General features: G+C 61.0%; 48 protein-coding genes (2 of these 48 running past the window's edge). 25 read left to right on the forward strand and 23 right to left on the reverse strand.

Features of this window, described 5'->3' with window-relative positions:
• Positions 1–446, reverse strand: the beginning of a protein-coding gene (locus CAL20_RS22080) for a LysR family transcriptional regulator (protein ID WP_094823250.1). Its footprint begins 451 nt before the window's first position; the window shows 446 of its 897 coding nt (coding positions 1–446); the start codon lies at positions 444–446; the stop codon falls past the left edge of the window.
• 96 nt (positions 447–542) lie between these two features.
• On the opposite strand from CAL20_RS22080, the gene CAL20_RS22085 reads away from it, so the two are divergent.
• From CAL20_RS22085 to CAL20_RS22100, 4 genes are all read left to right on the forward strand, one after another.
• Positions 543–1220, forward strand: a complete 678-nt coding sequence (locus tag CAL20_RS22085) for an HAD-IA family hydrolase (protein ID WP_094839022.1) — start codon at positions 543–545, stop codon at positions 1218–1220.
• On the forward strand, positions 1217–2209 hold the full coding sequence (locus CAL20_RS22090; RefSeq protein ID WP_094823252.1) for a tripartite tricarboxylate transporter substrate-binding protein: 993 nt from the start codon (positions 1217–1219) through the stop codon (positions 2207–2209). The genes CAL20_RS22085 and CAL20_RS22090 overlap by 4 nt, the downstream gene beginning before the upstream one ends.
• 29 nt (positions 2210–2238) lie before the next feature.
• Positions 2239–3384, forward strand: a complete 1146-nt coding sequence (locus CAL20_RS22095) for a DSD1 family PLP-dependent enzyme (protein WP_094839023.1) — start codon at positions 2239–2241, stop codon at positions 3382–3384.
• A gap of 71 nt (positions 3385–3455) precedes the next feature.
• Positions 3456–3851 (forward strand): RidA family protein, encoded by a 396-nt coding sequence (locus CAL20_RS22100; RefSeq protein ID WP_094839278.1) that lies wholly within the window; start codon positions 3456–3458, stop codon positions 3849–3851.
• A gap of 14 nt (positions 3852–3865) precedes the next feature.
• On the opposite strand, the gene CAL20_RS22105 is transcribed toward CAL20_RS22100, so the two are convergent.
• Entirely contained in the window at positions 3866–4774 is a 909-nt protein-coding gene (locus tag CAL20_RS22105) for a LysR family transcriptional regulator (protein ID WP_094839024.1), read from the reverse strand.
• A gap of 190 nt (positions 4775–4964) precedes the next feature.
• On the opposite strand from CAL20_RS22105, the gene hmgA reads away from it, so the two are divergent.
• Together hmgA and fahA are read left to right on the forward strand one after the other, a co-directional pair.
• Positions 4965–6266, forward strand: coding sequence for a homogentisate 1,2-dioxygenase (gene hmgA, locus CAL20_RS22110; RefSeq protein WP_094839279.1), 1302 nt, complete (start codon positions 4965–4967; stop codon positions 6264–6266).
• Between the two features lie 14 nt (positions 6267–6280).
• Positions 6281–7594: a fumarylacetoacetase gene (fahA, locus tag CAL20_RS22115; RefSeq protein WP_094839025.1), complete on the forward strand. Its 1314-nt coding sequence runs from the start codon at positions 6281–6283 to the stop codon at positions 7592–7594.
• Positions 7595–7898: 304 nt separating this feature from the next.
• Here fahA and CAL20_RS22120 read toward each other — a convergent pair whose 3' ends face one another.
• On the reverse strand, positions 7899–8633 hold the full coding sequence (locus CAL20_RS22120; protein WP_094823256.1) for a FadR/GntR family transcriptional regulator: 735 nt from the start codon (positions 8631–8633) through the stop codon (positions 7899–7901).
• Positions 8634–8881: 248 nt separating this feature from the next.
• On the opposite strand from CAL20_RS22120, the gene CAL20_RS22125 reads away from it, so the two are divergent.
• From CAL20_RS22125 to CAL20_RS22140, 4 genes are all read left to right on the forward strand, one after another.
• Entirely contained in the window at positions 8882–9799 is a 918-nt protein-coding gene (locus CAL20_RS22125; RefSeq protein WP_256981702.1) for an SMP-30/gluconolactonase/LRE family protein, read from the forward strand.
• 122 nt (positions 9800–9921) lie between these two features.
• Positions 9922–10905 carry a TRAP transporter substrate-binding protein gene (locus CAL20_RS22130; RefSeq protein WP_094839026.1) on the forward strand — a complete coding sequence of 328 codons (984 nt, stop codon included), beginning with the start codon at positions 9922–9924 and terminating at the stop codon, positions 10903–10905.
• 112 nt (positions 10906–11017) lie between these two features.
• The gene (locus CAL20_RS22135) at positions 11018–11467 is read left to right on the forward strand and encodes a TRAP transporter small permease (protein WP_094823258.1); all 450 of its coding nucleotides are present in this window, start codon (positions 11018–11020) and stop codon (positions 11465–11467) included.
• A complete protein-coding gene (locus CAL20_RS22140; protein WP_094823259.1) occupies positions 11458–12741 on the forward strand; it encodes a TRAP transporter large permease in 1284 nt (427 codons plus the stop codon). The genes CAL20_RS22135 and CAL20_RS22140 overlap by 10 nt, the downstream gene beginning before the upstream one ends.
• Before the next feature lie 47 nt (positions 12742–12788).
• Here the strand turns inward: CAL20_RS22140 and CAL20_RS22145 are convergent, their stop codons facing one another.
• The gene (locus CAL20_RS22145) at positions 12789–14204 is read right to left on the reverse strand and encodes an FAD-binding oxidoreductase (protein WP_094839027.1); all 1416 of its coding nucleotides are present in this window, start codon (positions 14202–14204) and stop codon (positions 12789–12791) included.
• 237 nt (positions 14205–14441) lie between these two features.
• Here CAL20_RS22145 and CAL20_RS22150 point away from each other — a divergent pair, with 237 nt between their 5' ends.
• Positions 14442–15845, forward strand: coding sequence for a phosphomannomutase/phosphoglucomutase (locus tag CAL20_RS22150; RefSeq protein ID WP_094839028.1), 1404 nt, complete (start codon positions 14442–14444; stop codon positions 15843–15845).
• An 88-nt stretch (positions 15846–15933) separates the two neighbouring features.
• On the opposite strand, the gene CAL20_RS22155 is transcribed toward CAL20_RS22150, so the two are convergent.
• The 10 genes from CAL20_RS22155 to coq7 form a co-directional block, all read right to left on the reverse strand.
• A complete protein-coding gene (locus CAL20_RS22155) occupies positions 15934–17073 on the reverse strand; it encodes a glycosyltransferase family 4 protein (protein WP_094839029.1) in 1140 nt (379 codons plus the stop codon).
• The gene (locus CAL20_RS22160; protein ID WP_179266734.1) at positions 17070–18311 is read right to left on the reverse strand and encodes a glycosyltransferase family 4 protein; all 1242 of its coding nucleotides are present in this window, start codon (positions 18309–18311) and stop codon (positions 17070–17072) included. Before CAL20_RS22160 ends, CAL20_RS22155 begins: the two co-directional genes overlap by 4 nt.
• 2 nt (positions 18312–18313) lie before the next feature.
• Positions 18314–19438, reverse strand: a complete 1125-nt coding sequence (locus tag CAL20_RS22165; protein WP_094839030.1) for a glycosyltransferase family 4 protein — start codon at positions 19436–19438, stop codon at positions 18314–18316.
• Positions 19435–21363 (reverse strand): asparagine synthase (glutamine-hydrolyzing), encoded by a 1929-nt coding sequence (gene asnB / locus CAL20_RS22170; protein WP_094823264.1) that lies wholly within the window; start codon positions 21361–21363, stop codon positions 19435–19437. The genes CAL20_RS22165 and asnB overlap by 4 nt, the downstream gene beginning before the upstream one ends.
• 45 nt (positions 21364–21408) lie before the next feature.
• The gene (locus CAL20_RS22175) at positions 21409–22545 is read right to left on the reverse strand and encodes a glycosyltransferase family 4 protein (RefSeq protein WP_094823265.1); all 1137 of its coding nucleotides are present in this window, start codon (positions 22543–22545) and stop codon (positions 21409–21411) included.
• Positions 22545–23906 (reverse strand): murein biosynthesis integral membrane protein MurJ, encoded by a 1362-nt coding sequence (gene murJ, locus CAL20_RS22180; protein WP_094823717.1) that lies wholly within the window; start codon positions 23904–23906, stop codon positions 22545–22547. Before murJ ends, CAL20_RS22175 begins: the two co-directional genes overlap by 1 nt.
• 93 nt (positions 23907–23999) lie before the next feature.
• Positions 24000–25025, reverse strand: coding sequence for an SDR family oxidoreductase (locus tag CAL20_RS22185; protein WP_094823266.1), 1026 nt, complete (start codon positions 25023–25025; stop codon positions 24000–24002).
• Positions 25026–25035: 10 nt separating this feature from the next.
• The gene (gene tviB, locus CAL20_RS22190; protein WP_094823267.1) at positions 25036–26310 is read right to left on the reverse strand and encodes a Vi polysaccharide biosynthesis UDP-N-acetylglucosamine C-6 dehydrogenase TviB; all 1275 of its coding nucleotides are present in this window, start codon (positions 26308–26310) and stop codon (positions 25036–25038) included.
• Between the two features lie 107 nt (positions 26311–26417).
• Positions 26418–27512 (reverse strand): MraY family glycosyltransferase, encoded by a 1095-nt coding sequence (locus tag CAL20_RS22195; protein WP_094823268.1) that lies wholly within the window; start codon positions 27510–27512, stop codon positions 26418–26420.
• Between the two features lie 839 nt (positions 27513–28351).
• Positions 28352–29029, reverse strand: a complete 678-nt coding sequence (gene coq7, locus CAL20_RS22200; protein WP_094823269.1) for a 2-polyprenyl-3-methyl-6-methoxy-1,4-benzoquinone monooxygenase — start codon at positions 29027–29029, stop codon at positions 28352–28354.
• 254 nt (positions 29030–29283) lie between these two features.
• On the opposite strand from coq7, the gene CAL20_RS22205 reads away from it, so the two are divergent.
• Positions 29284–29724 (forward strand): OsmC family protein, encoded by a 441-nt coding sequence (locus tag CAL20_RS22205; protein WP_094823718.1) that lies wholly within the window; start codon positions 29284–29286, stop codon positions 29722–29724.
• 121 nt (positions 29725–29845) lie between these two features.
• Positions 29846–30817, forward strand: a complete 972-nt coding sequence (locus CAL20_RS22210; RefSeq protein WP_094839282.1) for a thymidylate synthase — start codon at positions 29846–29848, stop codon at positions 30815–30817.
• Here the strand turns inward: CAL20_RS22210 and CAL20_RS22215 are convergent.
• From CAL20_RS22215 to CAL20_RS22235, 5 genes are read right to left on the reverse strand one after another with little or no spacing between them, the layout of a single operon-like run.
• Entirely contained in the window at positions 30753–31979 is a 1227-nt protein-coding gene (locus tag CAL20_RS22215) for a CaiB/BaiF CoA transferase family protein (protein ID WP_094839031.1), read from the reverse strand. The genes CAL20_RS22210 and CAL20_RS22215 overlap by 65 nt on opposite strands.
• On the reverse strand, positions 31976–33115 hold the full coding sequence (locus CAL20_RS22220) for an extracellular solute-binding protein (protein ID WP_094823271.1): 1140 nt from the start codon (positions 33113–33115) through the stop codon (positions 31976–31978). The genes CAL20_RS22215 and CAL20_RS22220 overlap by 4 nt, the downstream gene beginning before the upstream one ends.
• A gap of 16 nt (positions 33116–33131) precedes the next feature.
• Positions 33132–34445: a TRAP transporter large permease gene (locus CAL20_RS22225; protein ID WP_094839032.1), complete on the reverse strand. Its 1314-nt coding sequence runs from the start codon at positions 34443–34445 to the stop codon at positions 33132–33134.
• Positions 34442–34960, reverse strand: coding sequence for a TRAP transporter small permease (locus tag CAL20_RS22230; protein WP_094823273.1), 519 nt, complete (start codon positions 34958–34960; stop codon positions 34442–34444). Before CAL20_RS22230 ends, CAL20_RS22225 begins: the two co-directional genes overlap by 4 nt.
• Positions 34961–34971: 11 nt before the next feature.
• Entirely contained in the window at positions 34972–35946 is a 975-nt protein-coding gene (locus CAL20_RS22235; RefSeq protein ID WP_094839033.1) for a C4-dicarboxylate TRAP transporter substrate-binding protein, read from the reverse strand.
• A gap of 188 nt (positions 35947–36134) precedes the next feature.
• On the opposite strand from CAL20_RS22235, the gene CAL20_RS22240 reads away from it, so the two are divergent.
• From CAL20_RS22240 to CAL20_RS22255, 4 genes are read left to right on the forward strand one after another with little or no spacing between them, the layout of a single operon-like run.
• Positions 36135–37310, forward strand: a complete 1176-nt coding sequence (locus tag CAL20_RS22240; RefSeq protein WP_094823275.1) for a CaiB/BaiF CoA transferase family protein — start codon at positions 36135–36137, stop codon at positions 37308–37310.
• Positions 37311–37326: 16 nt separating this feature from the next.
• Positions 37327–37773, forward strand: a complete 447-nt coding sequence (locus CAL20_RS22245) for a MaoC family dehydratase (RefSeq protein WP_094823276.1) — start codon at positions 37327–37329, stop codon at positions 37771–37773.
• Positions 37774–37806: 33 nt separating this feature from the next.
• Positions 37807–38628, forward strand: a complete 822-nt coding sequence (locus tag CAL20_RS22250; RefSeq protein ID WP_094823277.1) for an IclR family transcriptional regulator — start codon at positions 37807–37809, stop codon at positions 38626–38628.
• A 15-nt stretch (positions 38629–38643) separates the two neighbouring features.
• Positions 38644–39138 (forward strand): dihydrofolate reductase, encoded by a 495-nt coding sequence (locus tag CAL20_RS22255; RefSeq protein WP_094823278.1) that lies wholly within the window; start codon positions 38644–38646, stop codon positions 39136–39138.
• Positions 39139–39261: 123 nt separating this feature from the next.
• Here CAL20_RS22255 and CAL20_RS22260 read toward each other — a convergent pair whose 3' ends face one another.
• Positions 39262–40686, reverse strand: coding sequence for an aminotransferase-like domain-containing protein (locus tag CAL20_RS22260; RefSeq protein ID WP_094823279.1), 1425 nt, complete (start codon positions 40684–40686; stop codon positions 39262–39264).
• Between the two features lie 147 nt (positions 40687–40833).
• Between CAL20_RS22260 and CAL20_RS22265 the strand changes: the two genes are divergently transcribed.
• The 8 genes from CAL20_RS22265 (at position 40834) to CAL20_RS22300 (ending at position 53445) form a co-directional block, all read left to right on the forward strand.
• Positions 40834–42159 carry an aspartate aminotransferase family protein gene (locus CAL20_RS22265; protein ID WP_176456591.1) on the forward strand — a complete coding sequence of 442 codons (1326 nt, stop codon included), beginning with the start codon at positions 40834–40836 and terminating at the stop codon, positions 42157–42159.
• A gap of 553 nt (positions 42160–42712) precedes the next feature.
• The gene (locus CAL20_RS22270; RefSeq protein WP_094839034.1) at positions 42713–44224 is read left to right on the forward strand and encodes a M81 family metallopeptidase; all 1512 of its coding nucleotides are present in this window, start codon (positions 42713–42715) and stop codon (positions 44222–44224) included.
• Between the two features lie 79 nt (positions 44225–44303).
• The gene (locus CAL20_RS22275) at positions 44304–45869 is read left to right on the forward strand and encodes an ABC transporter substrate-binding protein (RefSeq protein WP_094839035.1); all 1566 of its coding nucleotides are present in this window, start codon (positions 44304–44306) and stop codon (positions 45867–45869) included.
• Between the two features lie 15 nt (positions 45870–45884).
• Positions 45885–46826, forward strand: a complete 942-nt coding sequence (locus CAL20_RS22280; RefSeq protein ID WP_094823282.1) for an ABC transporter permease — start codon at positions 45885–45887, stop codon at positions 46824–46826.
• A gap of 2 nt (positions 46827–46828) precedes the next feature.
• On the forward strand, positions 46829–47728 hold the full coding sequence (locus CAL20_RS22285) for an ABC transporter permease (RefSeq protein WP_094839036.1): 900 nt from the start codon (positions 46829–46831) through the stop codon (positions 47726–47728).
• 4 nt (positions 47729–47732) lie between these two features.
• Positions 47733–49394 carry an ABC transporter ATP-binding protein gene (locus CAL20_RS22290; protein ID WP_094839037.1) on the forward strand — a complete coding sequence of 554 codons (1662 nt, stop codon included), beginning with the start codon at positions 47733–47735 and terminating at the stop codon, positions 49392–49394.
• Positions 49395–49490: 96 nt separating this feature from the next.
• Positions 49491–50969: a M81 family metallopeptidase gene (locus CAL20_RS22295; protein ID WP_094839038.1), complete on the forward strand. Its 1479-nt coding sequence runs from the start codon at positions 49491–49493 to the stop codon at positions 50967–50969.
• A gap of 352 nt (positions 50970–51321) precedes the next feature.
• Positions 51322–53445, forward strand: coding sequence for a DUF945 family protein (locus CAL20_RS22300; protein WP_179266722.1), 2124 nt, complete (start codon positions 51322–51324; stop codon positions 53443–53445).
• 122 nt (positions 53446–53567) lie between these two features.
• Here the strand turns inward: CAL20_RS22300 and gcvP are convergent, their stop codons facing one another.
• From gcvP to gcvT, 3 genes are all read right to left on the reverse strand, one after another.
• Complete coding sequence (gcvP, locus tag CAL20_RS22305; RefSeq protein WP_094839040.1) at positions 53568–56441, reverse strand: aminomethyl-transferring glycine dehydrogenase; 2874 nt, start codon at positions 56439–56441, stop codon at positions 53568–53570.
• 61 nt (positions 56442–56502) lie between these two features.
• On the reverse strand, positions 56503–56880 hold the full coding sequence (gene gcvH / locus CAL20_RS22310) for a glycine cleavage system protein GcvH (protein WP_094839041.1): 378 nt from the start codon (positions 56878–56880) through the stop codon (positions 56503–56505).
• A gap of 61 nt (positions 56881–56941) precedes the next feature.
• Positions 56942–57671: the 3' portion of a glycine cleavage system aminomethyltransferase GcvT gene (gene gcvT, locus CAL20_RS22315; RefSeq protein WP_094823289.1), read on the reverse strand. The gene runs 371 nt beyond the window's last position; the window shows 730 of its 1101 coding nt (coding positions 372–1101); its start codon lies beyond the right edge, outside the window; its stop codon occupies positions 56942–56944.

A 57671-nucleotide genomic window follows, 5' to 3' on the forward strand; every position in this document is an offset into this window, starting at 1 on the left:
TCTCGCACCGCGCCGATATGCACGACGGCGTCGGCGTCGTGATGGTCCGGCCAAGGAGTCTCGCGCAGATCCAGTTGCACCCGCAAGCCCGGATAGCGCTGTGCCAGGCGCGCCAGCACCGGCGCAATGTGGCGCCGTCCATAACCGAATGGCGCGGCAATCCGCAGTGTGCCGGTCAGGCTGTTGTCGTCGCGCTGTAGCGACTCTGGCAACGCCTGCAATTGAGCCAGCAGGACTGAGGCTTCCGCAGCAAAGCGCTCGCCAGCGGGCGTCAGGCTCAGACGGCGCGCGGTGCGCACTGCCAGCGCCAGGCCCAGCGTAGTCTCCAGTTTGCGCAGCCGCATCGACAGTGCGGGTGGCGTCACGTTCAACGCGCGAGCCGCCCCGCTCAGCGACGGCGCCTGGGCCAACGCTGCGATGAGCTCTAAATCCTCGACCCTGACCATTCAGCTCAGCTTAACGATTGATGAAGAATCATTAAATCACAACAGGGTCTGTCTCGCCTATAGTCCTCGCATTGCTCATCGACCTCGGAGTTTTTCATGTCTGCTGCACCTGTTTCGTATCCACGTGCCGTGCTGTTCGACCTGCTCACGGCGCTGCTCGATTCCTGGACCGTCTGGAATGCCGCTGCGGGCTCTGAGTCAGTCGGGCGAGCCTGGCGCGCCGAGTACCTGCGCCTGACCTATGGCTGCGGGCGCTACGTGCCATACGAGCAATTGGTGCGCGATGCCGCGCGCGCTGTGGGTTTGGCTGAGGCCGCGCCCGCCGCGCTGGAGGCGGGTTGGGACAACCTGCCCCCATGGGACGGTGCGCGTACGCTGCTGCAGGCATTGCGTCCGCACTGCCGCCTGGCCGTCGTGACGAATTGCTCGCAGCGGCTCGGTGAGCGCGCCGCTGCGCTGTTGGGCATCGAATGGGATGCGGTCGTGACTTCCGAGCAAGCCGGCTACTACAAGCCAGACCCCCGGCCCTATCAGATGGCGCTGGACATCCTGAACGTGAAGCCCGCCGACGCAGCATTCGTGGCGGGCTCCGGATACGACCTGTTCGGCACCTCGCGGGTAGGTTTGCGTACTTATTGGCACAACCGCGTCGGTCTGGCCTTGCCTGATGGGGCGCCGCAACCCGACATGCAGTCGCCCACGCTGCAAACCGCCTTGCCGTGGCTGCAGACTTTCCAGGCCACCGCGACAGAACACGCCGGAGATCGCTCATGAACCGGCTCCAACGCCTGGTGCTGCGACTGACTGCACTGTCTGGTTTGGCCTTGCTCGCGCTGCCCGCAAGCGCGCAGCAAGCCGATTATCCGCAGCGTCCCATCACACTGGTGGTGCCGTTCCCGGCGGGCGGCCCCAGCGATGCGCTAGCGCGCGGCTTTGCCCAACAGATGGGTGCACGATTGGGGCAATCTGTCGTGGTGGAAAATGTCGGCGGCGCGGGCGGTACCATCGGTCTGCAGCGCGTAGCCCGCTCCGCCGCCGATGGCTATACGCTCGCCTTCGGCACGCTGGGCACTCACGTGGCCAATGCAGCCGTCTATCCCAAACTACCCTACGACCCGGTGGCCGACTTTCAGCCAATAGGGTTGGCTGGGTCGGCGCCCATGCTGCTGTTGGCTCGCGCCGATTTCCCCGCCAACGACTTGAAGCAGTTTGCTGCCTGGCTGACCGCCCGGGGCAGGCAAGCCACCTATGGCAGCGCCGGCATAGGATCGATTTCGCACTACGGCTGCGTGTTGCTGCTGGCCGCGCTCAAGCAGTCGGCCACACATGTCCCATACCGCGGCGTGGCGCCAGCCATTAGCGATCTGATGGGTGGGCAGACTGACTTCATGTGCGACCAGACCACCACATCGCTGCCGCAAATCGCAGGCGGCAAGCTCAAAGCCATTGCGGTACTCTCGAACGCGCGGCTGGCACAGTTGCCCGGCGTCGGCACTGCAGCCGAAGCCGGCTACGCGCTGGACGTACGCTCATGGAATGCGATCTTCGCGCCGCGCGGCACGCCCGAGTCCGCCATGGCGCCACTGCGCCAAGCTTTGCAGGCAGCCGCAGCCGATGCGAAATTCGGCAGCCAGATGCACGCGGTAGGCGTGGACCTGCCGCAAAATGACGCGGCTCAGCCACAAGCGGTGACGACACTGATCGAGCACGGCCTGCGCGAAGATGTACCCGCTTTGCAAGCCAAGCAAGAATTTCTAGACTGAAGCGCTCCGCGCCACGATACGTATAACTTATGCCCCATTCCGTTCATCCCCTCTCCTCCCTGGACACGCCTGCCGCCATCGTCGACGTAGCGCGCATGCAGGCCAACATCAGCCGTATGCAGCAACGCATGGACACGCTGGGCGTAGCCCTGCGACCGCACGTCAAGACCAGCAAATGCATACCGGTCGCTCAGGCACAACTGGCTGCTGGTGCGCGCGGCGTGACCGTGTCCACGCTGAAAGAAGCCGAGCAGTTTTTCGAGGCCGGCGTCACCGACATTCTGTACGCCGTGGGCATGGCCGAACACCGCCTGCCGGCTGCGCTGGCGCTGCGTCAGCGCGGCTGCGATCTGAAGATCATCACCGACAATGCCTTGTCCGCACGGGCTATCGCGGCCTTCGGGCGCACGCACGGTGAACATTTCGAAGTCTGGATCGAAATCGACACGGATGGCCATCGCTCCGGCATCAAGCCGGAAGACGCCGCGCTGCTGGAGGTGGGCACGGCGTTGCACGAAGGCGGCATGCAGTTGGGCGGGGTCTTGACCCACGCAGGTTCCAGCTATGAGCTGGACACGCCATCCGCACTGGAGGCCATGGCCGAGCAGGAGCGCGCGGGCTGCGTGCGCGCCGCCGAACGCCTGCGCGCCGCCGGTCTGCCCTGCCCCGTGGTCAGCGTGGGCTCGACACCGACCGCACTGTCGGCCACGCAGCTGCAAGGCGTGACTGAAGTGCGCGCCGGTGTCTATGTCTTTTTCGACCTGGTGATGCACAACATCGGCGTATGCCGCACCGACGAACTGGCGCTCAGCGTGTTGACCACAGTGATCGGCCATCAGACTGAAAAAGGCTGGGTCATCGTCGATGCCGGCTGGATGGCGATGAGCCGCGACCAAGGCACGCGCAAGCAGAAGCACGATTTCGGCTACGGCCAGGTATGCACGCTCGATGGCGAACCGCTGCCCGGCTATACGGTCATCGGCGCCAATCAAGAGCACGGCATTGTGGCAGCCGCTACATCGGCAGGCACGGACGTCGCGGCGCAGTTCCCGATCGGCACGCGCCTGCGCATCCTGCCCAACCACGCCTGCGCTACCGGCGCGCAATTCCCGCAATACCATGCCTTGTCGCCTGACGGCGGTCTGCAGGCCTGGGATCGCGCACACGGTTGGTGAACGCCATGTCCGCGACCATCGATGCGGCCGGCGGGCTGCCGCGCATTATCCCTCTACCCGACACCTCTACCATGCCGCTACCCGACACCGCTATTCAGTATGTCTCGCCCTCCACGCTGGCCACACCCGGTGGCCACTACAGCCATGCCTGCGTCGCTAACGGCATGGTCTATGTGTCGGGCCAATTGCCGATCCGGCACGATGGCGTGAAACTGACTGAGTCCTCGTTCGAGGACCAGGCACGCCAGGTCCTGGCCAATGTCGCTGCCGCATTGGAGGCGGCCGGCAGCGGCATCGACCGCCTGGTACAGGTACGGGTATATATCGACAGTGTCGAGCACTGGCCGGCCTTCAATGCGGTGTATGCCGAGTGGGCAGGAACGGCGCGGCCAGCGCGCGCCATCGTGCCCACCGGTCCGCTGCATCATGGCTTCAAAGTCGAAGTGGAAGCTGTCGCCAAAGCCTGAATGCGCCCGCAGACTCAGGACGCATCGGCGAAAGTATTGATCGTCATCGCGCGCAGCCATTGGTTGCCGCCATCACGATGAAAGCGCCGATGCCAATAGAGATTGGTCTGCAATGCCGGTACACGCAGTGGTGGCTTCAGGAGCCCGAGTTGAAAATGTGTGGCCACCGTGTCGGCCAGCTTTTTAGGCACTGTTGCGAGCAAGTCGGTCGTGCTCACGATATAGGGCACGGCCGAAAAATGCGGCACGCTGAAATGGGCATCCAGCGCCACCCCAGCCTTTTCCAACGACTGATTCACCTGACCATACGGCGCCGCATGCGACACGACCAGATGCCGCTCGGCGCGAAACGCCTTCAGACCCATCCCCTCGTGCGCGGTGGGATGGCCACGCCGAAAGAGCGTCGCGTAACCCTGGCGAAACAACATGCGCTGCATAAACCCGCTGCCCAGGTCTTCGAATGCGCCTATCGCCAGATCCACGCGGCCCGCGTCCATTTCTCTACGCAAATCCGCGCCCGACAGCCGCAGCGAATCAATACGCACACCCGGCGCGTGATGCGCACATTGCTCCATCAGCCTGGGCATGAAGTGAATCTCGCCCACGTCTGACATGGCAATACGAAAACGCCGCTGACTGTCGGCCGCGCGGAAATCGTGTGTCGCATCCAGCGTGTGCGACAACAGCGCCAGCGCCTCGCCCACAGGCCCGCCCAATCGTTCTGCCTGAGGGGTGGGCTGCATGCCGTGCGCAGTGCGCACGAACAACTCATCGCCCAGCACCGTACGCAAACGTCGCAATGCATTGCTGACCGCGGGCTGAGACAGATCGAGCCGTCGGGCGACAGCCGAAATATTGCGTTCCTCCAGCAGATGCTGAAACACTACCAGCAGGTTCAGATCGATATTGCGCAATTCCGCCATGGTTTTCCTTGAGGAGGCCTTCACCGCGCCGTCATTCGACGATAGTACCAATATTCACAAAATTTATAGTCGATATTTTTCTATTCCCGTAGCCACGCCCCAACTTTTTGCCGACAATGAGATCTGCATCACGGCGCCACCCGGCCACTCACAGACGGCCAACCCATACGTGCGCCAGGAGACTCACATCATGTCCTTGCAATACCAATCAGGCTTTGGCAACGACTGGGCCACGGAAGCCTTGCCCGGCGCATTGCCGGTCGGCCGCAACTCCCCGCAGCGTTGCCCTTATGGCCTCTATGCCGAGCAATTGTCAGGCACGGCCTTTACCGCCCCGCGCGCCGAAAACCGCCGTTCATGGCTGTATCGCATCCGTCCCGGGGCACAGCACCTGCCATTTGAGCCGTTCGGCTCAGCCTCACGCTGGCTCAGCGACTTTGGCACAGGTCCAGTCACGCCCAATCAGTTGCGCTGGAGCCCTCTGGCCATTCCTGACAGCCCTACCGACTTTATCGAAGGCGTACAAACCTGGGGCGGCAACGGATCTCCGGGCGAGCAAAGCGGTGTCGGTATTCATCTGTATACGGCCAACCGCTCCATGCAAGGGCGTTTTTTCTATAACGCCGACGGCGAGCTCCTGATCGTGCCGCAACAAGGGCGGCTGCGGCTGGTCACAGAACTGGGCATCATCGAACTCGAACCCCAGGAGATCGCCGTCATCCCGCGAGGCGTGCGCCTGCGTGTGGAGCTGCCCGATGGCCAGGCTCGCGGCTATATGCTGGAGAACTTTGGCGCGGCGCTGCGCCTGCCGGAACTCGGACCGCTGGGATCGAATTGCCTTGCCAACGCTCGTGATTTCCAGACGCCTGTGGCCTGGTACGAGGATGTGGAGGGCGACTTCGAACTGATCGCCAAATTCACCGGCGGATTCTGGCGCGCCAAGATCGACCATTCCCCGCTGGACGTCGTCGCCTGGCATGGCACCCATGCCCCGTATAAATACGATCTGCGTCGCTTCAACACCGTGGGCTCGATCAGTTTCGATCATCCGGACCCTTCGATTTTTACCGTCCTGACCGCACCGTCCGATACCCCGGGCACTGCCAACATGGACTTTGCCATTTTTCCGCCGCGCGTGCTGGCCATGGAAGACACGTTCCGTCCACCCTGGTTTCACCGCAACGTCGCCAGCGAATTCATGGGATTGATCCACGGCGTCTACGACGCCAAGGCCGAAGGCTTCGCGCCCGGCGGCGCGAGCCTGCACAACTGCATGAGCGGTCACGGTCCGGATGCGGAAACCTTTGAAAAAGCCAGCGTCGCCGACACCAAACAAGCGCATTACATCCGCGATACGATGGCCTTCATGTTCGAAACACGCCGCGTCATCCGGCCTACCGGCCAAGCGCTGGCCTGCGCCGAGCTGCAAAGCGACTACTACCAATGCTGGCAAGGCCTGAAAAAACACTTCACGCCTTCCACCCCTAACTGATTGATACGACGCCCATGACCACTCTGAACGAAACCCACGACGCCGCCCTCACCAGTTGGGTCGCCAGCGCGAACGACGACACGAACGGCTTTCCGGTACAAAACCTGCCCTTTGCGGTATTCCGCAAACGCGGTTCCTCCGAAGCCTTCCGCCCCGGCGTCGCTATTGGCGACCAAATCGTCGACCTGGCAGCGTTGGCCAAACTAAATCCATTCGACGGCCAGGCCGCCGCAGCACTGAACGCCTGCACCGCAGACAGCCTGAACGCCCTGATGGCGCTGGGCAGTGCCCATTGGAGCGCGTTGCGCCTCGCGCTATCGCGTGCGCTACGCACCGGATCGACCTTGCAGTCGCAGATCGAGCCCTTGCTGTTCGCGCAAAGAGATGCCGAATACACCACACCCGCGCGCATCGGCGACTACACCGACTTTTATATCTCGGTGCATCACGCCACCAACATCGGCAAACAATTCCGCCCTGACAATCCCCTGCTGCCCAACTACAAATGGGTGCCCATCGGCTATCACGGCCGCGCCTCGAGCCTGGGCGTCAACCAACAGTTCCCGCGCCCGGTCGGCCAAACCCGTCCTGCTGCCGAAGGCGAACTGCCTCAATTCGGTCCCTGCCAACGTTTGGACTACGAACTGGAACTCGGCGTATTCGTAGGCACAGGCAACGAACAAGGCCACCGCATCCCGCTGGATCAGGCAGACGAACACATCTTCGGCCTCTGCATCCTGAACGACTGGTCCGCACGCGACATCCAGGCCTGGGAATACCAACCGCTGGGCCCCTTCCTGTCCAAAAACTTCGCCTCCACGATCTCGCCGTGGATCGTCACCCTCGAGGCCTTGGAGCCCTTCCGCACCGCCTTCACCCGTGCGGCCGGCGAACCGCAACCCCTGCCGTATCTGGCCTCGGACACAAACCGAGCCCAAGGCGCCTACGACGTGCAAATGGAAGTGCTCATGACCACACAGGCCTCGCGCGCTGCCCAGCACGCGCCTGCACACCTATCAGCCAGCAATTTCCGCGACGCCTACTGGAACATCGCTCAGTTGATCACGCACCACACCGTCAACGGCTGCAACCTGCAGCCTGGCGACCTGCTCGGCACTGGCACCCTGTCCGGCCCTGAACCCGACCAAGCCGGCTCCATCCTCGAACTCACCCAGGGTGGCAAAACCCCCATCACCCTCCCGTGGGGCGAGCAGCGCACCTTCCTGCAAGACGGCGACCAAATCATCATCCGCGCCGAATGCCGCAAACCCGGCTACCCGCGCATCGCCTTCGGCGAATCCGCCGGCACCGTCCTGCCTGCCCTGTAAACGCCTGCATCGCGGACGACGGATCACGCAGTACGCCGAATCTCGATATCTCCGCACGCTTTGTACATGATCGTTTTCGTTGGGCGCGCAGGGCGCTCAACGAAAACAGCCCCGCAAGATCATTCTCCTTGCCACCACCGGCACAAAAAAATGCCAAGCAAACAAAACGTGCCAGCGATGCAGAGAGCTCTAATTGCCTCGGCTCGACGTCCATAAGAACATCCGCCCTCGCAACCAAAACGGAACAAACAGCGCACGCACTGCATCCGCAACGCACGCTCACACGCAGCACAGACAGACACCCCTACCGCGTCTGCCCCCGCCTCAACCTCTCCCGGCTATTACTCAAATGCGTCCGCATAGCCGCCCGAGCCGCATCCGGTTCCTGACGCAAAATCGCGTCATAAATATCCTCATGTTCCCGATTAACCCGAGCCAGATACTGCTCGCGTCCCTCATCAGCAATACGCGCCGAATTGATCCGAGTGCGAGGAATCGCCGCCGAACCCAGATGCGACATCAGATCAGCAAAATAACGATTGTCCGTCGCTTGTGCGATCAACAAGTGGAACCGAAAATCAGGCGTAATCGTGTCGCCATCGGATCCTAGACTGTGGCGGAACTCATCAAGGGCCACTCGCATATCTGCCAACTGCGCATCCGTACGGCGCATCGCCGCCAGCCCAGCCGCCTCGCTTTCCAGACAGATACGCAATTCCAGCAACACCAGCACATCACGCACCGTCGCCAGATCCGCAGGATCGACCCGGAAATCCGCCCCGCCGCTGGGCTCCAGCGCATAAGTCCCGATACCGTGATGCGTCTCCACCAACCCCGCCGCCTGCAAGCGCGACAAAGCCTCGCGCACCACCGTACGGCTGACACCGAATTGCCGCATCAATTCGGACTCGGTCGGTAATTTTTCACCTGGCCGGATCTGCCCACCCCGAATACGTTCGGACACGTCCTCAACCAAGCCTTGCGCCAGATTGCGCGGCCGACGCGGTACAGAAACCGGCCAGTCTGCGTTGTTCGTCATCAAGGGATATCCCGAGTAATACTGCGCTTGACGTCAAAATTCTGGCCTCATTATACTGCCCGAAGTTGTACGACAACGTATCTGTTTCACCCAGGATATCTGTCGGCGTTCACGTATCACTCAGTCTGTCCCTTGCTTCTGCTACACCGCCGGAATGCTTGCATGACACTCGTTACTGAATCACCCACGAACACCCGACACCGCTCGCTGACGACCTGCGCAGCGAGCATTCATCATAGAGAACGGTCATGAACAGCCAGCCCCAAGCAGAACGGCTGGGCAGCATGCTATGCACCGTGGGCGAAAGCCCCGTCTGGCGTGCCACCGACCAAGCACTGTACTGGACAGACATCCCTGCGCGCCGCCTGTGGCGCTACGATCCCGCCCAAGGATCGGCTCATCACTGGCCGCTCCCTGAAATGGCGGGCTGCATCGCAATGCACGGCACAGGCTGGCTGGCCGCCATGGAAAGCGGCCTGTATGCCTTGCCAGCAGTCACCGCACCGCCCGGCGCCGGCAATAGCGCTGCTGCATCGGCGCCGCTGCCTGCAACAGCACTAGCGCGGGTCACGCACGCTGCGCCCGAAATGCGCTTTAACGACGGCCGCTGCGACCGCCAGGGCCGTTTCTGGGCAGGCACGATGGTCCAGAACATGACATTGGGCCACGACGCCGGCCGGCTATATCGCTACGCGGGCGGTGAGCTCAGCATCCCCTTGCCCATGACATTCATCGTGCCTAACGGCATGGCCTTCAGCCCCGACGGCCGTACCATGTATGTGTCCGATTCGCACCCGGATCGTCAAACCGTATGGGCCTTTGATTACGACATCGATAACGGCGTGCCGCATCATGGCCGCGTCTTCATCGATCGTCTGCCCGCAGGCCGCCCCGACGGCGCAGCCGTAGATCAAGACGGTGGCTACTGGATATGCGGCAATGATGCCGGCATGTTGTACCGCTACACCCCGGCAGGCAAACTGGATCGCAGTCTGGCACTGCCCGTCTCCAAACTGGCCATGTGCGCCTTTGGCGGCGCAGGCCTGGACACATTATTCGTCACCAGTATCCGCCCTCCCCATGCTGCGCGCGACGCGCTGGACGGCGCGCTGTTCGCACTCACACCTGGCACCCGCGGCCTGGAGGAACCCGCTTTTATCGGCTAGCCCCCGAGCGATTGACTCATAACGGGCCAACACCCATGGCCCACTTGGCACCAACGCAGTGCCCGCAGCGTTTTTTCCACAAGAAACCTGATTACGCCCCACTCCTAAGCCGGAGGTAGACAATGTTGTGCTTTACCCTGAAACGCGCCACCGTGGCCGCGTTGACTGCTGCGTGCCTGTCCGCAGGTGCATCCCTTCATGCCGAAACGCTGCGCTCGGCGGACATCCACCCTGATGACTACCCCACCGTACAGGCTGTACGCCACATGGGCGAGTTGATCAAACAGCGGACCAACGGACGTATCGACGTCAAGGTCTATGCTGGCGGCACACTGGGCCGCGAAGAAGACTCGATCGAACAAGTCAAAATGGGCGCGCTCGCCATGACGCGCGTCAGCAGCGCCGCGATGCACAACATCTGCGAGACGACGCGCGTGCCCTCGCTGCCCTTTCTATTCCGTTCCAAAGAGCACCTGCACAAAGTGCTCGATAGCGACATCGGCGAACAAATCCTGAAATCCTGCGAGAACGCGGGGTTTGTCGGGCTGGCCTGGTACGACAGCGGCGCGCGCTCAATGTACACGCGCAACAAACCCGTCAAGACCAAAGACGACGTCAAAGGCATGAAGATCCGCGTCCAGCAATCGGACCTGTCAGTCGCCATGGTCGAAGCGTTGGGCGGCAATGCCACCCCCATGTCCATGGGCGAGGTCTACACGGCACTAAAGACCGGTCTCGTGGATGCTGCAGAAAACAACTATCCCAGCTACGAAAGCGCGCACCATTATGAGGTGGCCAAGTACTACTCTCTGACTGAACACACCATGACGCCGGAAATCCTGCTGTTTTCCAAACGTCAATGGGACAAGCTGTCAGACGAAGACCGCAAGATCATTCGCGATACCGCGCGCGAATCCGTGCCCTATATGCGCAAGCTGTGGAGCGAACGCGAAAACACATCGCGCGCCATCGTCGTCAAAGCAGGTTCGGAAATCATCGAGCCCGATAAGGCCTCGTTTCAGGCAGCGATGAAGCCTGTCTACGACCGCTTTGTCACAACGCCGGAAATGAAAGATCTGGTGACTCGCATCCAGGCCGTCAAATAAAGGAACAACCATGTCTGCCCAAACGCTTTCACCTACGGAAAGCAGCGGCAGCACAGTGTCACGGGTGTTAAATGGCTACGCACGTTTGTGCGCAGCCATAGCCCGGCTATGCATGGTGCTAAGTGTGATCGGGGTGATATGCCTGGTCGCCGCTGTCTCGTATCAGATCTTTGGCCGTCACATCCTGAACAACACACCGACCTGGGCAGAGAGCCTGTCGCTGCTGCTGGTGCTGTACGTCACGATGCTCGGCGCGGCTGTCGCCGTGCGCGATGCCGGTCATATCGGCTTTGAATCGCTGGTCAATCTGCTGCCCGAAGCCGGCCAGCGGCGCCTGCAGATTGTCATCCATTTGCTGGTGCTGCTGTTCGGTGCGCTGATGGCGTGGTATTGCGGCCAACTGGCCGAGTCGGTGCACAGCTACAAGATCCCCAACCTGGGTTTGTCTGAAGGCTGGAAATACGCGCCTGCCACATTATCCGGTGCATTGATCGTGTTGTTTTCGATCGAACACATCATTGCGCTGCTGCGCAATCAAAAGGTGGTACCAGCATGGCATTGACTCTACTTTCATTGACGTTCATTGGGTTCCTGGTCATCGGAGTGCCGGTAGCCTTTGCCATCGGTCTGGCCTCGATATCGGCCATCGTCTACGAGGACCTGCCCATCGCGGTGGCTTTTCAGCAGATGACTTCGGGCATGAACGCCTTTTCGTTTCTCGCCATTCCGTTTTTTATCTTTACCGGCGAATTGATGTTGTACGGAGGCATTGCCGACCGTATCGTCACGTTTGCCAAATCCGTCGTCGGCCATGTGCGCGGGGGGCTCGGCATGTCCAACGTCCTGGCTTGCACGCTGTTCGGCGGCGTATCCGGTTCCCCGGTCGCCGACGTTTCCGCAATGGGTTCAGTCATGATCCCCATGATGAAACGCGAGGGCTACCACGCCGATTATGCGGTGAACGTCACCACGCATGCGGCGTTGGTGGGTGCGCTGATGCCCACCAGCCACAACATCATCATCTATACCTTGGCTACCGGCGGCAAAGTCTCCATCGCGGCATTGATCGCCGCCTGCGTGGTACCGGCAGTCATCTTGACGCTTTGCAACTTGGCAGCAGCCTATCTCGTCGCTCGCAAACGCGGCTATCCCGCAGGCACATTTCCCGGATGGGCGGTGGTGGTGCGATCGCTCGTCGCGGCCGCGCCGGGGCTGTTTGTCATCGTGCTGATCATTACCGGCATTCTCAGTGGTGTCTTCACGGCCACAGAATCCGCCGCCGTCGCCGTCCTGTATTCGCTGGCGCTCACCGCGCTGGTGTACCGTTCGCTGAGCTGGGATCAGTTCATCCGGGCGGCCGCGAAGGCGGTCAAGACCACGGGCATCGTGCTGTTGCTGATCGGTATCTCGGCCACCTTCGGCTATCTCATCGGCTTCTACAGCGTCGCAGAAAAGACCGGTGAACTGATGGGCGCGATCTCCACAGAGCCCTGGGCCATTTTTCTGATGGTCAACATCGCACTGTTTGTCCTGGGCACCTTTCTGGACATGGCAGCCACGATTCTGATCTGCACCCCGATCTTTCTGCCAATATGCATGCAGTACGGCATGAGTCCCGTGCAATTCGGCGTGGTCATGCTGTTGAATTGCGCACTGGGACTGAACACGCCTCCGGTAGGCACCGTGCAGTTTGTAGGATGCGCCATAGGAAAGGTGTCGGTAGGTACCGTCATGCGCACCATCTGGCCGTTTTATGGCGCGCTGATTGTGGCGTTGGCGCTCGTGACCTATGTGCCGACGTTCTCGTCGTGGCTGCCTGATCTGCTGTTCAAGTAAGCACGAAGCAGACCGCGGCGGCATTGCGCATGCCGCCGCGCGGATCATCATGCCTGCAGGACTTTGCCCGGATTCATCAATCCTCGAGGATCCAGCGCCTGTTTGATACGCTTCATCAGGCCTAGCTCCAGGGCACTTTTGTAATGAGGCAGCTCATCGCGCTTGAGCTGACCGATTCCATGCTCGGCGCTGATGGAGCCCGCATGTTCGATCACACTGCGATGCACGATGTCGTAGATATCTTGCTGCAGCGCCAGCAGGTCGGCCTCTGTCTGGCCCGGCGCGCGGGCGACGTTGTAGTGCAGGTTGCCATCGCCGAGGTGGCCGAACACCACGTTGCGCACATTGGGAAAGCGTTCCTGCAGCAAGCCATTGGTCTTGTGCACGAACCCGGCAATCGATGAAATCGGAATCGATACATCGTGCTTGACGCCTTTACCCTGCTCGGCCTCAGCCAGGGGAATACTCTCGCGCAAATGCCATAGCGCGCGGCTCTGGGCTACGCTGGCGGCAATCGCCGCATCGGTGACCAATCCCGCCTCGATCGCCTCGCCCAATACTGCCTCGAAACGCTCGCGTGCATGCGCCTCGCTCTCGCTGTCGGACAGCTCCAGCAAGGCAAACCAAGGAGATCTAGCCGAATCGCCCTCAAAGGGCAGCCGCTGCTGCGGGAACAACTGCACGACCGTCTGCAGGCAGTCGCCCGCCATCAACTCGAATCCTGTCAGCGACGCCCCGAACCCGGAACGCGCCCGCGACAGCAACTCGACTGCAGCGTCGATGGAATCCAGAGCCAGCAGCGCTGTACACGACGCCACAGGTTGCGGATACAACTTCAGGGTGGCGGCGGTAATAATGCCCAGCGTGCCCTCGCTGCCGATGTACAGGTCACGCAAATCGTAACCAGTGTTATCTTTGCGCAGTCCCCGCAGGCCGTTCCATATCTCGCCTTCAGCGGTCACGACCTCCAGCCCCAGCGCCAGTTCGCGGGCATTGCCGTAGCGCAACACCTGCGTACCGCCCGCATTCGTAGCGAGATTTCCGCCTATCGTGCAACTGCCTTCGGCCGCCAGGCTCAGGGGAAACAGACGTCCGGCCTCGGCTGCCGCCTGCTGTACCGCCTGCAAAATGCAGCCAGCCTCGACCGTGATCGTATCGTTGGCTGTGTCGATGGCACGGACACGGTTCAGCCTGCCCGTGGACAGCACGACCGCCTGGCCCGAATCGTCGGGGGTTGCGCCGCCGCACAGGCCGGTATTACCGCCCTGGGGCACCACAGGCGTCCCGTGCTGGACACACAGCCGCACTGCCTGCGCGACTTGTTCAGTGGAATCGGGACGGATCACCGCCAGCGCAGTTCCGCGATAGCGGCGGCGCCAGTCCTGCAGATACGTCGCAGCATCGTCGCCGGTCAGCACATGGGCCGGGCCCAGTAGGGATTGCAATGCGTTCAATAAGCTCATAGCGAAAACCGCAATCAAAGCGCCCGGCCACGCGGGACGACATGGAAGACAGGAGGGTTATTGTAGGGGTTGACCGGCGGATATGGCGGTCTGCCGGCCTCCGGCCGCCCCGCAAGCCCCGCGAATCGAGGATAATTCACATTCCTGCACACATAATTCACATTCACGCACACGTAACGCCCTGCTGCTTGAATATGATCAGCCCTATTTGATTATTCATCATTCCCAGGAGTCTGCTTGAACACCGCCACTCATTACCCCGATTCCGTCTTCAAGGCATACGACATCCGGGGCACGGTACCCGATGCATTGAACCCGGCCTTTGCTACTGCATTGGGCCGCGCGCTGGCCGCCGAGGCACGCGCCCAAGGCATTTCCGCGCTGGTGATCGGCCGTGACGGCCGACTCAGCAGCGCCGAGCTGTCACGAGCCCTGCAAGACGGCATTCTGGATGGCGGCGTCGACACGATCGATATCGGCGAAGTCCCGACTCCACTGGTGTACTACGCAGCGTATACGCAAAAAACCGGCTCTGGCGTTGCCATCACCGGCAGCCATAACCCGCCGCAATACAACGGGTTCAAGATGATGATGGGCGGCAAGGCGCTCTACGGACCGGGCGTCCTGGCGCTGCGCGATGCGATGAATACCGCTGCAACGTCCGGCCAAACCGCGCCGGCAAGCCAACGCGGCACCCGCCGTGAGCTGAATCTGATCGACGAGTACATCCAGCGCATCGTCGGTGACGTCAAACTGGCGCGCCCGCTCAAGATCGCGATCGACTGCGGCAACGGCGTTGCCGGCGCCGTGGCGCCAAAGCTCTTTCGCGCGCTGGGCTGCGAAGTCACCGAACTGTTCTGCGAAGTCGACGGCACATTCCCCAATCACCACCCCGATCCGGCCGACCCGCACAACCTGGAAGACCTGATTCACTGCCTGGCCACAACCGACTGCGAAATCGGCCTGGCGTTTGACGGCGACGGCGACCGTCTGGGCGTAGTCACCAAATCCGGGCAGATCATCTGGCCCGATCGCCAATTGATCCTGTTCGCGCGCGACGTACTGCAACGCTGCCCGGGCGACACCATCATTTATGACGTCAAGTGCAGCCGCCACGTAGGCCTGGCCGTCGAGGCCGCCGGTGGTAAACCGCTGATGTGGCAGACCGGCCACTCGCTGGTCAAAGCCAAACTCGCCGAAACCGGCGCGCCGCTGGCTGGCGAAATGAGCGGCCACATCTTCTTCAAGGAGCGTTGGTTCGGTTTCGACGATGGCCTGTACACGGGTGCACGTCTGCTCGAAATCGTCTCGCGTGAAAGCAATCCGTCGCAACTGCTGGAGGCGCTGCCTCAGGCCGTTTCCACGCCTGAACTCAAGCTCGAAATGGAAGAAGGCCAGCCGTTTGCGTTGATCAAGACGCTGCAAGAGCAAGGCAAATTCGATGGTTCCCTGCGCGTGGTCACCATCGACGGAGTGCGTGCAGAATATCCCGACGGTTTCGGCCTGGCGCGTGCATCGAACACCACGCCGGTCGTCGTGCTGCGATTCGAGGCCGACACGGACGAAGCACTGACCCGCATCCAGGAGGATTTCCGCAAGCAATTGCAGCAACTCGCTCCTGATGCGAAATTGCCGTTCTGATTGGGATCACGTTTAACGCCGAACGAGCGCCTTGACGTCAAGGCGCTCGTAACGCGCTTACAAGCATATCCAGTTGCATGCCGCCCGGCTAACGGGCACGCTGATCGAGCAAGGTCTGGTAGATATCCAGGTGCTTACGGCACACATCGTCGATATCGAATTCGCGCTCGGCCAACACGCGACCCGCATGACCCATTTTTTGGCGCAATGCGTTGTCGTCGACTAAACGGCCAATCGCTGCAGCCAGCGCTGGCGCATCATGCGAGGGAACAAGCAGCCCAGTCGTATCAGGCTCGATGGCATCACGGCAACCCGGCACATCGGTGGTGACGACCGCACGGCCGCATGCCGCAGCCTCGATCAGGGATTTCGGCAGGCCCTCTCGATATGAGGGCAATACCGCAATATGCGAAGCCGCGTACAACGCAGCGATATCGCTGCGTTCGCCCAGGGCCTCGATAATGCCCTCTTGCTGCCATGCGTCGACATCGGCTTGCGTGACCGAAGCGGGATTGCCGGGGTCAATGCCGCCGGCCAAGCGCATGCGCACGTTGATTCCCTCACGCCGCAGGATGCGGGCAGCTTCGACAAACTCCTGCAGTCCCTTGTCCCGCAGCAAACGGGCCACCATCAGTGCAACCACTGGCGGCGGCGGTTCAGCCACGGCGGCATAGTCGGACAGGTTCACACCGGACCCACGAATCATGACGACCTGCTCGTCGCGCACAGCGCCCAGACCCTGCAGCACGTCCCGATCGTTTCCATTCTGAAAAACGATACGGCTGTTGCGATGACCCAGCGCCAAGCGATACAACATGGCGACCACCTGCCGCACCAATGCGGCTTTAGCGCCTTTGGCGACGAACACGAAACCCAGTCCCGAGATAGCCGACACCATCGCGGGCACGCCGGCCAATCGTGCGGCAATGCCGCCGTACAACACAGGCTTGATCGTCACCAGGTGCACGACATCCGGCCGCACGCGGCGGAACAATTGATACAGCGCCCACACCGTGCGTAGTTCTTGCACGGGATTCTTGCCACTGCGCGTCATCGGTATTGCATGATGCGTCAACCCATATCCCTCGATACGCGACACGCTGTCGCCCGCCATGGTGGCCACGTGAACCTCGTAGCCGGCACGCTGGGCGGCCAGCGCCAATGGTAAACGATGCGAGAGAAAGAACGCGGGATTATTCACCACGAACAGCAAACGAGGTGCGGTCATCGATTCTCCTGCGCGATGCGGCGCCACACGGCGTCGTACGCTGCGATCATGTGAGCCAAGTCGAATTCAGCCAGCACGCGCGCGCGCCCTGGCTCGCCGACAGCCTGACGGCCGCGTGCGGCGATGTCGTGCAATGTCGTAGCGATCCCCCCGGCCAGAGCCTCGGCATTTTCTGCAGGCACTACAGCCGCTGTCTGGCCAACAATGTGCGCCGCATCGCCCACGTCCGTGACGACGCAAGGCGTGCCGCAGGCCATGGCCTCGGCGACCACATTGGGAAATCCTTCTGCGCAACTGGATAGCACGTGGATGTCCAATGCATTCATGACGGCAGGGACGTCATCGCTGGGCCCCAACAACAGGACATGATCGCGCAGTCCCAAACGATCTATCAACGCGCCCAGCTCGGCATTGTCTGGCGACATGCCGCGTCCCACCAACGCGCAACGCAACTGAGCCAACGCAGCCGGATCGGCCGGGGTGTCGGGACCAGACCCTGCGTCCCTCTCGCTGCTGGCGTGTCCTTGATCCGTACCGTGTCCACGAACACGTCTCTGGCGCAATAGCACGGCCATAGCACCCAGCAAATTCGCATGATCCTTCAGCGGATCCCAACGCGCCACGCAGCCGATCACAGGAACCTCGTCGGCCAGTTGCCATTGCTCGCGCACGCGCCGGCGAGCCTCGGCATCGGGCTGATAGCGCGATAAATCATAGCCATTGGCAATCACCACGAGGCGATCGGCGCGATAGCCGTACTGTTCATGACGTACCGCGGCATCGCGTGCAGCACAAACAATCGCGGCAGGTACGCGACCAGATAACAACGCGCAGAGCTTCAACACCAATCGCGCCGAACGGCTGCTGCGTTGCAGATGCGCCCCAGAATTACGAATTCCCCACGCTATGGCACGCACACCAGCCAACCGCGCAGCCAGCCCGCCAATCAAGTCCGCGTGATACATCCATGTCTGCACCGCATCGGGTTTTTGCGCGGCCAATAGTCGACGCAACTTCGACAATCCACTCAGGCTCACACGGCCGCGCGCCATGCCCAGCGTATGGACAGTGACCCCTGCCGCACGCAGACGCTCTCCATACACGCCCTCGTCCGTCAGCGACACCACCGTGTGATGTACCTGCTGGTCAGGATACGTCGCCAAGCGAAACAGCACAGCTTCTGCTCCGCCCTGCCCCAACCCGGTAATCACATGCGTGACGCGCAAGATCGCAGGCATAGTCATGATCTGCCTCGCACGCTGTCAAACAAGGCATCCCATTGCGCCAGTACCGCCGGCAACGCATAGCGATTGCGCACCGACTCGGCTGCACGTTTGCCCAAGTCCTGGCGCAAAGCCGGGTCGGAAAATACGCGGCGCAGGGCCTCTCGCAACTTGTCCCGGTCACCCGCGGGCACCAACACCGCGTCCTGGCCATCGCGCGTCATTTCTCGCGGGCCGCTTGGGCAATCGAACGCGACGCAGGGCAGGCCCAATGCCATCGACTCCAGCAACACATTCGGAAAGCCCTCTACCGCCGAGCTCAGCACAAAGGCCTGACCTTGAGATAACGCATCCCAAGGGGCGTCGGTACGTCCCCGCAGTTGCACGCGATGCTGCAGGCCTGCTGCATCGATACGCGCCTGCAAATCATCGCGATCCGCGCCTTCGCCCCAGATGCTGAGGTCCCAATCGGAAAACTCGTCGGCCAAGCCGGCAAAAACATCGATCAGCAAATCGAACCGTTTGGCCGGCGCCAGCCGCCCCATTGCCAACAACTGTTTGCGCGGCGTCACGGCCTGCGTATCGACCAAGGGCGCGTCCAACAACTCGGGCGGCAAGGGATTAGGAATGACTTTCAATTGCTTGATGCCGGGCACGTCACGTGCAAACGGACCCACCGTATCATCGGCCTGTACCGTTACCATGTCCGCACGGGGATAGAGCCAACGGCGCGCAATACGCCATACACGGCCCGTCGAAAGCTCCGCTACCGGGTTCGTCCGTTCGCACACGATCAGCGGTGTGTCCAATTTGCCCAGTACCTTCGTCGCCAGGATCGCGGCCACATTGACGTTGGTCAGAAAGGACACCACCACATCAGGGGCCTGCTCGCGAATCAACTCCCGCAATGCGCGCAATCGCCGCCACGCGGTCAATGGGCCGCCGCTGCGCGTACCGACCCGGTCAGCCAGCCAGATCAGGTTCACCGCATCGGAAACAGGATAAAAACACGTGCCCTTGGAGGAATAAGTGGGCACCAGTGTCACGGTATCACCGCGATCGGTCCAGGCGTTTACTAACGTGGCGGCCACCCGTTCGGCTCCGCCTGCATGCATGGAACTGACCAGCAGCAATATTTTCATCGTGAAGCATCCTTTTCGCCGGCAACGCCGGCGTGATAGCGATCCAACCAGGCCTGCATCATCAGCACGCCCCACAAGCGGCTGCTCCAGTCGCGATGACCGGAGACATGCTCACGCCATTTGTGCAGAATGGGTTCGGGCTCAAACCAGCCCTCCTGGCGCAAGCGCGCCGGGTCCAGCAACGATTCGGCCCAATCTCGCAACGGCCCGCGCAGCCAGCTTGCCAGCGGCACGGCAAATCCGCGCTTGGGACGATCCACCAAAGACTGCGGCACATGGCGGTACAGCACTTGGCGCAACAGCCACTTGCCGGTGTCGCCGCGCACCTTGTATTCAAAGGGCAAGCGCCAGGCAAACTCATAAACGCGATGGTCCAACAAGGGCACGCGCGTTTCGAGGCTGACGGCCATGGCGGCGCGATCGACCTTGACCAGAATGTCGTCCGGCATATACGTCACCGTGTCGAGTTTCATCATCACGTCGAACACAGAGCCGTCCATGGGCTGCTCGAACAACGACGGAGGTTCGACACCCTGCTTGACGACCGAAGTCGGATCCGACCAATACGACACAAACGACCGATAAAAATCACCATGGGTGTCGGCGCGCAGCATCTCGCCGAACTTGCCCACTTTACCGCGCCAGGCGCCACGTCCAGGCAACCTCGTGGACGCTCCCATGAGAGCGCCCATCGCATGGCGCACCGGGCCGGGAAAGCGTTCGCACTTGCCCCACCAATCCCGCACGCGGAAATACCGTGAATAGCCGCCAAACAATTCATCGCCACCGTCACCGGACAGCGCCACAGTCACATGCTGGCGCGCCATGCGCGTCACCAACGCGGTGGGAATCTGCGAAGAATCCGCAAACGGCTCGTCATACATATCGGCCAACGTCGGCACGACAGCCAGCGCATCGTCGGCCGTGACATAGAGCTCGGTATGGTCTGTGCCGAGATGCTGCGCCACCGCCTTGGCGTGCTCGGCTTCGTTATATTTTTTCTCGTGAAATCCAATCGCAAACGTGCGCACAGGCTGCGAGCTTTGCGCCTGCATGAGCGCGACAATCGTCGACGAATCAATACCGCCCGACAGGAATGCGCCCAGACTCACGTCAGACAGCATCTGTCCGCCCACTGCCTTGGACAGCACGGCCTCGAGTTCATCGGTGGCCTGCGCATCCGAGGCAAAACTGCTGCGTGTCCGCACTCCCTGATCCGCCATCTGCAAAGCAGACCAATAGGCATGATGTGCGGGCACACGCTGCGCGCGCATGTCTGCCTCGGAAATCTCCAGCCACGTTCCGGGAGGCAGCTTGTAGATACCTTCGTAGATCGATTGAGGCGACGGGATGTAGTTGTGACGCATCAACGAGGTAATCGCAGCGCGGCTCAGATCGCGGCCGAACCCTGGAATCGGCATCAAGCCCTTCAGCTCGGAGGCGAACACCAGATTGGCGCCCGTATAGCCGTAGTACAGCGGCTTCTCGCCCATCCGGTCGCGCGCGAGCGTCAATGTACGGCGTTCACGATCCCACAGGGCAATCGCGTACATGCCCACCGCTGCCTGCAAGGTCGCCTCGACACCCAATGCGGCGAAGCTGGCCAGTACGGTCTCCGTATCCGAGTGGCCACGCCACTGAGGTGCCTGCCCCGATTGTTCCAGGCGGGCACGCAGCTCCATATGGTTATAGATCTCGCCGTTGAGCACCAGCACGTACCGGCCGCAGGCCGATACCATGGGCTGATGCCCGGCCTCGGTCAGGTCCAGAATGGCCAGGCGAACATGGGCCAGCGCCACATCGGCGGCCGGGTCTTCCCAAAAGCCATTGCTGTCGGGACCACGATGCCGAATACGCCGGCAGCTCTCGGCCAGCACCTGCGCCTTGTCCTGCAAGGGTCCCCAGATTCCGACTATTCCACACATGATGGTTTCTTCCGTGCTCGTCCAGACGACTGGCGGGCGGGGCGGTCAGCCCTGCCCTCGCACATCGTCGAAAAGTTGTTGCCACAAGCCCAGCACCCGCTGAGCCGAAAATCGTTCACGCGCCTCGATCGCACGCTGCGCCAAGGCTTGGCGGGTCTGGTCATCGTCCATCAATGCCGACAGCGCCGCCGCCATGGCCGCGACATCGCCATTGGGCCGAACCAGCACACCGTCCGTACCGTCACGGACAACCTCGCGCGGCCCCGTGTCGCAATCAAAGCAAACCGCAGCCAATCCGCTGGCCAAAGACTCCAGCAAGGTATTGGACAAACCCTCGAAACGAGAGCTCAGCACATAGATGTCGGCACTCGCATACCAGTCGCCTACATTGCCTACCCGTCCCGGCATACTGACACGCCCCTGCAAACCCGCCGCATCGATCTGGGCCTGCAAACGTTGGCGCTCGCCGCCCTCGCCCAGGATGATCAGATCCCACTGCGGGTGCCGATCCGCAATCTGCGCATAGGCCTGTACCAACAGGTCGAACCCCTTGTCGGGATGCAATCGTCCCACCGCCAACAGACGGCGCCGGCCATCGGCAGCAGGCGGCGCGACGACCGGCTCGGCGCGCGACAACGGCCAATGCACCGGATTCGGAATCACCGCGAGCTTGCTCCCCGGCACATGCTGTTCCAACCAATCCGCCGTACCGCGCGTGAGCGCCACCACGCGTGCAGCCTGCGGGTACGTCCACCGGCGCAAGCGTTGCCACAACCCCGACAAAGTCTGCGACGGCGGATGCGTGTGTTCTGTCGCGATGACCTGACACGGCATACCGCGCGCGGCCATCACCGCCAACACCGAGGCCGTCGTCATCATGCCCAGCACGATATCGGGCTGGAACTTTCGCAGCACCCGGCGCAAGGCATGCACGCGCCGCACATTCGCCCATATTCCGCGTAGACCGCCACCCTCGCCTGCCGTGTGCAGAATCTTGCGCTGCACGTGCGGATGCAAGGTATAGGCATCGTCGCTAGCATCGGCCTGTGTAACCAGCATGACCTGCCAGCCCGCCTGCGCCCAATGCGCGCTCAAATCGGCAGCGACACGCTCTGCGCCACCGCCATGCAGCGAATGAATAAAGATCAGGACACGCGGCTCATGCGTCGCAGGCGAATCCATCAAACGGCCTCCTTAGCAGCGGGCGGCTCATGACGCTGCAACGCCACCACGAGATAACATGCGAACGACAAGGCGTACATCAACGCCGTCGCCAACATGATGCCCGATGCCCCCATACGCGGCGCAAGCACCATGTTCAACACGGCCTTGAGCAGAAAATTGGCCACGGCAATCAGCGCCATGACGCGATATCGATTCTGGCTCGCCAACAGTTGCACCAGAATCAGCACCCCGAAATAAAACGGCAGTTGCAGCAGTCCCCAGCGAAATACCTCAGCCACAGCCTGTGTGTTGTCGGCGGTAAACGCACCGCGCTGGTACAACACCGACACGCCCCAAGGCGCCAACACCCAGGCCACCGCCACCGCAACGGCGCCAGCTCCCAGCATCAACACCGACCATTTCAAGGCCATCGTCCGCGCCCGCGACGCATCGCCACGGCTTTGGATGTCCGCCAGCACCGGCAACGCAGCTCGGCCGACGGACACGGCGCCAATGCCGATCAACAACGACAACAAGCGAGCCGCATATCCCAACGTCGCATTGGCGTTGTCGCCCAGATTGGCGGCCGTGTACTGATCCAGCGGGCCGACAAAACTCATCGCCACCTGACCCACCAGCATGATGCCCGCGGCGCTGACCAGCTCGGGCCAGTGCGATGATTGCATCGTCAATCGCGGAGCGCCCCAAAACCCGTTGTCGGCACGGGCCGCCAGCCAAGCCAGCCACACCGCCTGGATCGCATATCCAACCAGCGTGCCCCATAGCAATGGGCCCACATCGTGCGGCGAAGCGGCAGCCAACATGACCCACGCCAGTGTGGCGATGGCCGGCACGCTGTCCAGCAAGGTATTGACGTGCCGCTCATGCGAACGCAAACGCGCACCGCTGATGCCAGCCATCAACAAGAACACCGTCACCGGCGCAAACGCCAGCAGCAAATCCGTACTCATGCTGGCGACCTGCACGGACAGGCCGCTGCCCAGCCATTGCAATACCCAGGGCCAGGCCAGCGCAGTCGCTACAGCCAATACCAGCCCCAGCATCAGCATCCAGCCCTGGAGCTCGCTGACAAACAGGTCGCGTTCCTTGCCCCCCGTGCGCCGCAAGCGCACGAGCACGGGAATCAATACCACTCCCAAGACGCCCACGATCGTGACCGGCAACCAGTTGGTCATGGTCATCGTGAACTGATAGGCGTCTACCGCATCGCTGATGCCGTAGCGGTACGCGACCGCCATTTCCTTGACGGCGCCGGCGGCCTTGCCCAGGATCAGAAAGACTGCCACCCGGAACGCAGCCTTGAAGATGCGTTGATGATCCGGATGGATCGCGTTGACTCTGCGAATGAGCGCTTTCAAGAATTCTCCCACTCGCCTATGATTCGTCGCGGTAAAAGCGACCGCATGGCACGCAGGCGGCTCGGCAGAGCGCGCCCGCGGCCTTTTGAATGATCAGCCCAGGAATTTGACGTACCAGGGCATTGCGGTTTCCAGCCCACGCAGAATATCGAACGCGGGCTGATAACCCAGCAGTTTGCTTGCCTTGCTGATATCGGCCTGCGAATGCCGTACATCGCCTGCGCGGAAATCCACGTATACCGGTTTTTTGTCGTATTGCACGCCCTGCTCGGCCAAGGTTTTGGCCAGGAAGCCATAAAGCTGGGTCAACGTCGTGCGGCCGCTATAAGCCACGTTGTAAACCTGGTTGATGCCTTCTTCGGGCGCCAGCGCAGCCAGCAAATTGGCTTGCACCGCGTTGTCGACAAAGCAGAAATCCCGGCTGGTTTCGCCATCACCGTTGATGTTGACGTCCTCGCCGCCGATCATGGCGGCTGTCCATTTCGGGATCACCGCCGCATAGGCGCCATCGGGATCCTGGCGTTTGCCGAACACGTTGAAATAACGCAGGCCGACGCTGCGGAAGCCGTACGAACGCGCAAACACGTCCGCATACAGTTCGTTGACGTATTTGGTGACCGCGTAAGGCGACAGCGGCTTGCCGATCTGGTCTTCGACCTTGGGCAAGGCAGGATGATCCCCATAGGTCGAACTGGACGCAGCGTACACAAAGGTCTTGACCTTGGCATCGCGTGCCGCAACCAACATGTTCAGCGAACCGCTGATGTTGACCGCATTCGTCGTGATCGGATCGTTCAAGGAGCGGGGCACGGAACCCAGCGCCGCCTGGTGCAATACATAGTCCACGCCTTGCGTGGCCTTCTGGCAATCCTCGAGATTGCGGATATCGCCCTCGATGAAGGTAAAGCGCGCCCATTGAGCCGGTTCTACCGAATCACGCACCTCGTCCAGATTGCGCTGATGGCCCGTCGCGAAGTTATCCAACCCCACGACCGTCTGGTCGAGCTTGAGCAGCGCTTCCAGCAGGTTGGACCCAATGAACCCGGCGCAACCCGTGACCAGCCACTTACGCGGCGTGGCGCGCAACTCGCGCTGAATGTTTTCGTAACGTTCGCTCATACCACCCTCTTTACAGACGCAGGTCGGATTCGTTGGTGGCCAGCACGTACTTCAAGTCGTACAACACATGCTTGGCCTTGCCCAGCTTACGAATCTCGGCAGCGCCCATTTTGACGAATTGCTCATGCGACACCGCCAGGATGATGGCGTCGTATTTGCCCGGTTCCGGTTTGGCGACGGGCGTGATGCCGTATTCGTGCACGGCTTCCTCCGGATCGACCCAAGGATCGTAAACGTCGACATCGACGTTGTATTCACCCAGCTCGTGCACGATGTCGACCACGCGGGTATTGCGCAGATCGGGGCAGTTTTCCTTGAAGGTCAGGCCCATCACCAGCACGCGCGCGCCTTGCACGTGAATGCGTTCTTTGGTCATGGCCTTGACCAATTGCGACACCACGTAGCCGCCCATGGAATCGTTCAGGCGGCGGCCCGCCAGAATGATTTCGGGGTGATAGCCGATGGATTGCGCCTTGTGCGTCAGATAGTACGGATCCACGCCGATGCAATGCCCGCCCACCAGACCCGGACGGAACGGCAGGAAATTCCATTTGGTGCCGGCGGCCTGCAGCACGGCCTCGGTGTCGATGCCCATCTTGTTGAAAATCAGGGCCAGCTCGTTGATCAAGGCGATGTTCACGTCGCGCTGGGTGTTTTCGATGACCTTGGCGGCCTCGGCTACACGAATGCTGGGCGCCTTGTGCGTGCCCGCCGTGATGATTTCGTTGTACAGCGCATCGACCAGATCGGCGACCTCGGGTGTGGAGCCCGCGGTGACTTTCTTGATCGTGCTGACGCGGTGTGCCTTGTCGCCCGGGTTGATACGCTCGGGGCTGTAGCCGGCGTAGAAATCCTCGTTGAATTTCAGGCCCGACACGCGTTCCAGCACTGGCACGCAGTCTTCTTCGGTAGCGCCGGGATAGACGGTGGATTCGTAAATGACGATATCGCCGCGCTTGAGCACCGCACCGATGGTTTCGCTGGCCTTGACCAGCGGTGTCAGATCGGGCTGCTTGTATTCGTCAATGGGTGTCGGCACCGTCACGATATACACATTGGCCTTGGCCAACTCGGCGCGGTCGGCGGTGTACGTCAGATGCTTGGCCTCGGCCAACTCGGCGTCATCGACCTCCAGCGTGTGGTCATGACCAGCCTGCAGGGCCTGAATACGTTTGACGTTGATGTCAAACCCAATGACCGGACGCTTCTTGCCGAACTCCACGGCCAGCGGCAGCCCGACATAACCGAGGCCGACCACGGCAAGTTTTACCTCATCGATACGCAAGATAGCTCTCCCTTTGCCGCGCTACGATCACGGCATTTTAAATAGGAACGGGGAAAATTGTAACAGCGGCCTTTGACCCATTGTGGGCCTATCGCCAGGACATCCACTCAGTGAGTCCGTGGCAACAATAGCCACGCCGGACGACGCCACGACACCAGCCGAACGTAGAGCCAGATATAAGCAGCCGCAAAGACGGCCAGGCTCAAGCTCAGGATCCAGGCGTTGTCCCACCAGATGGTCGCCGGGACCAGGCCTATCAAGGCCAACACCCACATATATGGTGAGGCCAGGGCATTGCACAAGGCCGGCACTGCATGGCGGCGCCCGCGGCTGAATGTCACCCGGACCAAGCGGCGAAACACCAACTGGTGCAGGTGCAGCGCATCCGGCTGATCCACCGGCACACCGCGCTTGAAACGGCGGCGCCAGATCGAAAAGCCTGTTTCGAATACCGGATAAAACAGCACAGCCAAGGCATAAAAAGGCGACACGGACGGATTGCGCACCACCAGCAGCACCGCCAGTTCCGCCAACATAAAACCCAGGAAATACGCCCCGCCATCACCCAGGAATACCCGGCCGAATGGGAAGTTCCACACCAGAAAACCCAACGTAGCAGACGCCAACGACGCCGCAATCATAAAGATAGGCATATCGCCGACCTGCAGCGCGACCAGCGCGATGGACACGGCCATCAGCGTCGCCACCATACCGGCCAGGCCGTTCATACCATCCACGATATTCAGCGCGTGCGTACAGCCGCCGACAGCAAACATCGTAAACACCAGCGAGACAGGCCAGAACGACAGTACCCAGTCTACCGGCGCGATACCGACACGGCTGACACCGCCCAATAGCCACCAGGCAATCGCCGCAGACAGAAAAGCCGCCAGCAGACGTTTGCTGGCGCCGATATCTTTTGTAATGTCTTCGAGCAGACCCGCTACAAACACGGGCAGCGCCGCCACAAACAGCGCGGGCCACAGCCAGGTCAGCGTCATGTTGCTGGGTCCCAGCACCAGCAGCCCCGCCAAAGAGCCTGCCAACACGGCCAAGCCGCCCACTCGAGGCGTCGCACGCGTGTGCGAGGCCTGCGGCTTGCTCAGGTCGCTATCACCGGTAAATGCACCATGCCAGCGTTCGGAGGCAACGATGAGCCCCCCAACCATGAACGCCGCCACGCAGATATACAACCAAGTCACAAAATCTAACCCCCACGCTGCGCCTTCGGCTTGCTGCCCTCACAAGAAGGCGTTTTGCCTTGAGCCGGCTCGGCGGTAAAAAAACCAGATTGGGCGGAATGCCCGGAAACACAACATTATCTACAGTGCGTGTAACGCTCTTGTATGCAGCGCATAAACAAGTGCAAGGCAGCCCCACAAAACGTAACGGTTGTCTTGAGGCGGGCCCGCATTACACACAGCGTTTCAAATGGATTGTAATGCTATCCCTACGCTAATCGAGATAAAGAAATAGCGTGGTCTCTGAACAGGTTCAACAGAGACTGCCGCCTCGCGCCGGTTCTGCCGCCGGCGCGCATCCGCGCGTTCGCGCCGATCGAAACCGAGGCTGCCCTTCAAAATTAGGGACGTAACAATTTTGGTTAAAAAAAAGCCCGAGATCTTGCGATCTCGGGCTAAATCCACCAAAGGAGGAGGGTGGAGGAGACAACCGGGGCATGTTGGGGTGAACACTGCATCAGGTTCTACCGCTACGCATCGGGGTGATTCACCGCGCCGCTGCGTTTTCAACATCCATGAATGAATATTAGCGCATCGTTTTGTGCGATGCAAGATATTTTTTGATTTGGGATTTTGATCTCTGTCGCGTGTTGCAAAACTACATCACCTCACCGGAAAGCCGCACCGCAGCAAGCACATGCATCAAACCCAATTTTAGTAAAAGGGTAAACCCTTGCGGGCTTACCCTATAGTTTTCAACCACTTATGTCGGGTGCGTTGAGGTAATTCATATCGATATGACGATTTTGTTGTGCGACGCACCACGGGTTTGCCAACGACCGTCACGCCGCCATCGCGCCTCAAATCCGATATGCGGTCGTGGTCATCACGCGCGACATGGCGCGCATCATTCCCCGTACGGGCATAGGTAGCGGCACCCCACCAGCATGTTCGGCGCTCGTACGATGCTTGGCCTCGTCGTCTTTCATCTTGCTCACGATCTGGCGCGAACGCTGGTCGGTCGCCGGCAAGGCAGACAGATGGCTGTCGAGATGCTCTTCGACCTGGCGCTCGGTCTCTGCCATGAAACCTAGATTACGCGGCGCGCCGGCACAACTGGCCAGCACGCCCAATGTAAAGGAGCCCGCGTACCAGATCGGATTGAGCAGGCTGGGACGGCTGCCCAGTTCCTCGAGCCGGTGGGCGCACCAGACGAGGTGGTCGACTTCTTCGACGGCGGCATCGAGGAGCAATTTTTTAATCGGTTCCTCTCGGCAGGCCGCTGCCTGGCCCCGATAGAGCGCCTGTGCACATACCTCGCCGACATGATTGACGCGCATCAGGCCCGCGGCATGACGCTTTTCTTGCTCCGTCAGCGGTGGCTGGGGCTCGGGCGCCTCGGCAGGGTTGGGACGAGACGCCGTCGCCGCCCCCGTCAACACTCGCAATGCCCGGTCAACCTCGCCAAACAAAGCGTCAAGCGGACCTCGCCGGCGTGAAAAAGGGGCGAAATCGGACATCGAGGGTGACACAGACATAAATAGGACTCCTAAGTAGACATCCCCGGCTATGGCCGGGGTTCTCCTCTAGGAATTGTACGGAAATGCATAAAGACATGCCGCGCGCGCCGGCCATGGACCGAACCCTAGCGACAACGATCTCTCATTATCCAGCCAGCGTTGACCATATGCTCGGGAGGTCTCTGTGTCGTGATGCAATGCGCCAGCACGCCGGCAATCCCACCGGTTATCATCAACCTTTGTTCGCGAATCACGCACAAGGAATTTTTCTCATGGATTGCACGATCAACTGGGGTGGCCCGGACGGCATGCTGTTCGTGGCCCAGACTGGCAGCGGTCACATCGCCACCATGGACGGCGCCGTCGAGGGCGGCGGCAACAATCTGGCGCCGCGCCCGATGGAGCTGCTGCTGGCCGGCACCGGCGGGTGTACGGCATACGATGTCGTGTTGATCCTCAAGCGCGGCCGCCATGCGGTCACCGGCTGCAGTGTCAAACTCTCGGCCGACCGTGCGGAAACGGATCCCAAGGTCTTCACCCGGATTCATTTCGCCTTCACCGTCACGGGCAAGAATCTGCCGCGTGCCGCAGTCGAGCGCGCCGTACAGTTGTCGCATGAAAAATACTGCTCGGCATCCGCCATGCTGGAAAAAACGGCAGAGCTGACCTTCTCGGTAGATATCGTCGACACGCAAGAAACCCAGGCTGCGTAAAGCGGGCCCACAAAGCCAGGATTACCCCGGCTCGCCCCGCGAGGGGCTCTAGCAATTTGAGACGGCTGCGCGTTTTTGAATGCCGCCTCGCCATCACGCCCGCATCGGCGGGCAGATCGCCATGAAACAATACCTTTCGCTCATTCAATCCATTCTCGATCACGGTTCGTGGCAGGAAAACCGCACGGGCATACGGACGCTGTCGCTGCCTGGTGCGGCGCTGCGTTTTGACCTGCAACAGGGCTTTCCCGCCGTGACCACCAAAAAGCTGGCGTTCAAATCCGCCATCGGCGAACTGGTAGGTTTCATGCGCGGCGCACGCAGCGCAGCCGATTTTCGGGCATTGGGCTGCAAAGTCTGGGACCAGAACGCCAATGAAAACGCCAATTGGCTGGCCAACCCCTATCGCGAAGGCCCCGATGACCTGGGCCCCGTCTATGGCGTCCAATGGCGCCGTTGGCCTGCGTACAAGCTGCTGCCTCGCGCAAACACCTTACAGATTCAGGACGCGCTGAGCCGCGGCTACCGCCAGGTCGCCGAACCCGACGAAGACGGCGTGCCTCATGTGCTGTTGTACAAAGCCGTGGATCAACTGCGTCAATGCCTGGACACGATCCAGAGCAACCCGCAAGATCGCCGCATCCTGTTCCATGGCTGGAACTGGGCGCAGATCGAGGAAATGGCGCTGCCGCCGTGCCATCTGCTGTACCAATTCCTGCCCAATGCCAGCACGCGGGAAATCTCGCTGTGCCTGTATATCCGTTCGAACGATGTCGGCCTGGGCACGCCATTCAACCTGACCGAAGGCGCGGCGCTGCTGCACCTGGTCGGCCGCCTGACGGGCTACAAGCCGCGCTGGTTCTCGTATTTCATCGGCGACGCGCATATCTACGAAAACCATCTGCCGATGCTGCGCGAGCAATTGACGCGCGAACCCTATGACGCACCACGGCTCGTGCTGTCAGACCGCATTCCCGATTACGCAGTGACCGGCAAATACGAACCAGAATGGTTGGAACAAGTCGAGCCTACGGATTTTGTCCTGGAAGGCTACGAACACCATCCTGCCCTGACGGCGCCGATGGCGGTCTGAGGCCGAACTCGCCGCAAATCGCCGCCGTGTGTTGACCAATATGAGGCGCGGCCCGTGCCGTGCTCAACCGGCGGCCATCGATGCGCACGGGACTACACGTCGTGGTAATGTGCGTAGCGTCGCGCGATACGACTTGCAGCATTTCCAGACGGCGCATTGCTTCGCTTTGCAGCAGTTTGGGCCAATCGTAGACCTCGGCACACCAGATGCCTGCGTCCTGCAGCACCCTCAGCCAATGCGAGGTCTCTTGTTGAGCCAGGCACTCCGCAATCAACTGCTTGATGGCGTCGCGGTGCTCAAAGCCAGCCGACGCATCGTCACAGTATGGTTGGAGCCCGGGCAACGGCAAACTGTCGCGCAATTGCGCCAATGGCATCATGGCCACCGCCAGGTAGCCATCCCGTGTGGGGTAGACCCCGTACGGCGCCGCCAGATAGGCATGGCCGTTGTATGAAGCCGATCGCCGCGGCAGGCGGCCGCCGTCGTTCAAGTGTGTCGTCAGGACCTCGAACTGAAAATCGATCAGTGCCTCGAGCAAGCTGGTCTGCACCCATGCGCCCTCGCCCGTGATCGAGCGCCGCACCAGGCTGGCCAGAATACCCTCGACCAATGCATGCCCTGCCAGCATGTCGGCCACGGACAAACCAAACGGCACAGGACCGTCATCACGATTTCCCGTCAACCACATGGCGCCAGACACGGCTTGCGCCAGCAAGTCCTGCCCCGGCAACCCCACCCAGGGGCCGTCCTCTCCATAACCCGAGATTCCCGCATAAACCAGACGCGGATTGATCTGGCGCACCTCGTCATACCCCAGCCCCAGCCGCTCGATGACGCCAGGCCGGAAATTCTGAATCAACACGTCCGCGTGGCGAATCAGTTCACGCACATACGCCAGATCGCCGGGATCTTTCAGATCAGCGGCGAAACTTTCCTTGTTGCGATTGATGGCGTGAAACAAGGTCGAGTCGCCGCCCAGATCGGTATCGCTCAAATACAAATGCCGGCAGATATCGCCCCCCTCGGGACGTTCGACCTTAATGACGCGCGCGCCCAAATCACCGAGCCGCAAGGCAGCGGACGGCCCAGACAGAAACTGGCTCAAGTCGAGCACCAACAAGCCGTTCAAGGGCGGCTGGCCCGTCACTGTCGCCTGCATCATGCGGACACCGTCAGACTATCGCGAAACAAACGATTGAGATCATGCAGTAAACCGGCAGACGTCTCACCGGCTGCCAAAGCCTGGTTCAAACGCACGGAAGCAGCATGTTGAAATGCCATATAGCCGTTGTGCCGCGGCCGCACCCACGCGCCGTCCAGCGTCGCGCGCGTGGCGCGATAGAAATCTCCTGTCGCCGCATTGACCGCAGTGTCTTCCCACGCTTTGCCATGTCCGGCCTGCCCTCCAGCCGCGGTGTACAGGGTCCGCTGCGTGGTTTCACCGGCCACCCAATAGGCGAAATCGGCCGCCTGCACGGCATGCTCGCGCAAGGCCGACACCGCAATGCCAGTCCCGCCCAAGGCCGAACCACGCGGTGCTCGCCCGGCTATGACAGGTATATCCGCAAACGCAATGCGTTGCTCTCGGAATCCCTCGATAGCGTAATTCACGTAGCCATAAATCAAAGGTACGCACGCCACGCGAGACTGCGGTGTAGCCGCCTCTTCGAATACAGCAATGGGATCCATGCCGAAATTGTCGGCGGGCACCAGCGCTGCCAACTCGCGTAATCGCTCATAAGCCTCATGCGGCGCATCGCCGCTGAACAACTCGGGCCCCGTGACACTGGTCAGTCCGCCCAGATGAGCGGACAAGGTGTACAACACCATCAGCGAATGAGGGGGCCGCAAGGGGCAGGCGACTGCGCCTTGTTTAGCGAGCGTCATCACATCATCCCAGTCCCGCAGGGGTTGTGCCAAACGCCCCGGGATCCAGGCCTGGACTTGCGTGGCCGCATCAATAGGCAGCGCCCAGATGCGTCCATCCCATTGATAGCTTTGCAGCGATGCGCCCACGGCGTCACGCGCAATAGCGTTCAGATCAGCCTGACGCTGAGGCTCGTCCAACGGTGCCAGGCAATGCTCCTGTGTGATCTGTCCGACATGAGGATGATCGATCACGATGAGATCGAACTGGCGAGCCAATTCTTGAACAGGGAAGGACTCGAAGTCTTGCAAGGACCGGCGATGCCAGACGATATCGACCTGTGTCCGCGCTTTCCATTGCTGGGCGCAAGCCACTAGCGGGTCATAGCCACGCGGATGATCCCAGGTCATGCCATGTAGGGTGAGCATCATTATCAACAATCAAGGGTTACTGAACGGCAACACCGCCATAGATCAAATCCGGCAGCCACAACGTAATACCGGGAAAGGCCGACAGCAGCACGAGCAGCAGCATCATCATGGCCAGATAAGGCAGGACCTCGCGCGCGTACTCGCCCATCCGGACACGCAAGACCTGCGACGAGATATACATCAGCCCGCCGACAGGGGGCGTGATGCCCGCGATGGTCAGGTTGGTGATCATGACAATGCCGAAATGCACCTTGTCGATCTGCGAGTGATCGATGATAGGCAGCAGCATCGGCGTCAGGATGATCAGCGCGGCAGAGCCTTCGATGGCCGTGCCCAGCAGAATCAGGGTCACGTTGATCAACAGCAGCATGGTGAGGGGATCGGATGTCGCCCCCGCCAGCCACGAGGACATCGATTGCGGCACTTGCTCCCACGTGAGATAAAAGCCGAAAGCCGATGCGGCGCAAATCATCATCATCACGGCGCTGGCATCGCGTGCGGACTCGGCCAACACACCCGGCAAGTCCCGCATCCGGATTTCCCGATAGCCCAGCACCGCCACCAACAGTACATACAGCACGACGATGGCGCCCGACTCGGTGGTGGTGAATAAGCCATACCGCGTCCCCGCAAAAATCACCACGGGGATCGACAAGGCCCACAACCCATCGATGACAGCTTTGGATATCTCGCCCGCGCTGGCTCTGGTCGCACGTTGTGCGGTGTAGCCTCGCCGCCGCGCCACGACGTGCGTTGTCAGCATCAGGCCGACCGCCAACAGCAGCCCTGGTACGACACCCGCAGCAAACAATCTGCCGATCGAGGTCTCGGACAAGAATCCGTAGATGATCAAACCGATAGAGGGCGGGATCAACGCCGTGATGATGGCGGCGGACGAGGTAATCACCGCGGCAAAGGCACGGCTATATCCCCGCTGCGCCATTTGATTGCCTATGGTTTTGGCCAGCATGGCAGCATCCGCATTCGCCGACGCAGTCAGGCCGCCCAGCAATGTCCCGAGCACCGTACACATTTGCGCCAGCGCGCCGGTCATATGCCCCACCAGCACTTCGGCCACATTCATCAGGCGCCGCGTGATTCCCGAGGCGTTCATGATGCATCCGGCCAGCACAAACAAGGGCAACGCCAGCAGTGACACTGACTCTGTTCCCGCCGCCATTTCCTGGGCGAAATTGGCCACGGGCATGGTGTCCATATTGAGCAGAAAAAAACTCAATGCCGCAATGGCCATGCTCCAGGTGATGGGTGTCTGCAGGAACAGCAGCACCAGCATCAAGATCGACGGCAGCCATAAATGCATCCACGTCATAGCGGCACCTCGGCATGTTGTTCTTGGGCCATCCATCCATGACGCCACGGGCGCAGTAATACATGCTGCAGCAACATCATCGCCGACGCGATCGCCAACGGCGCATACACCACGGAGCGCGGCATGCTGAGAGCGACCGTCAAAATGCCGTGCGCCAATACGGCCTGCAACGCGAACAATGCCGTCATGGCGGCAAAGAACGCAGCCAACAGCACCCAATTGCAGATGGCAATCACGCGCCGCACCGGCAGCGAAAAACACGCAGTCAACACATCAATATCCGCATGCATGCGGCGCCGCACACCGGCTGCAGCGCCGAAAAACACCATCCACGCAAACGCCATCACGGCGACCTCAAAGGTCCACGATGCGGGTTGAGGCAACACATACCGTGTCACGACGCCCCATGCAATAGCGAACACGATAGCCAGCAAACAACATACGGCAATCAGCTCATCCAGACGGCGCAAGCTCAGCAGCGGGCCTTCGTTCGCTGCGGTAACGGCTTCACTCACGGCAACGCCCCTCAGTTACCCATGGCCGCGCGTACGCGATCCACCATGCCGGGCGTCAAACCCTTGATATTTCCATAAGCGCTGCGCGCTTTCTCGGAGAAAGCCTTGACGTCGACATCCGTGACGATCTCGACACCGTGACGTTTGAGTTCTTCTGCATAGGCGGCGTCCGACTCCAGCGTTGCTTTTGTCAGTTCCTGGCCAGCACGCTTGCCTTCTTCCAGCAAGATGGTCTGCAGATCAGGCGAGAGGCTGTTGAAAAACTGCGTGCTGGTGGCAAACGCCGCGAACATGATCTGGTGGCTGGTCATGGAAACGACCTTGCGTACCTCGTACAGCTTGGAACCCGCCAGAGAACCGAAATTGGCCTCTGCCGCATCCACGACCCCGGTCTGCAAGGCGTTGTAGACCTCGCTCCAGGGCAGGTCGGTGGGCCGGGCATCCAACGCAGTGAACGTCTCCAGCATGATCGGCGATGGCGGCACACGGATGGTCATGCCCTGCATGTCCGCAGGTTTGCGTACGGCTTTGTTGGCAATCACGTGACGATAGCCAAACAGGCCGTCCGCCATGATCAGCTTGATGCCCTGCGCCTCGAGTTTGCCCGACAGTTCAGCAAAGACGTCAGACGCGAACAGGCGATTGGCTTCGTCCAGATTGCTGTACATGTATGGCCCGGCCAGAATCCCCAAGTCCGGCACGAACTGGCTGAGTTGTCCGTAGTCGGTCACGTTCACAATGCGTGCGCCGCTCTTGAGCATCTCGTTCACTTTCTTTTGAGCGCCCAGCTGATCGCCCGTGAACAGGGGCAGCTTCAGCTTGCCGCCGGACCGCTCCTCTACGCGTTGCGCAAAGGCCTTCATCGTTTTCACGACGGGCTCATTCGGGTTGACCTGCGAAGTCGCAAAACGCACCGTTTGCGCGGCGGCGGAACCGAAAGCTCCCAGGCACAGCACCGCGGCCAGCGCCAAATGGCGGATTTTCATGGCTTGTCTCCTTGTTGCCACTCGGGCATGTTTATTTAAATATTAATTTCTTGTTTATATACAAAATTCTAAGCTGGCAAAATTTTGCCAGTCAAGCAAATTTATCGACCCATATTGGATTGACTAGGTTCATATATAAACCTAATATTTTTCAACAAACAAAACCGTCAACGATAAATAGAGGCAACATGGAGGCACACGATCTTCCCTTGGCGGGGCTCGTGGTTCTGGATTTCAGTCAGTATCTGGCTGGCCCCTCGTGCGCGATGCGACTGGCCGATTTGGGAGCCGATGTCATCAAGGTCGAACGCCCCCAGGGCGGCGACGCGTGCCGTGGCCTGGTCGTGGCTGACCAGATGCACGATGGCGACAGCGCCCTGTTCCACACCATCAACCGCAACAAGCGCAGTTTTGCCGCAGACCTGAAAGACCCCGGCGATCTCGCACGCGTGGTCGCCCTGGTACGCCAGGCCGATGTGATGATTCATAATTTCCGCCCCGGCGTCATGGAGCGCATCGGGTTGGATTACCCTTCGGCCTCGGCCATCAACCCGCGCCTGGTGTATGCCAGCATCACGGGATATGGCGCCGAAGGACCTTGGCAAGACAAGCCCGGCCAGGACCTGTTGGTGCAGTCGCTGTCCGGCCTCGCCTGGCTGGCGGGCAATGACGCAGATCCGCCAACGCCTGCCGGCGTCTCGGTCGTGGACATCCTCACTGGCGCCCATCTGGCGCAAGGCATCCTGGCGGCGCTGCTGCGCCGCGCCGTTCACGGACGCGGCGCGCAGGTCGAGGCCAGCCTGTTGGAGTCCGCGCTGGACCTTCAATTCGAACCGTTCACTGCGTTCCTGAATGATCCGTCCGGCCTGCAACCTCGTCGCAGCGCGGTCAGCCACGCCAATGTGCATGCCGCTGCCCCATACGGCATCTATGCAACCGCGGACGGACATCTGGCGCTGGCCATGGGCGCCCTGGATCGCCTTGGAGCGTTGCTGGAATGCGAGCCGCTGCGCGTGGCCGCAGCAGCGGCACCCGACACCTGGTTCAGCCGCCGGGATGATTTCAAGCACCTCCTGGCCGAACACTTGCGCACGCAAAGCACGGCGTATTGGCTAGCGCGGCTGGAACCTGCCGGCATCTGGTGCGCCGACGTCCTGACATGGCCGGAGCTGGTTGCGCACCCTGGCTTCACGGTTCTGGACATGGTGCAGGAAATCACAAGCGACAGCGGGGCCCGCATGCGCACAACGCGCTGCCCGATCCGTATCGATGGCAAGCCCTTGCGTCACGCCCGTGGCGCCCCACGGCTGGGCGCGCATACCCAAGACATCGTCACCGCCTTTGGCCTGCCATCGGCGCAATGACCTCCCGGAGATCGACATGAGCCAGGACATTTACTTCGAAGATTACGTCATCGGCAGCGAGCGCCGCACCCAGGGCCGCACCATTACCGAAACCGATATCGTGCTGCACGCTGGGCAGACAGGGGATTTTTTCCCCCATCACATGGACGCAGCATGGTGCGCGACACAGCCGTTCAAACAACGCATCGCCCATGGCACGTTGATTTTCAGCGTAGGCATCGGCCTGACCGCGGGCCAGGTCAACCCGCGGGCAATGTCGTATGGATATGACCGCCTGCGTTTTGTGAAGCCGGTCTTTATTGGCGATACCATTTATGCTCGTGTCGAGATTACAGACAAGCGCGATCATCCCAAACGAACCGAGCATGGCATCGTGACCGAGACCGTCACCATGATCAACCAGCATGACGAGGTGGTCCTGGTGTGCGATCACTTGCACTTGGTCGAACGGAGAACGCGTTAAGATTCGCGCAATCCACCGTCCCGCCCCGCCTTTATGCCCAAAACAGCCTCCCCCACACCGGACGACAACAAGAAAAACAAGTACTCCGTCCCAGCGGTAGAAAAAGCGCTGGACGTGCTTGAGCACCTGTCCGACCGGGCAGTGCCCCTGACTCAATCGCAAATTGCGCGCGCGCTGGGACGGCAGCCGGGCGAGATTTTTCGCATGCTGACCTGTCTGGAATCGCGCGGTTACCTGCGGCGCGACCCTGTCAACGGCGGCTACAGCCTGACACTGAAACTGTTCGAACTCAGCCGCGCACATTCGCCGCATGACAAGCTCCTGCAAACGGCGCAGCCCCTGATGCGCGAGTTAGCCGACACCATAGGCGAGTCGTGTCACCTCTGCGTGCTGCACCGGGGCCAGGTCATGGTGCTGGCCCAGGAACAAAGCCCGCAACCCTTTCGCCTGTCGGTTGAGGCCGGCTCATTGCACTCCCCGGTCTTGACCACATCGGGGCGCGTGCTGCTGGCCCATTTACCGGCAGCCGAACGCGATACCCTGTTGAATCAACGGGCCGACTTTGTCAGCATGCCTTCTGCCGGACGCCGTCAGTTCCTGGCACAATTGGAGGTTATTCGCGATCGCGGATACGAGTACGCAGATGGCGAAAAATTCGTCGGCGGCCTGGACCTGGGTGTTCCCGTTGGCACACCTCACTCGCAGACTCAAGCCGCGCTGACGGTGGCAACACTAAAGCGCCGGGATGGCCCAGACCTGCTGGAGGCGCTGCCTCGCCTGACCCGCTGTGCTCAAGACATCGCTCATCAGGCGGGCTTGCTCATGCACGAGACCGCCGGTGAGCTATCCGCATAACTCATCAATACTGCCATGTCCGCCTTGCCTCGCCTGACTCTCGTCGTCGCCTATTCTGAAAACCGTGTGATTGGCCGCGACAATGCGTTGCCCTGGAAACTGCCGGGCGATCTGGCGCACTTCAAACGGACCACGCTGGGCAGCCCGATCATCATGGGCCGCAAGACATGGGAATCATTGGGACGCCCGTTGCCGGGACGCACGAACGTGGTCGTGAGCCGTAATACGGAATATGCCGCGCCGGGTGCTGTCGTGGTGCCCACGCTGCACGCCGCAGTTCAAGCCTGTGGCGATGTAGCCGATGCCTACGTTATCGGCGGCGCCCAGATTTATGAACAAGCCCTGTCCCTCGCGCAGCGACTGATTGCCACCGAAGTGCATGCCGTTGTTGAGGGCGATGCGTTTTTCCCTGTATTGCCCGCTGAACAATGGCACGAAATATCGCGTGAACCGCAGCCTGCCGAGAACGGCTACGCGTACGACTTTGTCGTGTACGAACGCCGGGCCTGATCGTTATCGAAACGATGGTGCACGAACACTTGGCGATCATTGAGACAGTCACTGAATCCGAAGGCGCATGCCGTCTTGCGCCTATGCAGCGGCCTGGGATTCGATCGCAGGCCGCTGTCTCGATCAGCGCTCGCCCGCCTGCATACGCTGCAAGAATCGCCATAACTGCGCGCCCTGCGAATACGCGACATTAAAGCGTATCCAGGGAATGTCCGCTTCATCGGGGTCGAAATAAGAACCCGGCGCCAGCCAGATACCGTCTTGCAACGCCAACTCGGCCAACGCATTGGCACCCGCATGCATACCGGACTCGGCCAAGCGAGCCCATAAGAACAGCCCGGCCTGCGGCCGCGACCACACCTGCATACCCAACTCATCCATCTGATGCGTCACCTGCGCATGAGCCTGAGCCAGACGCTCGCGCGTACGAACGATGTGCGCGCGGTAACGGCCCTCGCGGATCACCTGATGCACGACACGCTCCATGATCTCTGGCGAGGTCAGCCCCACCGCCATCTTCGTGCGGGCGATATCACGGATCAAATCCCGGTGCGCGGCGATGTAGCCCACGCGGACCGACGGGCTGATCACTTTGGAATAACCGCCGAGATACACCACGCGTTGCGCGCCGTCCAGCGCAGCCAATAGCGGCGCGGTACCCGGCATCAACTCGCGTGAGATATCGTCCTCGATGATCCAGAGATTATGTTGTTGCGCAGCCTGCAACACCCTGAATGCATTCGCCATGGTCATCACGGCGCCGGACGGATTTTGCAGCACCGTGTTGACGAACAATGCCCGCGGATGATGCGCCTCGGCCACCCGAGTCAACGCCTCGCAATCGAGTCCTTCCGAGGTGCGCGGCACACTGACGATCCGCAGCCCCGCCAGGCGCAACAGCGGTAGCAGGTTCGCATAACACGGCTGCTCTACCAGCACCGTATCGCCCGGTCGCAGCAAGGTACGAATCACCACATCCAGACCATGCGCTACGCCCTGCGTCAGCACCACCTGATCCATCGTCACATCCAGCCCCTGCGTCGCGAGGCTGGCCGCTACCGTTTCACGCAATGGCGCATAGCCGTACGGATGTCCATAACCTGCAATACGCAAAGCCGGCACACGCCCCAGATGCCGCAATGCTTGATGCAGGCCTTCCTCGTTCAGCCATTCGCCTGGCAACCATCCCCCGCCCGACTTGATGGGAATGGAATGGTCCGCATAAATGTCCGATAGCAGCCAGCCCGCATTCAGCCGTGGCGGCTGCCATGGCGTTGGCAATGCCTGCGCGTCCGACTTGGGCCGAGGCGCAACACGATAGCCGGCGCCGGGCCGCGCGACCAGCCACCCTTGCGCCACCAGCCGGCTATAGGCGCCCGCCACCGTAAACGTGCTGAGCTGATAGGTCCGGGCAAAATCGCGAATAGACGGCACAGGCATGCCCGAACGCAGCGTCTGGTCCCGGATGGCGCTCACGTAGGCGTCGACGACCTGGTCCACCAGCGTCGGCGCCTGATGGCGGGTACGGACAGGCTGGAAATCGAACATATCAATACAGTTGTAGAATTAAAACCAGTACAGTTCGCAAGCTTTGCACCCATTGTATATTTTCATCCTGTCCCGGCACGATCAGAATGGTTGCCATCCTGCTGCGTACCAGCGGCCCATCGCGCAGTTTCATCTGGAGCTTGCATCATGAATGCCCCCACCGATTTGCCCGACCTGTCCCATCTGTGGATGCCCTTTACCGCCAATCGGCAGTTCAAGAGCAAACCGCGCCTGCTGGCCAGCGCCAAGGGCATGTACTACACCTCGGTTGACGGCCGCCAGATCCTGGATGGCACCTCTGGCCTGTGGTGCGTCAATGCCGGCCACTGCCGCGAAGAAATCGTGCAAGCCATCGCCAGCCAAGCCGCAGAGATGGACTACGCGCCCGGTTTCCAGCTGGGGCACCCCTTGGCCTTCGAAGCCGCATCGGCCGTTGCCGCGCTCATGCCGCAGGGCCTGGACCGCATCTTCTTTACCAACTCCGGCTCCGAGTCAGTCGATACCGCACTGAAAATCGCCCTGGCCTACCACCGCGCCCGCGGCGAAGGCCAGCGCACGCGCCTGATCGGCCGTGAGCGCGGCTACCACGGCGTGGGATTCGGCGGCATCTCCGTCGGCGGCATCTCGCCCAACCGCAAGACCTTCTCCGGCGCCCTGTTGCCCGCCGTCGATCACCTGCCGCACACCCACAACCTGGAGAAAAACGCCTTCTCGAAGGGCCAACCCGCCTGGGGCGAACATCTGGCCGACGATCTCGAACGCATCGTCGCCCTGCATGACCCCTCCACGATTGCCGCCGTCATCGTTGAACCCATGGCCGGCTCTACCGGTGTCCTGGTCCCCCCTAAAGGCTACCTGGAACGCCTGCGCGCCATCACTGCCAAATACGGCATCCTGCTGATCTTTGACGAAGTCATCACCGGCTTTGGCCGCCTGGGCGCCGCCACCGCGAGCGAATACTTCGGCGTTACTCCCGACCTGATCACTATGGCCAAAGGCATCAGCAACGCAGCGGTCCCCGCGGGCGCTGTCGCCGTCAAACGCGATATCCACGACGCCATTGTCAACGGCGTACAAGGCGGCATCGAGTTTTTCCATGGCTACACCTACTCGGCCCATCCCTTGGCCGCGGCAGCCATCCTGGCCACGCTGGACATCTACCAGCGCGACAAACTCTTCACCCGCGCCCGCGAGCTTTCCGCCACCTTCGAAGCCGCCGCCCACAGTCTGAAAGGCGCCCCTCACGTCATTGACGTGCGTAACATTGGCTTGGTCACCGGCATCGAACTCGCGCCCCGTGAAGGCGCGCCCGGCGCCCGCGCTGCCGAGGCATTCCAAAAATGCTTCGACAGCGGCCTCATGGTCCGCTACACCGGCGACACCATTGCTCTCTCGCCTCCCCTGATCATCGAAGAAGCCCAGATCGCGGAGCTCTTCCAGCACATCGGCAATGCACTGAAAAGCATTGCCTGATTATCGAATCGGGCTCTGATGGAATGAGCCTGAGTACGATATCTTTCGGTGGCTTTAGTGCAGGGAAAGATCGGGTTCTTAACGCGTTTGTCGCCGCCCGGCGGGAGTCGCGGACAGGCCTGGTCGGCTGACTCACCCCCTGAACGGGGGTTCGGCCTTCGTCCGCAAAGGATTGGCGGGCCGGGGGCCAAACTCGCTTCGCTCAAACATGGCCCCCGGACTTCCCCCGCCAATCCTCTGCGGACTCGGCAGCCTCCGACAGGCCTGCCCGCGACTCCCGCCGCGCGGCGACAAACTCAGATCAGATAAGCCGAACCGTTCGCCGTTCATTGCTGCAGTCGGGGCGGAAACGCCATCGCTAAAAACAAACTCCCACGTCAAAAACAAACGCTAATTACAAAAACAAACATCTCAACAAAACGCCTTCCCCGCCTCACAGGCATGCCTCATCCAAACATCCGGGCAAAGCCTGATTGCCCATCCCTTGCATCTTCCGCAGAATCCTTATAGTCAACTACCACCAACGCACGCCCACTACAGAAGGATCGTACCGATGCGTATCGGGATAGGCGGGTTCCAGCACGAAACAAACACTTTTGCACCCTCACGCGCCACCTGGGAAGAATTCGCCGACAAAGGCGGCGGGTGGCCCAAACTAGTATCCGGTCCAGCCATGTTTGACGCCGTTGCAGGCGCCAACATCCCCATCGCTGGCTTCATCGACGCCATGCGTGCCTATACCCTCCTACCCACCACCTGGGCCGCAGCCAGCCCATCCGGACACGTCACCCGCGACGCCTACGAGCGTATCAGCGGCATGATTCTCAGCGGCCTGGAACAAGCACTCCCCCTGGACGGCGTCTATCTGGATCTGCACGGCGCGATGGTGGCCGAACATCTCGACGATGGCGAAGGCGAACTCCTGCGCCGCGTACGCGCATTAGTCGGCCCGAACGTTCCCATCGTCGCGAGCCTGGACCTGCACGCCAACGTCACGCGCGCCATGATCGCGCACGCCGACAGCCTGATCTGCTATCGCACCTATCCGCACATCGACATGGCCGAAACCGGTCAACGTGCAGCACAACTGCTCGATCGCCGATTGCACGGCATGCCGCGCCCCTACGTCGCCCTGCGCAGCATCCCTTATTTGATTTCGCTGTGCTGGCAATCGACCGACATCGAGCCCTCGAACAGCCTGTATCAGCGGCTCGAGGACCTCGAGTCTCGCGATTCCTCGATCAGCTTGTCCTTTGCCACAGGCTTTCCAGCGGCTGACTTTCCCGAATGCGCTCCCACTGTCTGGGCCTATGGCGACACACAGGCCGACGCCGACGCGGCAGCAGATGCCATGGAACGCGCCGTCCTCAATGCCGAAGCCGACTTTGGCGGCAAGATACTGAACGCCGACGAAGCAGTGCAAATGGCCATCACCCTGGCTCACACCAGCCTTCGCCCCATCGTCATTGCCGACGTCCAGGACAATCCCGGCGCAGGCGGCAGCTCAGACACTACCGGCATTTTGCGTGCACTGATACGCCACAACGCTACCAATGCAGCCATCGGTTTGATCGTGGATCCTGCGGCGGCGCTCGCTGCGCATCACGCAGGCGAAGGCAAAACCGTGCGCCTCGCGCTGGGCGGGCATTCGGGCATCCCCGACGACGAACCACTCGAAGCCGACTACATCGTCGAAAAAATTTCCGATGGCCGTTTCGACACGCACGGCGCGTTTTACCGGGGCTTTCACATGGACCTGGGCCCCAGTGCCTGCTTGCGCCTGAATGACGTACGCATTGTGGTCGCGTCCAACAAAGTTCAGATGGCGGATCAGGAAATGTTCCGCTTTGCCGGCATTGAACCCACGCGCCAGGCCATCCTCGTATTGAAAAGCTCGGCCCATTTCCGGGCCGACTTCACCCAGATTGCGCAGACTATCCTGGTGTGCGCTGCGCCCGGATCGATGCTGATGGATGCAGCACAGCAGCCATGGACACGGCTACGCCACGGCATCAGAATGGCGCCTTGCGGTCCCGCCTTTGAGGCCCGCACGGCAACACTCTGACCGTATATGCTGCCTTTGCGGCACATGCGGTCATGCGGCGGCTCTCGCTCGCCCAACAACGGAAAGAAAGGGGATTTTCATGTTGAAGTTTGTTCGTGCGGCCGCCCTGGCCGGTGCTGCGATCCTGGCAGTGGGAAGCGCCCATGCAGAAACCGCCATTCGCGCGGTCATGCATTCCCCGCTGCGATTGACCGACCCTCATGCCACCACCGCGTACATCACGACGTGGCATGGCTACATGATCTATGACACCTTGCTGGCCACCGACGCCAACAACAAAATCCAGCCGCAAATGCTGGACAAGTGGGACGTGTCGAGTGATGGCAAGACCTACACCATGACACTGCGGGCCGGCCTGAAATGGCATGACGGCCAGCCCGTCAAGGCTGAAGACTGCGTCGCCTCGATCAAGCGCTGGGCCGCCGGCGATGGCATGGGCCGCACGCTGCTGAAATTTGTCTCCAGCATTGACGTGGTCGATGACAACAGCTTTCGCATCGTCATGACCGAGCCCACGGACCTGGCCTTGCGTGCGCTCTCCAAACCCACCGGCACTGCAGCGTTCATGATGCCCAAGCGCATCGCTGAGACGCCTATCGGCAAGCCCATCACCGACATGACAGGCTCCGGCCCGTTCAAGGTCGCCGAATTCAAACCCGGCGTCAAAACGGTCTATGTCAAGAACACGGACTATGTGCCGCGCAAAGAACCCGCCAGCGGATTGGCGGGCGGCAAAGTCGTCAACGTAGACAAAGTGGTCTGGGACGTCATGCCCGATGCGCTGACCACAGCGAATGCGCTGTTGGGCGGCGAGCTCGACTACGTCGAACAGTTCCCGTATGACCTCTTGCCCATGCTGGATGGCAACGACGAATTCAAGGTCGAGTCGCTCAGCCCGGTAGGCTATTTCACGATGTATCGCTTCAATTTCAAGTACCCGCCCTTCGACAATAAGAAAATCCGCCAGGCCGCCATGTATGCGATCGGCCAGGAAGACGTCATGAAGGCACTGGTAGGCAATCCGAAGTATTACCAGACCTGCGCCTCGCTCTGGGGCTGCGGCACGCCGTTTGAAAGCGATATCGGCAAAGATGTCGTCGTACCGTCCAACATCGATAAAGCCAAGGCGCTACTCAAAGAAGCCGGGTACGACAACACGCCTATCTTGGTCATGCACGCGACCGACGTCGGCACCCTCAGCCCGCAACCCGTCGTCATGGCGGAGGCGCTGCGCAAAGCCGGCTTTAACGTGAACCTGGCCGCCATGGACTGGCAAAGCGTCGCCACTCGACGCGCGTCGAAGGCCGCACCGGATGCTGGCGGCTGGAACATCCACAACACCAACTGGTACGCCACCGACATCATGGACCCGGTGCGCTCGGCCCCTGCATCGGCCAATGGCGACAGTGCCTGGTTCGGCTGGCCGAATTTCCCGGAAATCGAAGCCTTGCGCACCAAGTTCGCGTTGACCTCGGATCCCGCCGAACAAAAGAAAATCGCCGACGAAGCGCAACGCATCGGTATCGACGAGGGCCTGTATGTGCCGCTGGGTCAGATGTCTGTTCCCACCGCGTACTCCGTCAAACTCAGCGGGCTGGTGCACGCACCGATCATGGCGTTCTGGAACGTCAAGAAAGCTCCTTGATCCGGTAGCCCCGTCATGCTGGCTTTTATTCTGCGCCGACTCCTGGCCACCATTCCGGTACTCATCCTGGTTGCCGTGGTCGTCTTTGCCATCTTGCGTCTGAGTCCTGGCGATCCGGCTGTCATCATGGCCGGCGACGGGGCCACGCCCGAACGCATCGAGCAGATACGCCAGGTGATGGGGCTGGATCAACCGCTGTTCAAACAGTTCTTTCTTTGGGCCGGCCGCCTCGTACAGGGCGATTTCGGCACGTCATTGATGTCGGGCGTGCCTGTACGGCAGTTGATCGGGCAACGTCTGGAACCCTCGCTCAGCCTCGCTGTGCTGACACTGGTGTTCACGCTGATCGTGGCGCTGCCGCTGGGCATTCTGGCCGCCTGGAAACAGGGCCGCTTGCTCGACCGCATGGTCATGGGATTTTCCGTATTGGGTTTTTCCGTGCCGGTCTTCGTGACAGGGTATCTCTTGATCTGGGGCTTCGCGATCGAACTGAACTGGTTCAAGGTGCAAGGCTATACGCCCTTATCCAGCGGTTTCTGGCCCTTTCTCCATCGGTTGATTTTGCCTGCGCTGGCGCTTTCTACCATCTACATTGCACTGATTGCGCGCATCACCCGCACCAGCGTCATCGAAGTCATGGGCGAAGACTTCATCCGCACTGCACGCGCAAAAGGCTTGGGCGAAACCGGCGTATTGCTGGGACATGCGCTACGCAATGCGGCCGTACCCATCGCCACGGTGATCGGCGTGGGCATTGCCTTGTTGATCAGTGGCGTCGTCGTCACGGAGTCGGTGTTTAACATCCCTGGCCTGGGACGTCTGGTGGTCGAGGCGGTGTTGGCGCGCGATTATCCGGTCATTCAAGGGCTGACGCTGTTCTTTGCCTTTGTATATGTGTTCATCAATCTGGTCGTCGATTGCGCCTATACGCTGTTCGACCCGCGCATCAGGTACTGACCATGGCCACCCCGCCCAACGTCGCCGCCCCTGCCGTTCAGGCACCCGACATAGCGCCACGATCCACGGCATGGCATCGCGTGCGGCAGGGATTCAAAAGCTGGCCTGTGCTGCTGGCGCTGGCGATTCTGCTCATCATCACGGCGGCCGCGCTGTTGGCTCCTTGGCTAGGGACAGTCGACCCGACTGCCCTGGACCCTGGCCAGCGGCTCAAACGGCCCTTTACCGAAACCTTGCTGGGAACAGACGCGTTTGGCCGTGATCTCTGGTCCCGCATCGTGTACGGCGCACGCGTCTCGCTCATCACCGGCCTGGGCGCCGCGGTCATCAGTGTCGCCCTGGGCTTGATCATCGGCCTGCTCGCAGGCTGGTTCCGTCGATTGGACGGATTCATCATGCGCGTCATGGACGCGATCATGGCGATCCCGGGAATCTTGCTGGCGATCTCGTTGGTCGCCGTCACCGGCGCGAGTCTGACCACGGTCCTGGTGGCCGTCACCATTCCAGAAATTCCTCGCGTCGTACGCCTCGTACGCGGCCAGATTCTCAGCGTACGCGGCGAGCCCTACGTCGAGGCTGCGCTGGCGCTGGGCACACCATTGCCGCTGCTGTTGTGGCGCCATATGGTGCCCAGCACGATTGCTCCGCTCACCGTGCAAGGTACCTACGTATTCGCCTCGGCCATGCTGACAGAGGCCATTCTCAGTTTTCTGGGGGCAGGCATTCCGCCGGAAATTCCGTCCTGGGGCAACATCATGTCCGAGGGTCGCATGTACTTTCGAATGCTGCCTGGCCTGATTCTGTTCCCCGGCCTGTTTCTGTCGCTCACGGTGCTCAGTGTCAACATTCTGGGTGATGCGTTGCGCGACGCACTCGACCCCAAAATGGTACGCAGGATCTAACGTCATGCCCTATTCCCCGTACCCCCCTGCCGGAGACACCTCGGACGCGGTCCTGGCCATTCGCAACCTGTCCGTGACGGTTGCCGGCACTGACAAACAGGTCGTCCGCAATCTGAGCCTGGATGTGCGTGCAGGCGAAACCGTCTGCGTAGTCGGCGAATCAGGATCGGGCAAATCGGTCAGTTCATTGGCCGTCATGGGGTTGCTGCCGCCCGGCGCGCTCAAACCCAGCGGCGCCATTCGCGTCGAAGGCGAGGACGTCCTCAGCGCAACGCCGCAGCGTTTGCGCGAGATGCGCGCCACCCGTATGGCCATGGTGTTTCAAGAGCCCATGACCGCGCTCAACCCCGTACACACCGTGGGCCGCCAGGTCGATGAGGTTCTGCGGCTGCATCGCCGGCTGTCGCGTGCCGAGCGGCGCGAGAAAGTACTGAACATGTTCCGTTCGGTACATCTGCCAGACGTCGAGCGCATTTATGACTCGTACCCGCATCAACTCTCTGGCGGTCAGCGCCAGCGTATCGTCATCGCAATGGCGCTCATTCTGGAGCCTCGCCTGCTGATCGCCGACGAGCCGACCACGGCTCTGGATGTCACCACGCAAAAACAAATCCTCGCACTGATCAAAGAACTGCAGACCGAACACCAGACCGCGGTCTTGTTCATCACGCATGATTTTGGCGTCGTCGCAGAAATCGCCGACCGCATTGTGGTCATGAATCGAGGCGATCTGATCGAGTCCGGTACACGCGACGATATTCTGGCGCGCCCCGAACAAAGCTATACCCGCCGCTTGGTATCGTCCGTGCCCAGCCTGGTCCCATTGCGTCGCGACGCGCCGACGGGCGATCCGGTATTGCGGGTGCAGGGACTCGGGCGCACCTACATCGACAAACGTTCATTCTGGTCCGGCGGCCTGCGCCAAGTGCCCGCCGCGCAAGACGTCAATCTGGTACTGCACAAGGGCGAGATCCTGGGTATCGTGGGCGAATCCGGTTCCGGCAAATCCACCGTCGCGCGTTGCATCATGCGCTTGATCGAGCCCACGACAGGCAAAGTATTGATGGGCAACGACGATATCGCCGCGTTATCGGGCACTGCGCTCAGACCGGTACGCCAGCGTATTCAGATCGTTTTTCAGGATCCTTATCGCTCGCTGAATCCACGCCGCAAAGTTGGCGAATCCATTATCGAGGGCCTGCTGAATTTCGGCACCCCACGCGATCAGGCTACTGCAAAGGCCGTCGACACATTGCGCGTCGTCGGGCTCGATGCTGAGGCCATGGATCGCTATCCCCACCAGTTTTCCGGCGGACAACGGCAGCGCATCTGCATCGCCCGCGCCTTGGTGATGGAACCCGAAGTCCTCGTTGCCGACGAGGCCGTCTCGGCATTGGATGTCTCGGTGCAGGCCCAAGTATTAGGCTTGCTGGAACAAATCCGCCAACGCACCGGCGTAGGCGTGTTGTTCATTACGCACGACCTGCGAGTCGCGGCGCAAATCTGCGACACGATCCTGGTCATGCAACGCGGGCAAGTCGTAGAAACGGGCGCAGCAGAAACCGTGCTCACGCAGCCAACACACGATTACACCCGCGCCCTGATCGATGCTGCGCCCGGGCGCGGATGGGATTTTCAGCATTTCCGGCCTCTGGCCGCTGCGTGACGATGACGGCCGATGAGCATAGCGGTTTTCCGGCTTTGCGATCTCTCTCACCGACTTCGACTCTCTCTTCATTGATAGGTTAATAAGGACTTCGACATGCGTTGGCTACTGGCAATGATCAAGCATGAAACCAATACCTTTTCTCCTGTGCCCACGCCGCTCGAGCGATTCTTTCGCGGCAGCCCCGAGATCCTGGCGGGCGAGCGCGCCGTTCGCGCCTACGAAAACACCGATAGCGGCCTGGGAGGCTATATAGAGGTCGCACGCCGCGAAGGCGCCGAGATCACCATCCCCGTCGCCGCGGAATCGTGGCCCAGCGCCCCCACTGATGCAGACACTTACGCGCGCTTGTGCGAACTCATCCTGGATGAGGTCAGACGCGGCGGCTACGACGCCATCCTGCTCGATCTGCACGGCGCGATGGTGGCAGAGGGCGTAGAAGACGCAGAGGGCAATCTGCTGCGCCGCCTGCGCGAGATCGACCCTGACACGCCTGTGGGCGTCACGCTGGATATGCATGCCAACATCTACGACGACATCGTGCGCCACGCCACCGTCGTCACCGGATTTCATACCTACCCCCACGTTGACATTCGCGCCGCGGGCGTTCGCGCGGCCGATACGATTGCACGCACGCTGAAAGGCGAAATTCGCCCCGTGATGACATGGGCCAACAAACCGATGCTGCCGCACATCATGTGCCAGGGCACCCATGCCGAGCCGAACAAATCCCTGCAGCAACGCTGCGAAGCACTGGAATCGCAGGATAGCGTTCTCGCGGCTTCTGTATTTGTCGGTTTTCCCCACGCAGACATTCGCGAGGCGGGCCTGAGCGCCGTCATCTGCACCGACGGCGACCTGCCTGCCGCCGAACGTTATCGCGACGAGTTGCTGGACACAGCCTGGAACGCACGCGAACAATGGGTCTTTCACTGCGAGCCCCTGGCTCCGGCCATCACCCGCGCAAAGGCCATCGCACAAGGCCCTGTCGTCTTGCTGGATCATTTTGACAATACGGGCTCGGGCGGCACGATGGACACCACCGAAGTCCTCGCCGAGATCCTGCGCCAGGACCTGAAAAACGTGGCCTTCTATGCGCTGTGCGACCCCGAAGCCGCCCAACAAGCCGCCGCCGCCGGGGTAGGTACCGAGATCACTTTGAACCTGGGCGGCAAAATGCCCATGCCCGCGCTCAAACAGCAAAGCCGGACCCTGTCTGTCACCGGTCGCGTCAAGCTGATCTTTGACGGCGTCTACCTGAACCGCGGCCCCATGTATCGCGGCGTACGCAACGACACCGGACTCACCGTCGTCTTCGACACCGGCAATGTCGAAGTCGTCCTGATCTCGCGCCACCAGGAACCTTTTGACATCAACTGCCTGCTCTCGGCGGGCATAGACCCCCTGCAGAAAAACTATGTGGTCCTGAAAAGCCGCGTTCACTGGCGAGCCGGCTTTTCCGATCTGGCGACCGACATCATCGAATGCACCGGGGTGGGCGTCACTACCTCCGACTACAGCCAATTGGAATTCAAACACGTGCGACGCCCGATTTATCCCCTGGACCCGCTTTAAACAAAAACGGATTGCGTCAACATCGACAGGATCGCGCCCGCGTGTTCCGCGGGTCCGAATTGGGGGCATCAAAGCAGGCTGTGCCCCCTGTACATCTTCGATTCCAGCACCTACAGTGGCCTCGTTGCCCCAAAATCCCTTCGCTATGCTCCCTGCCGATCTCTTACCGTCGTCGGCGAGATCCCTGTAGTCAGGCCAGATGTTATTTGTTTACCCTAGACACGACTTGTAATGTAGTTCTCAGAACGCGCTGACTACACCTCGTTATACTCACCGCGGGCGAGTATCGCTCCTGCCGGGACGGCGCACCATCGCCGTCCCGGCAGCATGCAAACAATAAATGGACGAAAAAATGAAAAAGGTAGTAGGGATCACGACGGGCGTGGTCGTCATCGCAGTTGCGGGCTGGCTCGGCGCCACGTGGTACACCGGCAAGCGCATCCAAACTGAAGAGCCTGTGCGCCTGACGGAACTCAACAAAGAGTTGGCCAGCGCATTGGGCGGTACAGGCTTTGGCGTCACGATCAGTCAGATTTCCTACGACCGCCATTTTTTCAGCAGCGACGTCCGTTATGGCATCCAGCTGACTAAAGTCCCAGGCGAAGAAACGCCGCCCAAAGGCATGGTGGAAATTGTCGGCCGCATTGAACACGGCCCCTTCCCCAAAGGTGCCTTGGCCCGTGGCCAATGGCTGCCCAAGCTGGCTTTCGTTCATAGCGAAGTCGCCTCAAATGATCTCGTCAAGCCCTTGTTCGAACTGACCAAGGGCGTCTCGCCGCTGGTCGGTGACACGATCTTGTCTTACAACGGCGACGGCGTCGGCACGGCCACGATCGCCCCTATCGAGTACGCTCCGCAAACGGACCAGTCCGTCAAGTTCAGCGGCGCCCAATTCGAAGGCAGCTTTGTACGCGCCACCAAACACGCTGTCGGCACCGGCAAGATCAACCAACTGGCTCTGCAATTGACCGAGGACGACGAAGGCCGGAAGGTCAATGCGAACATCACCGGCATGACGATGGACGTCGATAGCCAGCAGGGCAAATTCGGCTTTGGCGTAGGCAGCTCCGGCGCCAAATTCGATAACATCATGATCGAGATCGAAGAGCCGCTGGATCCCTACGCGGACGAAACATCGGACGCTGAAGAAGAAGCCGCCCGAGCCGCCGAAGAAGCCGCCCAAGCCGCCGACGAGGCAGCCAATGCCGCGCAGAATCCGAGCGCAGAAAGCCAGGCACCGGCTCAACCCGAACAGCCGGCCCAGCCTGAACAGGCGGCTCAGGCCCCCGCGGCAACCGTCAAGACCAAGATCGAACTGAAGGATCTGGCTTACACCGCAAAAATCGCCGAACAAGACACCACCATCAACGTCGCGGCCGATTACAAAATCGGCCAGATCGCCGTCAATGGCAGCGATTTCGGCAAGGGCCATGCCACGATCAAATTCGACAAGATCGACGGCAAAGCCGCAAAAGCACTGTCCGATCTTTATAACGAAATGCTGACCAAGGTCGCCAACGGTACGGAAGACAGCTCGGCGGACGGCGCGCAGGCGATCGAACTCGTCAACCAGGCTATCCAATTGCTGGCCGCCAACCCGACCATGCGCGTCGATCCTTTCGTATGGGAAACCGCCAAAGGCCAGAGCAACCTGAACCTGGCCATCGAACTGACCAAACCCGCCGGCCTGGTTGCGGGCAAGGAACTGCCAGACGATGCCAAGCAACTATTGCAGCAATCCGTCAAGCTGATCGACATGAAGGTCTCGGTGTCCAAGCCCATGGTGCAGGGCCTGGCCGCGCAGTACTTGCAAGGTGAAGGAATAGACGCGGCAGCCGCTGCCAAGGAAGCCGCCGACCAGGTAACCTCCATGGCCGGCATGGCCGAGATGTTCGGCATCGCCAAGACCGATGGCGACAATGTCGTGAGCACGTTCCACTATGCCGACGGCAAGGCCAACCTGAATGGCGAAGAAGTTCCCGCCGACGAGCTTTTTGGCGCCCTGCTGAGCAGTGTCGAGGACGACGAGTATGGCGAGGAAACCGAAAACACCCTGCTGAATTCGCTGGATCCTGCTCAGATCGGTCAAATGGTCAGTGACATAGGCTTTGACTACGAACTCGGCACCACGGAATACGACACGCCCGTGCTGAAGATCGATGGCACCAACGAAGGCGCCAAGAACGTCGAGATCCTGTTCAACGATTGCGAGACCGAATCCTCGTGCACCGACATGCAAATGCGCATCACCGTCGCCACGCCTTACCCCGTGCCGATGCGCGTGCTCAACGAATGGAATCAAACCAACCGCCTGACGCGCGCCTACTGGGACGCTGACAACAAAGTCGCCACGATGGAAATGGACGTCAACGCCTACGGCGGCGTCGGCCAAGACAATGTGGAATTCACAGTACAGATGTTCCTGGCCAATGTGTCGATGTTCACCAACACGATAAAAGAAGCGCCTCGTAAATAAGCACTGACATGATGCCGGCCCCGCCGGCATCGCCAAACAAAAACGCCCGCCGACTATTCAATCGGCGGGCGTTTTTACGTTGACGCGCGCTATCTGCGCGGCGCCATCGTCACACTACGATGTCACGCATACGCCTCGATAGGCAAACACGCGCACACCAGATTGCGATCACCGTAGGCGTTATCCACACGCGCCACAGGAGGCCAGTACTTGGTCTCGCGCAGAGACTCGACCGGATACGCGGCTTGCTGGCGCGGATAGTCGTGGTGCCATTCTTCGGCCAACAGCATCTGCGCCGTGTGCGGAGCGTTCTTCAGCACGTTGTCATCGCGATCACGCTCACCCCGTTCGATTTGCGCGATCTCTTCACGGATGGAGATCATGGCATCGATAAAGCGATCCAGTTCTGCCAGGCCTTCGGACTCGGTCGGCTCGACCATCAGTGTTCCTGCCACGGGGAAGCTCATCGTAGGCGCGTGGAAACCATAGTCCATCAAGCGTTTGGCGATGTCCTCGGCGCTGATGCCAGTCGTATCCTTCAGCGGACGCACATCCAGAATGCATTCGTGCGCGACACGGCCATTACGGCCGGTGTACAGCACCGGATAATGATCACGCAACCGTGCAGCCAGATAGTTCGCATTCAGGATCGCCATCTCGGTCGCGCTACGCAGACCGTCGGCTCCCATCAGCGCAATGTAGGCAAACGAAATCGGCAAAATGCTGGCCGAACCAAACGGGGCAGCAGACACCGGGCCGACTTCGGCTTCGCCATCCAGCTTGCCCTGCGCATTCAACACGCCCGGCAGATACGGCGCCAAGTGCGAACGCACGGCCACCGGACCGACACCGGGCCCGCCACCGCCGTGCGGAATGCAGAACGTCTTGTGCAGGTTCAGGTGCGAGACATCGGAACCGAATTTCCCGGGCTGGGCGACGCCGACCATGGCGTTCATGTTGGCGCCGTCCAGATAGACCTGGCCGCCGGCCTGATGCACCAGATCGCAAATCTCGGTGATGGATTCTTCGAACACACCGTGGGTCGACGGATAGGTGATCATCAAGGCAGCCAGACGATCGCCCACCTGTTCGACCTTCGCGCGCAAGTCGGCGATATCGACGTTGCCATTGGCGTCAGAGGCCACCACCACCACGCTCATTCCCACCAACTGTGCGGATGCGGGATTGGTGCCGTGCGCCGAGGCCGGGATCAAACACACATCGCGCTGCGATTGGCCATTGGCGCGGTGATAACCGCGGATTGCCAGCAAGCCCGCGTACTCTCCTTGCGCGCCCGAGTTCGGCTGCAGGCTGATATCGTCATATCCAGTGATTTCGCACAGCGCGTCAGACAGGCGCTGCACCAATTCACGATAGCCCTGGCTTTGATCCACCGGCGCATAGGGATGGATCTGCGCAAACTCCGGCCACGTGATCGGAATCATCTCGGCCGTCGCGTTCAGCTTCATCGTGCACGAACCCAATGGAATCATGCTGCGATCCAGGGCCAGGTCCTTGTCGGACAGCTTGCGCAGATAACGCAGCATGTCGGTTTCGGACTGCACGCTGGAGAACACCGGGTGCGACAGAATCGCACTCTTACGTTGCACCGCCGCGGGAATCCCGCCAGCCGCCTTGGCGTCCAAAGCGTCGATGTCCAGCGCCACGTCGTCTTTTTCCAGACCCGCGGCAAAGACATTCACCAAAGCCTGTAAATCGGCGGCAGTCACCGTCTCGTCCAGCGAGACCGACAAGCGTGCGCCATCGACGCGTCGCAGATTGATGTGCTCGCACTCTGCGGCCACGACCAACGCGGGCGTCGCCGCCCCCGTTTCCAGCAGCAGCGTGTCAAAGAACGTGTCGTTGACGACCTTGATCCCCAATTGCGTCAGCGCCGTGCGCAAAATCGCCGTGTAGCGCTGCACGCGCGTGGCGATGCGACGGATGCCCTCGGGACCATGCCATACGGCGTACAAGCCCGCCATCACGGCCAGCAGCACCTGCGCCGTGCAAATATTCGACGTCGCTTTCTCGCGGCGGATATGCTGTTCGCGCGTCTGCAATGCCAGACGCAATGCCGGATTGCCCTGCGCATCTTTCGACACGCCGACCAAACGGCCCGGCATATTGCGCTTGAAGGCGTCTTTGCAGGCCATGAAGCCCGCGTGCGGGCCGCCGAAACCAAACGGCACCCCAAAGCGCTGCGACGAACCTACTGCAATGTCCGCGCCCCATTCGCCCGGCGGTGTCAACAACGCCAGCGCCAGCAAGTCCGTCGCGCACGCGACAACGGCGCCTTGTGCATGCGCGGCCTCGGCCAACGCACGATAGTCCGTGACTGCGCCCAGGCTGTGCGGATACTGCAGCAATACGCCAAAGCATTCCGGCAAACCTTGCGCCTCATCGCCTACGGCGATCTCGATACCCAGACCTTCGGCACGCGTGCGCACGACTTCGATCGTTTGCGGATGGCAGTGCGCCGAAACAAAGAACACCGGGCTGGCCGATTTGGAACCACGGCGCGCCAGCGTCATGGCCTCGGCAGCCGCTGTCCCCTCGTCCAGCAGCGACGCATTGGAAATATCCAGGCCCGTCAGATCAGCCACCATGGTCTGGTAGTTCAACAGGGCTTCCAGACGGCCTTGCGAGATCTCGGGCTGATAAGGCGTATACGCCGTGTACCAAGCAGGATTCTCCAGCACGTTGCGCAACACCACATTCGGCGTGTGCGTGCCGTAATACCCCTGGCCGATGTAATTGCGGTAGATGCGGTTGCGGCCGGCGATGGCCTTGAGCTCGGCCTGCACATCGGGCTCGCTGCGCGAGGCAGGCAGCGCTAAAGGCGCCTGGCTGCGAATCGCGGGCGGCACCACCTCGTCAAGCAAGGTGTTCAGACTGTCGCAGCCAACGGCCGCGAGCATTTTTTCCTGATCCCCCTGCGAGGGACCAATATGACGAGGAATGAAATCGGAATGGGTATCTAGGGCGCGCGACATGAGAGGTCTCGGTACAGAAAAATGGCCGCGCAGGCGCAGCGCCCGCGCGGCGTCAACCAGATCAGCCGTTGGCGACGGCTTCGTAGCCGGCGGCGTCCAACAGCTTGTCGGCGTCAGCGGCGTTGTCCGGCTTGATTTTGTAGATCCAGGCGGTATAGGGCGATTCGTTGATCAGGTTCGGCGTGTTTTCCAGCGCTTCGTTAAAGGCCACGATCTCGCCCGTCACAGGGGCGTAGATATCGGAGGCGGCCTTGACCGACTCGACCACGCCAGCGGTCTCGCCAGCCTTGAGCTTGGTGCCTACGTTGACATCGCCAACGAAGACGAGATCGCCCAGTTGCTCCTGGGCGTTGTCGGTAATGCCGACGACGAACACGTCGCCTTCGGCGAGCACCCATTCATGGGACTCAGTGTATTTACGATCGGTGGGCAGGCTCATAAAAGCTCCTAAAAATTGGGTCGCGCCTGCGCCGGCACCCCTGCCAGCGCATGGCGGCAGTTTACGAGTGTTCGACGGCTTTGCCGTGACGCACGAATGGTAATTTGGTTACCAGGGCGGGTACCCATTTGCCGCGGATCTCGACTTCGACCGTCTGACCGGGCTCGACGCCCAGAGGAACGCGGGCAAAACCCACGGATACGCCCAAGGTCGGCGACATAGTGCCGCTGGTGAGCTCGCCCGCGCCCTGCGGCGTACGCACCGCCATATGGGCACGCATCACGCCGCGATCCTGGAGCTTGAGCCCCACGAATGCGCACGGCGTTGCGAATTGTTCCAACGCATCGCGGCCAACGAAACGGCGCGCCGCGTCTTTCAGAGAAACGGTCCAGGACAGCCCTGCCTGATTCGGCTGGGTCAATTCGTCCATGTCCTGGCCGTAGAGATTCATGCCAGCCTCCAGGCGCAGCGTGTCGCGCGCACCCAGACCGCAGGGACGCACGCCCTGAGCGGCCAGATCGTTCCACAATGCCACGACCTCGGCGGCGGGCAGGACGATTTCGAAACCATCCTCGCCGGTATAGCCGGTACGCGCCACCAGGGTGTCGTCGGCCACCTCGGCAGCCACGAAGGGAGTCAACGGCTCGGTCGCAGCCTGCCATGCCGGACGCGCAGCCCAGACTTTGGCGCGGGCGTTGGGACCCTGCACGGCCACCATTGCGAGATCTCGGCGGGGAGTAATCGTCACGTCGAACTGCCCGGCGGCCGCCACGCGGCGCATCCAGGCGATG

It is taken from the genome of Bordetella genomosp. 4 (assembly GCF_002261185.1).
GTDB lineage: Bacteria > Pseudomonadota > Gammaproteobacteria > Burkholderiales > Burkholderiaceae_B > Bordetella_A.

What these genes read in the sequence shown, in the direction of transcription:
- asnB (WP_094823264.1), bottom strand. Translation starts at nt 21,363, where the DNA reads ATGTGTGGAATAGTCGGAATCTGGGGACCCTTGCAGGACAAGGCGCAG.
- CAL20_RS22175 (WP_094823265.1), bottom strand. Translation starts at nt 22,545, where the DNA reads ATGGATTCGCCTGCGACGCATGAGCCGCGTGTCCTGATCTTTATTCAT.
- gcvH (WP_094839041.1), bottom strand. Translation starts at nt 56,880, where the DNA reads ATGAGCCTGCCCACCGATCGTAAATACACTGAGTCCCATGAATGGGTG.
- CAL20_RS22130 (WP_094839026.1), top strand. Translation starts at nt 9,922, where the DNA reads ATGTTGTGCTTTACCCTGAAACGCGCCACCGTGGCCGCGTTGACTGCT.
- CAL20_RS22280 (WP_094823282.1), top strand. Translation starts at nt 45,885, where the DNA reads ATGCTGGCTTTTATTCTGCGCCGACTCCTGGCCACCATTCCGGTACTC.
- CAL20_RS22225 (WP_094839032.1), bottom strand. Translation starts at nt 34,445, where the DNA reads ATGACGTGGATGCATTTATGGCTGCCGTCGATCTTGATGCTGGTGCTG.
- CAL20_RS22125 (WP_256981702.1), top strand. Translation starts at nt 8,882, where the DNA reads ATGAACAGCCAGCCCCAAGCAGAACGGCTGGGCAGCATGCTATGCACC.
- CAL20_RS22285 (WP_094839036.1), top strand. Translation starts at nt 46,829, where the DNA reads ATGGCCACCCCGCCCAACGTCGCCGCCCCTGCCGTTCAGGCACCCGAC.
- CAL20_RS22240 (WP_094823275.1), top strand. Translation starts at nt 36,135, where the DNA reads ATGGAGGCACACGATCTTCCCTTGGCGGGGCTCGTGGTTCTGGATTTC.
- CAL20_RS22275 (WP_094839035.1), top strand. Translation starts at nt 44,304, where the DNA reads ATGTTGAAGTTTGTTCGTGCGGCCGCCCTGGCCGGTGCTGCGATCCTG.
- CAL20_RS22085 (WP_094839022.1), top strand. Translation starts at nt 543, where the DNA reads ATGTCTGCTGCACCTGTTTCGTATCCACGTGCCGTGCTGTTCGACCTG.
- CAL20_RS22140 (WP_094823259.1), top strand. Translation starts at nt 11,458, where the DNA reads ATGGCATTGACTCTACTTTCATTGACGTTCATTGGGTTCCTGGTCATC.
- CAL20_RS22145 (WP_094839027.1), bottom strand. Translation starts at nt 14,204, where the DNA reads ATGAGCTTATTGAACGCATTGCAATCCCTACTGGGCCCGGCCCATGTG.
- CAL20_RS22205 (WP_094823718.1), top strand. Translation starts at nt 29,284, where the DNA reads ATGGATTGCACGATCAACTGGGGTGGCCCGGACGGCATGCTGTTCGTG.
- CAL20_RS22265 (WP_176456591.1), top strand. Translation starts at nt 40,834, where the DNA reads ATGAATGCCCCCACCGATTTGCCCGACCTGTCCCATCTGTGGATGCCC.
- CAL20_RS22135 (WP_094823258.1), top strand. Translation starts at nt 11,018, where the DNA reads ATGGTGCTAAGTGTGATCGGGGTGATATGCCTGGTCGCCGCTGTCTCG.
- CAL20_RS22250 (WP_094823277.1), top strand. Translation starts at nt 37,807, where the DNA reads ATGCCCAAAACAGCCTCCCCCACACCGGACGACAACAAGAAAAACAAG.
- CAL20_RS22210 (WP_094839282.1), top strand. Translation starts at nt 29,846, where the DNA reads ATGAAACAATACCTTTCGCTCATTCAATCCATTCTCGATCACGGTTCG.
- CAL20_RS22295 (WP_094839038.1), top strand. Translation starts at nt 49,491, where the DNA reads ATGCGTTGGCTACTGGCAATGATCAAGCATGAAACCAATACCTTTTCT.
- CAL20_RS22090 (WP_094823252.1), top strand. Translation starts at nt 1,217, where the DNA reads ATGAACCGGCTCCAACGCCTGGTGCTGCGACTGACTGCACTGTCTGGT.
- CAL20_RS22185 (WP_094823266.1), bottom strand. Translation starts at nt 25,025, where the DNA reads ATGAGCGAACGTTACGAAAACATTCAGCGCGAGTTGCGCGCCACGCCG.
- CAL20_RS22160 (WP_179266734.1), bottom strand. Translation starts at nt 18,311, where the DNA reads ATGCCTGCGATCTTGCGCGTCACGCATGTGATTACCGGGTTGGGGCAG.
- CAL20_RS22100 (WP_094839278.1), top strand. Translation starts at nt 3,456, where the DNA reads ATGCCGCTACCCGACACCGCTATTCAGTATGTCTCGCCCTCCACGCTG.
- CAL20_RS22120 (WP_094823256.1), bottom strand. Translation starts at nt 8,633, where the DNA reads ATGACGAACAACGCAGACTGGCCGGTTTCTGTACCGCGTCGGCCGCGC.
- CAL20_RS22095 (WP_094839023.1), top strand. Translation starts at nt 2,239, where the DNA reads ATGCCCCATTCCGTTCATCCCCTCTCCTCCCTGGACACGCCTGCCGCC.
- CAL20_RS22105 (WP_094839024.1), bottom strand. Translation starts at nt 4,774, where the DNA reads ATGGCGGAATTGCGCAATATCGATCTGAACCTGCTGGTAGTGTTTCAG.
- gcvP (WP_094839040.1), bottom strand. Translation starts at nt 56,441, where the DNA reads ATGTCGCGCGCCCTAGATACCCATTCCGATTTCATTCCTCGTCATATT.
- CAL20_RS22270 (WP_094839034.1), top strand. Translation starts at nt 42,713, where the DNA reads ATGCGTATCGGGATAGGCGGGTTCCAGCACGAAACAAACACTTTTGCA.
- CAL20_RS22155 (WP_094839029.1), bottom strand. Translation starts at nt 17,073, where the DNA reads ATGACCGCACCTCGTTTGCTGTTCGTGGTGAATAATCCCGCGTTCTTT.
- CAL20_RS22235 (WP_094839033.1), bottom strand. Translation starts at nt 35,946, where the DNA reads ATGAAAATCCGCCATTTGGCGCTGGCCGCGGTGCTGTGCCTGGGAGCT.
- CAL20_RS22245 (WP_094823276.1), top strand. Translation starts at nt 37,327, where the DNA reads ATGAGCCAGGACATTTACTTCGAAGATTACGTCATCGGCAGCGAGCGC.
- CAL20_RS22165 (WP_094839030.1), bottom strand. Translation starts at nt 19,438, where the DNA reads ATGAAAATATTGCTGCTGGTCAGTTCCATGCATGCAGGCGGAGCCGAA.
- CAL20_RS22300 (WP_179266722.1), top strand. Translation starts at nt 51,322, where the DNA reads ATGAAAAAGGTAGTAGGGATCACGACGGGCGTGGTCGTCATCGCAGTT.
- CAL20_RS22290 (WP_094839037.1), top strand. Translation starts at nt 47,733, where the DNA reads ATGCCCTATTCCCCGTACCCCCCTGCCGGAGACACCTCGGACGCGGTC.
- coq7 (WP_094823269.1), bottom strand. Translation starts at nt 29,029, where the DNA reads ATGTCTGTGTCACCCTCGATGTCCGATTTCGCCCCTTTTTCACGCCGG.
- CAL20_RS22260 (WP_094823279.1), bottom strand. Translation starts at nt 40,686, where the DNA reads ATGTTCGATTTCCAGCCTGTCCGTACCCGCCATCAGGCGCCGACGCTG.
- CAL20_RS22215 (WP_094839031.1), bottom strand. Translation starts at nt 31,979, where the DNA reads ATGATGCAGGCGACAGTGACGGGCCAGCCGCCCTTGAACGGCTTGTTG.
- fahA (WP_094839025.1), top strand. Translation starts at nt 6,281, where the DNA reads ATGACCACTCTGAACGAAACCCACGACGCCGCCCTCACCAGTTGGGTC.
- CAL20_RS22220 (WP_094823271.1), bottom strand. Translation starts at nt 33,115, where the DNA reads ATGATGCTCACCCTACATGGCATGACCTGGGATCATCCGCGTGGCTAT.
- hmgA (WP_094839279.1), top strand. Translation starts at nt 4,965, where the DNA reads ATGTCCTTGCAATACCAATCAGGCTTTGGCAACGACTGGGCCACGGAA.
- CAL20_RS22255 (WP_094823278.1), top strand. Translation starts at nt 38,644, where the DNA reads ATGTCCGCCTTGCCTCGCCTGACTCTCGTCGTCGCCTATTCTGAAAAC.